Below are 57,671 nucleotides of genomic sequence, written 5' to 3'. Positions count from 1 at the left end.
AACTCGACTGGACTTTTCGGTGCAAGCGTTGTCAGCCCTGTAAGAGAGTTGAAGTTAAGCGCCGTACTTTCCGAGTTTCCGGTCAACGTGTTGATCGAACACAACTAGCATTCAGGAGCGTCACGATGAGTGTCAACGATAAGCGGATACGCGAATTTGCCTACCAGATCTGGGAGTCGGAGGGGAAACCGGAAGGCCACGAAGAACGCCATTGGGAAATGGCGCGCAAGTTGGCCGAAGCGGAGGCCCTGGCCCCCGATGCGAAAGCCAAGGGCAAGGCCAAGCCTGCACCCAAGGCCAAACCCGGGGACAAACCCGCTGCCAAGCCCAAGGCAGCTGCGGCGCCCAAACCACCGGCCGACCCCAAGGTTGCAGCGCTGCCTGCAGGCGACAAGCCTGCCGCTGCCAAAAAACCTCGCGCGGTGAAAAAACCCACCGCGAGCTGAGCCTTCAACGGTTCTGCCGCTGGCAGGCAGCCACTGACCACGAGCGATTCGTGAACCAGGCCTGTCGGCGGCAGAGGCGTAGCAATACCCACACTATCCAGCCCTATACGGCCATTCGAGGATTGCCATGAGCCCGCGCACCCCAAAGAAAACCCGCTCCGTTGCACCATCGCGCATTCGCGAAGGCTTACCGTTCCCCCTCGGCGCCAACTGGGATGGCCTTGGCGTCAACTTCGCCATCTTCTCGGCCAATGCCACCAAGGTTGAACTGTGTATTTTTGACGCCTCTGGCGAGAAGGAACTCGAGCGCATCGAGTTGCCGGAATACACCGACGAGATCTACCACGGCTACCTGCCCGACGCTCACCCTGGGCTGGTTTACGGCTACCGCGTACACGGCCCCTACGAGCCGGAAAACGGTCACCGCTTCAACCCCAACAAGCTGCTGATCGACCCCTACGCCAAGCAGCTGGTGGGCGAACTGAAATGGTCCGAAGCCTTGTTCGGCTACACCATCGGCCACCCCGATGGCGACCTGTCGTTCGATGAGCGTGACAGTGCCCCCTTCGTGCCCAAGTGCAAGGTAATCGACCCGGCCTTCACCTGGGGCCGTGACCAGCGCGTGCAAACCCCGTGGGACCGCACCATCGTCTACGAGGCCCACGCCAAGGGCATCAGCATGCGCCACCCGGCAGTGCCCGAGAAGCTGCGCGGCACCTTCGCCGGCCTTGCCAATGACGAGCTGCTCAAACACATCAAGGACCTGGGCGTTTCCAGCATCGAACTGCTGCCCATTCATGCCTTCGTCAACGACCAGCACCTGCTGCAGAAAGGCCTGAACAACTACTGGGGCTACAACAGCATCGCCTTTTTCGCCCCGCACCCGGCGTACCTGGCCAGTGGCAAGATCGCCGAATTCAAGGAAATGGTCGCGCACCTGCATGATGCCGGCTTGGAGCTGATTCTGGATGTGGTGTACAACCACACCGCCGAAGGCAACGAGATGGGCCCCACGCTGTCGATGCGCGGCATCGACAACGCCTCGTACTACCGCCTGATGCCGGACAACAAGCGTTACTACATCAACGATTCCGGCACTGGCAACACCCTGGACCTGAGCCATTCCTGCGTGCTGCAGCTGGTCACCGATTCGCTGCGCTACTGGGCAGGCGAGATGCACGTCGACGGCTTCCGCTTCGACCTGGCGACCATTCTGGGCCGCTACCACGACGGCTACAGCGAACGCCACAGCTTCCTGGTAGCTTGCCGCCAGGACCCATTGCTGCGCCAGGTGAAGCTGATTGCCGAGCCCTGGGACTGCGGCCCTGGGGGCTACCAGGTGGGTAACTTCGCGCCGGGCTGGGCAGAATGGAACGACAAGTTCCGTGACACGGTGCGGGCCTTCTGGAAAGGTGACGAGGGGCAGTTGGCAGACTTTGCAGCGCGCATGACGGGCTCTGGCGACCTGTTCAACAACCGGGGGCGCAGGCCGTACTCGTCGGTGAACTTCATCACCGCCCACGACGGTTTCACCCTGCGCGACCTGGTGTCGTATAACGAGAAGCACAACGAAGACAACGACGAGAACAACCAGGACGGCACCAGCAACAACGTGTCGTGGAACTGCGGCGCCGAGGGCCCTACCGAGGACCCGGAAATCAACGCCCTGCGCATGCGCCAGATGCGCAACTTCTTCGCCACCCTGCTGTTCGCCCAAGGCACGCCGATGATCGTGGCGGGGGACGAGTTCAGCCGCACCCAGCATGGCAACAACAATGCCTATTGCCAGGACAGCGAGATTGGCTGGGTGAACTGGGACCTGGATGACGAGGGCCAGGCCCTGCTGACGTTCGTCCGCCGCCTGACCCGCCTGCGCCTTAAATACCCCGTGCTACGCCGCTCGAGCTTCCTGGTCGGTGATTACAACGAGGCCATTGGGGTGAAGGACGTCACCTGGCTGGCGCCGGACGGCAACGAGATGAGCGTGGAGCAGTGGGAAGACCCGAATGGCCGTTGCCTGGGCATGCTGATCGACGGCCGTGCCCAGGTCAGCGGCATTGCACGGCCGGGTGCCGAGGCGACGGTGCTGCTGATCGTCAACGCGCACCATGACACCGTGCAGTTCAAATTGCCGACCGTACCTGAGGGCAACCACTGGGGTTGCGTGATCGACACCGACCGGCCGGAGCTGCGTAAAGCGCAGCAGCTGGAATTCGACAGCACGTTCGATGTGACAGGGCGTTCGGTGGTGTTGATGGTGTTGGAGCGCGAAGAGGAGTAAGGCCTGGTCGCGGCTGGGGGGGGTTCGCCGTGGCGGATGCGGTGCTTGGGAAACCAAGCGCCGCATACGCCACGGCTATCACCTCCCGGCCCAAACCTGAATAACCTGCACCTACCGAGCAGGCCTCATGATCAACACCCCCAATGGCGGCAAGTTCAGCGCCAGCGACAGGGGTTGCCCGTGGCTAGGCGTTTCTACACTCTCCACCGCCCCCATGTTGCCTATGTTCGAACCCGCATAGGTCTCGGCATCACTGTTCAACAGCTCCTGCCAACGCTCGCCGAACGGCACGCCAACGCGGTAACCCTCACGCGGCACTGGCGTGAAGTTGGCTACCACCAACACGGGCTCCCCGTCACTGCTCCAGCGTAACCAGGCAAACACGCTGTTCTGCGCGTCATCACCGATCAACCACTGGAAGCCCTGCGGCTGGCAATCCTGCTCGTGCAGCGCCGGCACCTCGCGGTACAGGCGGTTAAGGTCGCTGACAAGGCGCTGCACCCCCTGGTGCTCCGGGTACTGCAGCAGGTACCAGTCCAGCTCGGCATCGTGGTTCCACTCCCGCCACTGGCCAAACTCACAGCCCATGAACAGCAGCTTCTTGCCCGGGTGTACCCACATGTAGGTCAGGTAGGCGCGCAGGTTGGCGAACTTCTGCCAACGGTCACCCGGCATCTTGTCGATCAGCGACCGCTTGCCGTGCACCACTTCGTCATGGGAGATCGGCAGCACAAAATGCTCGGAATAGGCATACACCAACCCGAAGCTCATTTCGTTGTGGTGGTGGGCGCGGTGGACCGGGTCGTTCTGGATGTAATGCAACGTGTCATGCATCCAGCCCATGTTCCACTTGTAACCGAAGCCCAAGCCGCCTTGTTCGATCGGCTGGCTAACCCCAGGCCAGGCAGTGGATTCTTCGGCGATGATCAACGCGCCGGGCGCTTCATGGGCCGCCACACCATTGAGGTGGCGGATGAAGTCGATGGCCTCCAGGTTCTCACGCCCGCCATGACGGTTGGGCACCCACTCCCCCGCCTTGCGCGAATAGTCGCGGTACAGCATCGACGCCACGGCATCCACCCGCAGGCCGTCGATATGGAAGTGCTTCAGCCAATGCAAGGCCGACGCCATCATGAAGCCGCGCACTTCGTTGCGCCCCAGGTTGTAGATGAGGGTGTTCCAGTCCTGGTGGTAGCCTTCCAGCGGGTTGTCGTACTCGTACAGCGCCGTGCCATCGAAGCGGGCCAAGCCATGTTCGTCGGTGGGGAAATGCGCAGGCACCCAATCCAGAATCACGCCGATGCTGGCCTGGTGGCAGGCATCGATGAACGCGGCAAAATCTTCAGCCGTGCCATACCGGGAGGTGGGCGCGAACATGGACAGCGGCTGATAGCCCCAGGACCCGCCAAACGGGTGTTCCATGATCGGCAGCAGCTCGATGTGGGTAAAACCCAACTGCTGCACATAGGGCACCAGGCGGTCGGCCAGCTCGCGCCAGTTGTAGTAGCGGCCTACCTCACCCGCCTCGTTCATCTCGCAGCGCCATGAACCGGGGTGCAGTTCATAGATGGACAGCGGCGCGCTGTAGGCATGGCGCTGGGCGCGCTCGTCCATCCACTGCTGGTCGCCCCACGCATGGCCCAACGGCCCTGCCACCTTGGACGCCGTGCTCGGTGGCAATTGCGTGGCGCGCGCCAGCGGGTCGGCCTTGAGCGGCAGGATGCCGCCCTTGCCCAACACTTCGAACTTGTACGTTTCGCCCACACCCAGGCGCGGGATGAACAACTCCCACACGCCGGCCTCGTGACGCAGCCGCATCAGGTGGCGGCGCCCGTCCCAGTTATTGAAGTCGCCCACCACGGACACACGCCGGGCATTGGGCGCCCACACCGAGAAGTTGACGCCGTCTACCCCGTCCACCTGGGTGGGCTGGGCACCGAAGCGCCCGGCGAGGTCGCGGTGGTTGCCCTCGGCGAACAGGTGCAAATCCATCTCGCCCAGTTGCGGGCCAAAGCTGTAGGGGTCTTCAGTGACCTGCTCGCCGCCGGCCCAGCCGATCTGCAACTGGTAGGGCTGTGCCTTTTCGAGGTGCGCGGTGAACAGGCCAGGCAGCGAACCTTGCACCATTTCGGCCAGCACCTGGCCGCCCTCGCGCGCCACCACACGGGCGCTGAGCGCGTCGGGCAGGTAGGCCCGCACGGTCAGCCCGCCTTGTGCATCGCCGTGAGGCCCAAGTACCGCAAAAGGGTCGGCGTGCTCGGCGCGAGCAAGGGCATCCAGGTCCCGTTGCCGAAGGCCACCGTTATCACGCGTTGAAACGTTCATTCTGACTCTCCCCAGGTACTGATCAGTCCATGCAGACCATGCAAAGGCACGGCCAGCCAGCTTGGACGGTTCTCGGCTTCATAAGTTATTTCGTAGGCAGCTTTTTCCAGGCAGAACAGCTCCAGCGCGGCACGCTCGCCGTCAGCCTGTTCCCAGGCATGGGGCATGGCTGCGGTCGCCAGCCCATAGGCTTCGATAAACGCATGCCGCGACTGATGCAGGTAGTGCCGTGCTACGCGCTGCCGGGCCTGCCGCGCCGCGTCGGAAAGGTCCACGCCAGAGGCGCTGCGCAAGATCATCGCAGCAGCATAGTCGAAGGATCGCAACACGCCGCTCACGTCCTTGTACGGGCTGTGCTTGGCACGGCGTTCTTCCAGTGGCCGGGACGGTTCACCCTCGAAGTCGATCAGGTAGGCGTCACCTTGCACCACCAGTACCTGGCCCAGGTGCAGGTCCCCGTGCACGCGCATCAGCAGGCCGCCCTGGGCCTTTTGCGTGAGCGCCTGAATATGCTGGGCCAGCCCGTCACGCTGCTGTTGCAGGTCGTCCACCAAGGCTTGGCTGTCGCTGTCCAGCTTGTCGCGGTGCTGGGCCAGCAGGTCCAGCGCGTGGGTCAGCTCGGCGCTTATCTGCGTGCTCCAGCGTGCGCTGTCCTGCCCGTCGCTGGGGCGTGGGGAGAAGGCTTCATCCGACGTTTGGGCGGCCAGCAGCAGGTGCATTTCGCCCAGGCGTTGGCCAAGCAGCGCAGCGAAGCCACTGAGTTCGGTCAGCGCGTCGGTGTGCGAGTCGGCCTCGTTACTGGTGGGCTGCATCTGGTCGCGAATGGCGCGCTCCAGCGTGTTCTGGGTCCAGGCCCAGGCATCGCCTTGGTTGCTGAGGTAGCCCTGGGCAATCATCAGCAAATGCGGCGCGCCCTGCTCGTCCACCCGGCTTACCCATGCCAGCAACGGGGAGATGTTGGCGAAGCCTGCAGCGGTGAGGTAGGCGCTCATTTCCAGCTCGGGGTGGATGCCGGCATTGACCCGCCGGATCAGTTTGAGCACCACTGAATCCCCCACCACCACCGAGCTGTTGGACTGCTCGGCACTGAGGTAGCGCACCGGGCTTTCATCGTTCAGGCCAAGGCCGGCCAGTTGCTGGGTGTGCTCGAAGCGCAGCTCCCCCTGGCCGCTGCCGCAGGGTAGGCGCACGCCGTCTGCGCAGGCTTTGAGCACTGCGCGGATGAACGGCTCCAACACGAACGCGTCGGTGATCAGCCCCACCTGATGGGCACGGCGTACCCGTGACAGCGCCAGTTGCTGGGGCAGTGCGCTGTTGATCTGGTCTTCGGGCAGCAGGCCGAACGGCAACTGGTAGCGGTGGGTGACGCCATCGCTGTCTACCTCGATTTCACTCAGCAGCACCGGCACGCTGGCGTTCGCCAGGCGTATGCCGTAGCTCAGGCAAATAGCATCGATGGGCCCTTCCTTGCCGGCGAACCAACGCCGCTTAGGCAGGTACTGGGGCAGGATCGACGTTTGCAGGGTGTCGCGGGAGGGGGCCTCGAGCAGCTCCTCCATGCGTTGGCGCAGCACTAAAGTAGTCAATTCGGGTAACCCCTCGGTGGGCTGTATGTGCCAGCTGGGCATGCGGTCGTGGGAGGCCAGCAGGAACCAATAAAAGCCATAAGGCGGCAGGGTGAGCAGAAACGGCAACTGGCCGATGGGCGGGAACGCGCTACCGCCCAGCATCTCCACCGGCACCATGCCCGCGTACTGGGCCAGCTCAAGCTCGGCCGCCTGGGCGGCGCGGGATACGTTGGCCACACACAGCACCACTTCGGCAGTGCCATCGGCGTCGGTGTATTCACGGATGTACGCGAGAATGCGCCGGTTGCTGGGCGTGAGGGTGCGGATGCTGCCGCGGCCAAACGCCCTCTGTTGCTTGCGCACGGCCAGCATGCGGCGCGTCCAGTTCAACAGCGAATGCGGGTCGTGGCTCTGGGCTTCCACGTTCACCGTCTGGTAACCGTACAGAGGGTCCATGATCGGTGGCAGCACCAGGCGCTGGGGGTCGGCGCGGGAGAAGCCGCCGTTGCGGTCGGGCGACCACTGCATGGGCGTACGCACGCCGTCACGGTCACCCAGGTAGATGTTGTCGCCCATGCCCAGCTCGTCGCCGTAATACAGCGTGGGTGTACCCGGCATCGACAACAGCAGGCTGGTGAGCAGCTCGATACGCCGGCGGTCGCGCTGCAGCAACGGCGCCAGGCGGCGCCGGATACCCAGGTTTATACGCGCTCGCCGGTCTTCAGCGTAGTAATTCCACAGGTAGTCCCGCTCGCGGTCGGTGACCATCTCCAGCGTCAGCTCATCGTGATTGCGCAGGAAGATTGCCCATTGGCAGTTGGCGGGGATTTCCGGCGTCTGGCGCAAAATATCGGTGATCGGAAAACGGTCTTCCATGGCCAGCGCCATGTACATGCGTGGCATCAGCGGAAAGTGGAACGCCATGTGGCATTCGTCGCCTTCACCCTCGCCAAAGTAGGGCCGCGTGTCCTCCGGCCATTGGTTGGCCTCGGCCAGCAGCATGCGGTCGGGGTAATTGGCATCGATCTCGGCACGGATCGCCTTCAGAACAGCATGGGTTTCCGGCAGGTTTTCGTTGTTGGTGCCGTCGCGCTCAATCAGGTACGGGATGGCGTCCAGGCGCAGGCCGTCTACGCCCATGTCCAGCCAGAAGCGCATTACCCCGATGACCGCCTTCATCACCTGCGGGTTGTCGAAATTCAGGTCGGGCTGGTGCGAGTAGAAGCGGTGCCAGAAGTACTGGCCGGCCACAGGGTCCCAGGTCCAGTTGGATTTTTCGGTATCGAGAAAGATGATGCGGGTGCCGTCGTACTTGTGCTCGTCATCCGACCACACGTAGAAGTCCCGCGCCTTGCTGCCGCGCTTGGCATGCCGGGCCCGCTGAAACCACGGGTGCTGGTCGCTGGTGTGGTTGATCACCAGTTCGGTGATCACCCGCAAGCCGCGCTTGTGGGCCTCGGCGATGAACCGCCGGGCGTCAGCCAAGGTGCCGTAATCCGGGTGCACCGCCTTGTACTCGGCGATATCGTAGCCATCGTCCCGCCGCGGCGAGGGGTAGAACGGCAACAGCCAGAGGGTGTTGACCCCTAGGTCGGCTATGTAGTCGAGCTTGCCGATCAAGCCGGCGAAATCACCGATGCCATCATTGTTGGCGTCGAAGAACGACTTGATGTGCAACTGGTAGATGACCGCGTCCTTGTACCACAGCGGATCATCGATGAACGCTTGCGGGCGTGCACGCTTGGCCATGTGCGGCTCCTGTCCCTGATCAGGCTTTGCTGATGCGCCAGATACCGAACGGCTGATGCGAAGGGTCGATGCGCATCCACTGGGTTTTGCCGTACCACGACCAGCGGTGGCCATTCATCAGGTCTTCGCCGTGGGTTTCTGCATCGTCGCCCAGGCCCAGCTCCCAAAGTGGCAGCTCGAAATGCGCCTCCTGGACGTTGTGCGGGTCCAGGCTGATGGCGACCAGAATATAGTTGTCGCGCTGGGGTGTGCGCTTGGCGAAGTACAGGATGTTGTCGTTCCAGCAATTGAAGAACGCCACACCCAGGTGGGTTTGCAACGCCGGGTTCTGCCGGCGAATGCGGTTCAGCCGGGCGATTTCCGGGATGATATTGCCAGGCTGGCTGAAGTCCCGCGGGCGAATCTGGTACTTCTCGGAATCCAGGTATTCCTCCTTGCCTGGCAAGCCGGCAGCTTCGCACAGCTCAAAACCCGAATACATGCCCCACAGCCCCGAGCCCATGGTCGCCAACGCTGCGCGGATAAGGAACCCCGCCCTGCCGTTCTGCTGCAGGAAAAACGGGTTGATGTCCGGCGTATTGACGAAGAAGTTGGGCCGGTAGCACTGGCTCCATGGCGGCTGGTTGAGCTCTTCGAAGTATTCGCGCAGTTCTTCCTTGGTGTTGCGCCAGGTGAAATAGGTGTAGCTCTGGGCATACCCCACCTTGCCCAGCCGCGCCATCATGGCCGGCTTGGTGAACGCTTCGGCCAGGAACAGCACGTCCGGGTATTGTCGCCGCACATCGGCGATCAGCCACTGCCAGAACGGCAGGGGCTTGGTGTGGGGGTTATCGACGCGGAAGGTTTTCACGCCCTCTTCCACCCAGCCGATGATTACATCGCGCAACGCCGTCCAAAGGCCAGGCACGGCGTCGGGCGCGTAGAAGTCGACGTTGACGATATCCTGGTATTTCTTCGGAGGGTTTTCCGCATAGCGGATGGTGCCGTCGGGGCGCCAGCTGAACCAGCCGGGATGTTGGGTGAGCCACGGGTGGTCCTGGGAGCACTGGATGGCAAAGTCCAGGGCGATTTCCAGGCCGTGCTGGGCAGCCGCCGAAACCAGCCTGCGGAAGTCTTCACGGGTACCCAGTTGCGGGTGGATAGCCTCGTGGCCACCGTCCGGGCTGCCAATGGCATACGGGCTGCCAGGGTCGCCGGGCAGCGCTTGCAGCGAGTTGTTACGACCTTTGCGGTGCTGTTTGCCGATGGGGTGAATGGGCGGGAAATACAGCACATCGAAGCCCATGTCGCGGATCATCGGCAACCGCTGATGCACATCGTCGAACGTGCCGTGGCGCTCCGGGTCGTCGGTGATCGACCGCGGGAACAGCTCATACCAGCTGGCGAACTGCGCTGCCGGGCGGTCCACGTCCAGCGGGTATTCACAGCTGCGGGTGAGGTAGCTGCGGTGCTCGGCAGCGGCCATCAGCTGGGTGGCCTCGTCACCCAGCAGCAGTGCCACCTGTTCGTCCTCCGGCAACCCTGGCAACCGGCCCTGCAACGCTTGCAACTGCTCGCGCAGCGCACCCGTGCTCAGCTCGATGCCTTTGCCCAGCAGTAACCTGCCCTCTTCAAGCTCCAGCTTGATGCCGACAGCTGCATTGAATTTTTTCTCGAGGTCGTAGCAAAAGGTGGCGTACGGGTCTATCCAGGCCTCGATGGTGAACACATGCGGGCCGATTTCAGTGGGGGTGAATTCTGCCAGCCACAGGTCGTTGCCAGGGGATGTCATGGGCACGCTGTGGATGCGTCGGCTGCCTGCCTGGCGCCAGTTCAGCACCACCGCCATGCGGTCGTGGCCGTCAGTGAACACCTTGCTGCTGACCGCAACGGGCTGGTTGCTGATGGCCTTGGCGGCAAATGCGCCGCCATCAAGCACCGGCTGGGTCGCCTCGATGGCGATACGCGGGGCCATCAACGCCTGGGACAAGCTGATGCCCTGGTCGTGTGGTTGATCGGCCGTGGACACGCTTTCGAAGGGCTCATTCAAAGACATCAGGCCTTGCTCCCCTGGGCTGTTGGCGGTAAGGGTTCAGAGCCGGGGCAGGCGTCGGGGTTCAAAAAAAGTGAGCCGATGCCAGGTGCCAGTGGTCGTAATAGGCAGCACGTGTTCGTTCACCCATGCGAGGTAGGCCATGAGCATTCCAACGCCACCGGAAACTCCGGACCCGAATATAGACGACCCGACGCTTCCACCGCCCGTACCTGAAGAAGACCCTGACGACCTACCGATCAAACCGACCGAGCCACCAACCGTAGGCGACCCGCCCGACCCGGAACCGCCAATGAAGGTTTAAGGCTAGCCCAGAATTGTTACATGCTGCGGGCCCCACAAGCGCGATTGCCGCGCCGGGGCCCAGCAGCCACTCCTACGCTTTGGGGCCGCCCCCTATCTCGGCCACGCTGATCTCTCGCATCTTGAACTTCTGCACCTTACCCGTCACCGTCATTGGGTATTCCTCCACAAAGCGGATATGGCGCGGCACCTTGTAGTGCGCAATGTGCGCCTTGCACCAGCTTTGCAGCTCTTGCGCCGTCGCGCTGTGCCCCGGGTGCAGCTTGATCCACGCCACAATTTCTTCGCCGTAACGGCTGCAGGGGATGCCGATGACCTGCGCGTCGGCCACGGCCGGGTGGGTGTAGAAGAACTCTTCCAGTTCACGCGGGTAGATGTTTTCGCCCCCGCGAATGATCATGTCCTTATTGCGCCCAACGATGCGCACATACCCCGCCTCGTCCATCACCGCCAGGTCGCCCGAATGCATCCAGCCGGCCGCGTCGATGGCATCTGCCGTGGCCTGGGGGTTTTCCCAATAGCCCAGCATCACGCTGTAGCCGCGGGTGCACAGCTCGCCGATTTCGCCACGGGGCACCACACAGCCTTCTGCGTCTATCAGCTTGTTTTCCAGCTGCGGCTGGGTGCGGCCAACGGTTGTCACGCGCAGTTCCAGTTCATCGTCCGGGCTGGTCTGCAGGGACACCGGGCTGGTTTCGGTCATGCCGTAGGCAATCTGCACCTCCCCCATGTGCATCTGGTCGATCACCCGGCGCATCACCTCGATCGGGCAGGTGGCGCCGGCCATGATGCCGCTGCGCAGGCTGGACAGGTCCATGCCTGGGCGGGCCGGGTGGTCGAGCATGGCGATGAACATGGTGGGTACGCCGTACAGGATGGTGCCCTGCTCTTCGGCCACGGCGCGCAGGGTAAGCTCGGCATCGAAGGCATCGCCGGGGTAGACCATGGTGCTGCCATGGGTGATGCAACCCAGGTTGCCCATGACCATGCCGAAACAGTGGTACAGCGGCACCGGGATCACCATGCGGTCCTGTTCGGTCAGGCCCAGGCTTTCGCCGACCATGAAACCGTTGTTCAGGATGTTGTAATGGCTGAGCGTGGCGCCCTTGGGTGCCCCGGTGGTGCCAGAGGTGTACTGGATATTCACCGGCTGGTCGAATTGCAGGCTTTGCTGGCGCGTCGTATACGCCTGGGCGGTGACCTGCTGCGACCAATCGGCCAAGGCATGCCAAGGCAGGAAGCCTGCTGGCGGGTTGCTGGCCAGGCTTACCACCCCACGCAGCTCCGGCAAACGCTCGCAGGCCAGCTGGCCCATAGGGGCATTGGCCAACTCCGGCGCCAGTGCCTGCACCATGGCGTGGTAGTCCGAGGTTTTGAACGCATCGGCACACACCAACCAGCGGCAGCCGGATTGGCGCAGCACGTATTCAAGTTCCGCCACCCGGTAAGCCGGGTTGACGTTGACCAGAATGGCCCCGACCTTGGCAGTGGCCACTTGCAGGATGTACCACTGCGCACAGTTGGGTGACCAGATGCCGACGCGGTCGCCGGTAGCCACGCCCAGCGCCATCAGGGCCCGTGCGTGTATGTCGACTTGCTCGGCCAGTTGCTGCCAGGTGTAACGCAGCCCCTGGTGACGCGAGACCAGCGCCTCCCGGCTAGCGCAGCGGGCGACCGTGGCATCGAAGGCCTGGCCGATGGTGTGGGTCAGCAGCGGGCGATCCTGGCGACCACGGGTGTAGCTGGGTTGGTTCATGGGTGTCCCTTCTTGTGGTTGTTCTGGGCACGGCGGATGAAGACGCCGATACTGTGGCGCAGATTTACGTTAACGTAAAGGTCACTCACGCATTGACAGCCAACATTACCAGGTTTACGTTAACGTAAAGGTGAAACAGCCACCTGGGCTGCAACAGTCAAACCCTCATTCAAGAACAAGAAGGTGCCCCAGCATGCATTACCCCACCCTGAACTTCGCCCTGGGCGAAACCATCGACATGCTCCGCGACCAGGTCAGCACCTTTGTCGCCGCAGAGCTGGCACCGCGCGCCGCCCAGATCGACCACGACAACCTGTTCCCGGCTGACATGTGGCGCAAGTTCGGCGACATGGGCCTGCTGGGCATCACCGTGCCCGAAGCGTACGGCGGATCCGGCCTGGGTTACCTGGCCCATGTGGTTGCAATGGAAGAAATCAGCCGGGGCTCGGCATCGGTGGCGCTGTCTTACGGCGCCCACTCCAACCTGTGCGTGAACCAGATCAACCGCAACGGCAACCCCGAACAGAAGGCCAAGTACCTGCCCAAGCTGGTGAGCGGGGAGCACATCGGCGCCCTGGCCATGAGCGAGCCCAACGCCGGCTCTGACGTGGTCTCGATGAAACTGCGCGCAGACAAGCGCGGCGACCACTACGTGCTCAACGGCAGCAAGACCTGGATCACCAACGGCCCAGACGCCAACACCTATGTGATCTACGCCAAGACCGACCTGGACAAGGGCGCCCACGGCATTACCGCATTCATCGTGGAGCGGGACTGGAAAGGCTTTAGCCGCAGCAACAAGTTCGACAAGCTGGGCATGCGCGGCTCCAACACCTGCGAGCTGTTCTTCGATGACGTGCAGGTGCCGGAAGAAAACATTCTGGGGCAGCTTAACGGTGGCGTGCGGGTGCTGATGAGCGGCCTGGACTACGAGCGCGTGGTGCTGTCGGGCGGGCCCACCGGCATCATGCAAAGCTGCATGGACCTGGTGGTGCCCTACATTCACGACCGCAAGCAGTTCGGCCAGAGCATCGGCGAATTCCAGCTGATCCAGGGCAAGGTCGCCGACATGTACACCCAGCTCAACGCCAGCCGCGCTTACCTGTATGCCGTGGCCCAGGCCTGCGACCGTGGCGAAACCACGCGCAAGGACGCTGCCGGCGTCATCCTTTACACCGCCGAGCGCGCCACGCAAATGGCCCTGGAAGCTATCCAGATTCTGGGCGGCAACGGCTACATCAACGAGTTCCCGGCCGGGCGCCTGCTGCGTGACGCCAAGCTGTACGAGATTGGCGCCGGCACCAGCGAGATCCGCCGCATGCTGATTGGCCGCGAGCTGTTCAACGAAACCCGCTGAGCATAAGGGACGAGCGTACATGGCTACCTTGAACACCCAGATCAACCCGCGTTCAGCGGAGTTTGCCGGTAACACCGCGGCCATGCTCGAGCAGGTAACAGCCCTGCGCAGCCTGCTGGCCCAGGTTGCCCAAGGCGGCGGCACGAAAGCCCAGGAGCGGCACACGTCGCGGGGCAAGTTGCTGCCGCGTGACCGTATCGACCGCCTGCTGGACCCGGGTTCACCGTTTCTCGAGATCGGCCAGTTGGCGGCCCATGAGGTGTATGGCGAGGACGTGCCGGCAGCAGGCGTGATCGCCGGCATCGGCCGCGTCGAAGGCGTTGAATGCATGATCGTGGCCAACGACGCCACGGTGAAAGGCGGTTCGTATTACCCGCTGACGGTAAAAAAGCACCTGCGTGCGCAAACCATCGCCCTGCAAAACCGCCTGCCGTGCATCTACCTGGTGGACTCGGGCGGCGCCAACCTGCCCCGCCAGGACGAAGTGTTCCCCGACCGCGAGCACTTTGGCCGTATCTTCTTCAACCAGGCCAACATGAGCGCCCAGGGCATCCCACAGATCGCCGTGGTGATGGGCAGCTGCACGGCAGGCGGTGCCTATGTGCCGGCCATGGCCGATGAAGCGATCATGGTGCGCCAGCAGGCCACCATCTTTCTCGCCGGCCCACCGCTGGTAAAGGCCGCCACCGGTGAGGTGGTGAGTGCTGAAGACCTGGGCGGCGCCGACGTGCATTGCCGCACCAGCGGCGTGGCCGACCATTACGCCGACAACGACGAGCACGCCCTGGCCCTGGCACGCCGCAGCGTGGCCAACCTCAACTGGCACAAGCTGGGCAAACTGCAGCGCCTGGCACCCGTGGCCCCCTTGTACGCGGCCGATGAGCTGTACGGGGTGGTGCCTGCCGATGCCAAGCAGCCCTTCGATGTACGTGAAGTGATCGCCCGACTGGTGGATGGCTCGGTATTCGACGAGTTCAAGGCCTTGTTCGGTACCACCCTGGTCTGCGGCTTCGCCCACCTGCACGGCTACCCGGTGGCGATACTGGCCAACAACGGCATCCTGTTCGCCGAAGCTGCGCAAAAAGGCGCGCACTTCATCGAACTGGCCTGCCAGCGGGGCATTCCGCTGCTGTTCCTGCAGAACATCACCGGGTTCATGGTGGGCAAAAAGTACGAAGAAGGCGGCATCGCCAAGCACGGTGCCAAGCTGGTAACTGCCGTGGCCTGTGCCCAGGTGCCCAAGTTCACGGTAATCATCGGCGGCAGCTTTGGGGCGGGCAACTATGGCATGTGTGGCCGCGCCTACGACCCACGCTTTTTGTGGATGTGGCCTAACGCACGCATTGGCGTGATGGGCGCCGAACAGGCCGCTGGGGTACTGGCGCAGGTGAAGCGCGAGCAGAGCGAGCGCAGCGGCCAGGCCTTTACGGCGGACGACGAAGCCAGGCTCAAACAGCCCATCCTGGACCAGTACGAGCACCAGGGCCACCCCTACTACTCCAGCGCCCGCCTGTGGGACGACGGGGTAATCGACCCGGCGCAAACCCGCGAGGTACTCGGCCTGGCGCTGTCGGCGGCTTTGAACGCCCCCATCGAACCGACCCGTTTCGGCATTTTCCGGATGTGACCCCATGCGCGAATTCAGCACCGTGGAAGTGCTCCACGACCCCCGTGGCTTCGCCACCCTGTGGCTCAGCCGCGAAGACAAGAACAACGCCTTCAATGCCCTGATGATCCAGGAGTTGATCGCGGCCCTTGGGCAGCTGGCCGAAGATGCCCGCCTGCGTTTTTTGCTTGTGCGTGGCCGTGGCCGGCACTTCAGCGCCGGTGCCGACCTGGCCTGGATGCAGCAGTCGGCGCAACTGGACTTCGACACCAACCTGCAGGACGCCCACCAGCTGGGTGAACTGATGTATGCCTTGCAACGCCTCAAAGTGCCGACCCTGGCGGTGGTACAAGGTGCTGCGTTTGGCGGTGCCCTGGGCCTGATCAGCTGCTGCGACATGGCAATCGGCGCTGAGGACGCCCAGCTGTGCCTTTCCGAGGTGCGCATTGGCCTGGCGCCGGCCGTTATCAGCCCGTTCGTGGTCAAGGCCATGGGCGAGCGTGCCACCCGCCGCTATGCGCTCACCGCCGAGCGCTTCAGCGGCGTTAGGGCCCGGGAGCTGGGCCTGTTGGCCGAGGTGTACCCCGCCGACGTACTGGATGCACAGGCTGAGGCCTGGGCCGGCAACCTGCTGCTGAACAGCCCCCAGGCCCTGCGCGCTACCAAAGACCTGCTGCAGGAAGTGGACGCCGGCCAGCTTACCCCTGCCCTGCGCCAATACTGTGAGAACACCATCGCCCGCATTCGCGTGAGCGCCGAAGGCCAGGAAGGCTTGCATGCCTTTCTGGAAAAACGCCGCCCCGCCTGGCACACCCATGACTCCAAGGAGCCGCGCCCATGAGCCGCCAAGCCTTGACCACCCTGCTGGTCGCCAACCGTGGCGAAATCGCCTGCCGGGTGATGCGCACCGCCAAGGCCATGGGCCTGACCACGGTCGCGGTGCACAGCGCCACCGACCGCAATGCCCGCCACAGCCGCGAGGCCGATATCAGCGTTGACCTGGGCGGTAGCAAGGCCGCCGACAGTTACCTGCAAATCGACAAGCTGCTGGCTGCGGCAAAAGCCAGCGGCGCCCAGGCCATCCACCCGGGCTACGGCTTCTTGTCCGAAAACGCAGGCTTTGCCCGGGCCATCGAAGAAGCCGGGCTGATCTTCCTGGGCCCACCGGCCAGCGCCATCGATGCCATGGGCAGCAAGTCTGCCGCCAAGGCGCTGATGGAAACCGCAGGCGTGCCCCTGGTGCCGGGATACCACGGCGAAGCCCAGGACCTGGACACCTTCCGCACCGCAGCCGAGCGCATCGGCTACCCGGTGCTGCTCAAGGCCAGTGCCGGGGGCGGTGGCAAGGGCATGAAGGTTGTAGAGGACCAAAGCCAGCTGGCAGACGCCTTGGCATCGGCGCAGCGTGAAGCCCAGTCGTCGTTCGGCGATGCCCGCATGCTGGTGGAAAAGTACGTGCTGAAACCCCGCCACGTCGAGATTCAGGTGTTCGCCGACCAGCACGGCAACTGCCTATACCTCAACGAGCGTGATTGCTCCATTCAGCGACGCCACCAGAAGGTGGTTGAGGAGGCCCCCGCCCCAGGCTTGCCCGCCGAGCTGCGCCGCGCCATGGGCGAAGCGGCCGTGCGCGCGGCCCAGGCCATCGGCTATGTGGGTGCCGGCACCGTGGAGTTTCTGCTCGATGCCCGTGGCGAGTTCTTCTTCATGGAGATGAACACCCGCTTGCAAGTAGAGCACCCGGTCACCGAGGCCATCACCGGGCTGGACCTGGTGGCCTGGCAAATTCGGGTAGCGTGCGGTGAACCATTGCCCATCACCCAGAGCGAGGTGCCGCTGATGGGCCATGCCATCGAGGTGCGGCTGTACGCCGAAGACCCGGCCAACGACTTCCTGCCTGCCACCGGCACCTTGGCGCTTTACCGCGAGTCCGCCCCCGGTCCGGGCCGGCGCGTGGACAGCGGCGTGAGCGAGGGCGATGACGTATCGCCGTTCTACGACCCGATGCTGGGCAAGCTGATCGCCTGGGGCGAAGACCGCGAGCAGGCCCGCTTGCGCCTGCTGGCCATGCTCGGCGAGTTTGCCATTGGCGGGGTCAAGACCAACATCGCCTTCCTGCAGCGCATCCTGGCTCACCCCGCGTTCGCTGCGGCGGAGCTGGACACTGGCTTCATTGGGCGGCACCAAGAGGTTCTACTCCCTGAGGCCACCGCGTTGCCTGAGGCCCTGTGGGAGGCGGCCGCTGAAGCCTGGTTGCTGAGCGATGCCGCCCGGGTTCGGGAGGACCACAGCCATTCCCCTTGGGCCGAACGCAGCGGCCTGCGCCTGGGCCTGCCGCCTTGCAGCACCCTGCACTTGTGCAGCGGCGGCCAGCGCCAGGCCGTAACGGTGCAGCACAGCGCGCCGTCTGCATGGCAGTTGCAGGGGGACCAATTGGTGCATGACCAGGCGGGGGTGCGTCGCCAGCACCTGGCTATCCGCCGCGGCAACACGCTGTACCTGCGGTGGGCGGGCGAGGTGCATACCGTGTCGGCCTTCGACGCCATTGCCGAAGCCGAGGCCAGCCACGGCCACCAGGGTGGGCTGGGCGCGCCCATGAACGGCAATATCGTGCGCGTACTGGTCACCCCCGGCCAGCAGGTCACGGCAGGTACCGCGCTGGTGGTGCTGGAGGCCATGAAGATGGAACACAGCATTCGCGCGCCCCATGACGGCACGGTGAAGGCGTTGTTCTGTGAGGAAGGCGAGATGGTGAGTGAGGGGGCGGTGCTGGTGGATCTGGAGGGTAGTGGCACGTAGGGTGAGTGGAGCCCGGTTTCTCACAGAGCTGCACTTGACGTGATGAATGAGCGGGCGTCCTTGGCCCCCCTTGCACACAATCTGCAAATCGGCGTAGCACCTGTGGGAGCGGGCTTGCCCGCGAACACGGGCGCAGCCCGTGCCATCCCCTGCAAAGCCAGGGAGCGTAGCCAGCTTGTTGAATCAGCTCACTGCGCGCCCGTCAAAACGACCCGTGCACACGCACCACCACACCCAGGAATTCGCAGCCGTCCTCGCATAACAGCGTTGGATAATTGCTGTTAAGTGCCTTGAGGTAACGTTGACCACCCTCGTCGGCCAGCTCGCGGAAAATAGCGGGCTTGCCCGGCTGCCGCGCGATGACCAAACGGCCCGCCTCAATTTCCACACCGGGATCCACCAGCATCCGCATACCCTGAGGGACGCTGCGCCCGGTGCTGGCGCTCATGGCGTCATTCTCTACCGTCAGCCAGAACGCTTTGCCCTGTGCCATGTAGTCGGTCTGTTCAAACACGCGAGGCTCATCGTCAGGTGGTACTTCCAACTGGCTCCAAGTCAGCACGGGATAGCGGAAGCACACAATGTATTGCATCAGGTCCAGCTGATCATCGCTGTCTTTGACCTGGTAAACGCCCCGCTCCTCACCAACCTGCCCCTGAATGCGCAATTGCAGGCTTACGTTGTAATGAGGCATGCCGATCTCGACGAATGTGCGGTTCATCGATTCGATTTTCGGCTGACGTCGCTTGTTGACCCAATGCCCGACGCTACCTTGTGAGACACCCACTCGCTCAGCGAGCTGTTCCTGGGTGAGCCCTAGCTCCTCCATCCGATCACGGACGAGGGCAATCCATTTATCCATATTCATCGCTGGCACGATACGGACTGCCTTCTACCGCTCAATAAACATTCAGTATTATTTATGTTAAAGCACAAAAATACTCTAGGTATTAGTATCGAGCTGACCCCTTTCACTACTGGCCCTAGCAGGTATCAGGATGAAACCATCGAAAAACGACGAAACAGATCTCGACAGCGAAGCAGCCCGCCGCGCCCTCGATTACTACCTGAACCCCAACCCTCCACGCCCCACGCTGGAGAACAAAATCTGGACGCTGCATGAAGGCGTTACCAGCGAGCAGGCCCAGGAGCACGCCATCGCTCTGCTGCGATGCGCCGCCGCAACCGCCCAGGAAACGGCCACGCACCAGCATGGCAGCCAGCGGGAGCTCACGTTTGCGTTGATGCATATGATGGACATGGCGCGCGCACTGCTGGAGCACAGGCGCGGGCTGGAAACAGACGGGTAGCAGGAAGGGAAACGTGGTGGCCGCGTCACGGCAATGGCCCCGATTGCCGGGACAAGGAAGCGCTCCGGTGATTTTTTTTACCGGATGAACAAAAAATCATTTGACTGGCAAATGATAACGATTATTATTGCACTCAGCTGATCGCGAGATCCGCTGGATAATCTGGAGCTTAGGTCGCTCTCAGATTATCTCTTCATCAGGCTAATCACGGTTTTTGACCCGGCTTTTTGCCGGGTCTTTTTTTTGGCTCTTCAGGCTAATGAAGATCGTGATGGCGCGGATGATAGCAAAGGTGTGTCAGAGCGTGAACGCTCATTACAAAACTTTGCTGAATCAGCACTTGAGAATCAATCTCGTTTCACCTACGCTCATTCCCATCACGGAAGACATCACGCCCCTCCCCTTATCAGCAAGGAGCTGTCCATGACCCGCCTGCTGCTGCGCCTTGAGGCCCCAACCCCCAGCACCGCCGATGGCGACACTGCGCTATTGCACGCATTGAAGCGGCTGCCCCGGCGGGTACAACAGGTGTTTTTGCTCAGCCGCCTGGACCAGCTCGACTTCACCCGTATCGCCGCCCGCCTCGACCTGCCCGTGCGCAGCATTGAGCGCCACATGGCCCAAGCCCTGCACGCCGGCCTGCCGCGCCGTGACGTGTTGGCGAGCGTTGCCGGCCAATGGTACGTACGCTTGCAAAGCCCAGACGTATCCGCCTGCGAACGCATCGACTTCCGCCGCTGGCTCGATGCACACCCCGCCAACCTGCAAGCATTCCACGATACCGAAATGCGCTGGCGGAGCCTGCTGGCACCGGCACGGCAACTGGGGCATGACGGCTGGTACCGCCAAGGCAAAGCCGCATTGTCTTTAGGGGGTTGTTCAGTGGCCGTTGGGCTGGGTGTGGCAGCGCTGGTGGTGCTGGGCCTCTGGGCCTGATCCACACACCCGGTACGTGCCTTGCCGCCGTGGAGCGTCGTCTGTGACTACTCCACCTTCGTCCCCAAGGCCGTTGCGATGCAAGACATGCTGCAAGAGATCCTAGACCAGGTCCGCCCCCTGCTAAGCCAAGGTCAGGTTGCGCAATACATCCCCGCCCTCGCCCAGGTCGACCCCAACCAGTTGGGCATCGCCGTGCACAGCCTCGACGGCCAGCTGCACTGCGCTGGCGACGCACATACGCCGTTCTCCATCCAGAGCATTTCCAAGGTGTTCAGCCTGGTCCAGGCGATCAACCACAGCGGTGAAGACATCTGGTCCCGCCTGGGCTACGAGCCCTCCGGCCAGGCGTTCAACTCGCTGGTACAGCTGGAGGTGGAGAAAGGCCGCCCGCGCAACCCTTTCATCAATGCCGGCGCCCTGGTGATCTGCGACATCAACCAGTCACGCTTCGCCACACCCGCCCTGTCGATGCGCGACTTCGTCCGCCGCCTGGCAGGCAACCCCCGCATCGTCAGCGACGCCGTGGTCGCCGAATCCGAATACCAGCACCGCGCCCGCAACGCGGCCATGGCCTGGCTGATGACAGCCTTCGGCAACTTCCACAACGACGTGGACGCCGTACTGGGCAGCTACTTCCACCACTGCGCGCTGTCCATGAACTGCGCAGACGTCGCCCGCGGCTTCGCCTTCCTGGCCAACAGCGGCTACTGCCCACACAGCGGCGAACACATCCTCACCCCCCGCCAGGCCCAGCAGGTAAACGCGATCATGGCCACCAGCGGCCTGTACGACGAGGCCGGCAACTTTGCCTACCGCGTCGGCCTGCCCGGCAAGAGTGGCGTGGGCGGCGGTATTGTCGCGGTGGTGCCGGGGCGTTACAGCATCTGCGTGTGGTCGCCGGCGTTGAATGCCTCGGGGAACTCGCTGGCGGGGATTCGGGCGTTGGAATTGTTGAGTGAGCGGATTACGGCTTCGGTGTTCTCGGCGGTGTTGTGAGGGAGTTGTGGTTACCACGTGATTGGCGGCGGCCAGAAGTGCATCGCTGGGTGCGGTGGTCAACCGCTGTAGGCTGGCAGAGCTTGAGCACCTGAAGCAACAGCCATCCAAGCATACAGAAAGCAAGAAACATGAAACCAAGGTTCATCGGCGTCACCGTCTTCATGGCTGCCATTAGTGTGCTTGCGAGTCCACCGACCGCAAACATGAGAGTAGTGTTCAGTGCCGACGCCGCCCCGGCGTGACGGGGGTGCCGTGACAACGCCTGAGTGGTAGCGGCAGGCCGTACCAGTGTCGTACCCGCTGTACAAACGATCATCGGAACCATCAGCCCCACCAAGGTCACTCCTTCTGTCATCTGCCAAAGCAGGAGCAAACAACTGGCAAACCCCACCAGCAGCAACCCTAATCCAACCTGGAACAATGGGTTGACCATACGATTAAACCAGCCAGCGATCACGCCCCCCAATACGTACGACAGCCCATAGCACATGAACACTAAAGAAAATTCATGTGCGGAGAGCTCCAGTGTCCCCATGAGTAAAATGGGGGCTGCGATAACGAATGAAAAATGGCAAGCAAAGGCGACGGCTGATAACAGGGACAAAGACATGTAGGCCCTGTCTAACAACATCTTCCTGTACACATGAAGGATGGGGTCGCGACTACCTGCCACCGTATGTTCGGGCGGGATGAATATAATCAGTACAAATGCAACTAGATTAAGCATTATAAAAACAAAAAAACTGGACTGCCACCCAAACGACGTCTCCAACATAACGCCAGCCACTGGGGATAAGCAGATGAACACCCCACTTGCAGTCGTCAGCATGATACGTACCGCGTTTAATTGCCGCCCGTCATACAGGTCTTGCACAAGTGCCTGGCTCAGCACAAAACTACCACACCCCAGCCCCTGAACGAACCGAAAGAACATGAAATCCGTATAGCGGTTCGCAAGCATGCAACCGACAGCGCCTAGTGTGGCTAATGTCAGTCCAGCCATGAGTAGCCGCTTACGACCGATCCTGTCGGAGAGTGGCCCTATCAATAGTTGTGACAGCGCGACCACGAGAGCAAAACCACTCGCTGAGTACGCTATGTGACTCACATCAACGTCAAACCTGTCCGCGAGCGATGGAAAAGAGGGCAGAATTACATCTATTGGGAACACACCCATCAAGGTCATCAACAATAACAGAGCGAGCAAATGGATACGCATCACAGGTTGATACACGCCCTTCACGAAAGTAAGCCTGCGGACTTGAACAATTGGTGATAATGTGTATTACGCAACATATCCGTCCGGCTAATTGCTTGAATTGTTGAAGCAGACAGAGACCTCATTCTTTCCACCCAGCCCCGCTTGAGGTCGGGAAGCACGTGAGACGCCACAGTGGGGTGCGAGGCGAAAAGCGAATTCACGAAACGCGCATCGGGCCGACTGAATACCGCCAGCACCTTAATTAAAGTTTCAACCACGTGATCACGCTCACCCGCCCCGAGCTGGCGCCAAAGAATGGGAAAACACTCAATAAAATATATTGAGTGACGCCCTTCATCATGCAGGTGATCCATAAACATATTTGCCACAGGCCTGACGAGGTCATCACGTGTCAGCTCAAGCAACTCGCGAACAATGACAGTTTCTGAAACGAACGCTATACAGAATCGGGTTAGCTCTTTGTAGACCTCTGCACTGCTTGAGATAAGGCTATGCATATTTAAGATTCGAGAAGAACTCACCCTATCAAGGGCATAGTGAGTCGCCAATTGATCTGCCAAATGAAGTGAAAAGAGCGCGTGATAGCCTTCATCCACATACAGTTGGATTCCCATTCTACGGTCCTCCGCACTAAAATACTCACTAAGCCCACCGACTGACATACACTGAACAGCCTCATTCACCTGACCCATCTCAAGTTGAGCCGTGTAATCCATGAAATACAATAGATAGTGAATATGGAGAATTTTCCTATTCTCAACCGGCAAGGCACATACAGCTGGATGGCTCAATGCAGGACCAAGCAGAGATGGGAACCACATTTCGGGGTCATTGATGGAAAAATCGTCTGGCGTTAGCTCATAGCAGTACGCTTTCGAGCGCACTGCACTTGATGAGTCCCACGCCTTGAAAACTCTTGACCTGCGATTTAATACACCCATCATTTTTGATCCGCCTCCCGAGACGTCAATAACTCACGCATGCAGTCGGGTATGGCAGCACCCTCGCTGTATCCGCAGGCCACGAAAAATAGGACGTGCTCAAAAGGGTTATCTAGCGCGATTCTTTGTTCAACGAGCGAGTCACTCAGAGCGCCGGTTAACCAAGTCTGCATACCCGTCGCAGTGGCCGAAAGTTGGAAAGTCTGCGCAACATGCCCAACCTCAATCAGGGCCATCCTGTAGGCTCTCGAGTGCTTGTACTTCCACCATAGCTTGTCGAAACGCGACGTCAGAAATAATCCGACAGGCACATTATTAACAAAGTGCTGACCGGCGACTAAATCGCCGAGCGTTGAAACCAGCTTACCACGCCAGTGTAGGCTATGGTGCTGGGGATCATAGTAATAGAAGCCAGGGTCTAGACCCGTTACGCTTGAGACATATACATACCCTTCCGTCGCGTTGAGTCCACCTGCAGACGGGCTCAAACGACGCTGGGCAAACGGGTTACTCGTCATCGTGCAGTCTGTCCGAGAACGGGTGACTGAGAAGCCTAGTGTTTGCTGAAGGATACGACCAAGATCAACCAAAGAGACAGGCGTGTCTTTAAAATTTCTAACCGTTATACGCTGCCCCATTACACGGCTGACTTCGTCGCTATCATCCCATCGAGGCAACAAAAACCCGTCACCCTCTGCCGGGCCTGATGAAAATCTCTCTTGTTGCAGAGCTTCATCACAGTGAGCAAGATAGTGGAGTGCCCACTCTGTTTCATTCGATGGCTGATCGTCCGTTATAAGATCTTTTGTTCCAATATGGAAGATCCGTGAAAGGATATCCCAGTCCCACGGATGGGTTTGCGCACCCTCCTCTGCAATGATCCCGACACCTTTAAGATCAGTTATAGCATCAACGCTGCCATCATGATCAGCGCCACCATAAATGTGATTGATCACTTCAATCGCATGCGCGCTGGACAGTTGGTACTGCTTATGCTGCTTGAAATCCCAGCACACTAATGAATCTTGGAAATCTATAAAAAAGCAATTTTTATTTATCATTTAACCTCCCAATTGAAGCGCAGGCCGGCCCTGCGCTTCAATTTTCAACGCTCAGGGGTTACTTGCACGCCTGAACCACAAGCGCAAAATTTGCCAACTGGGTAGTTTCCATGTGGATGACTTTCATTTTTCTATCTCCATTAATATGCCGCGTCATTGCGGCACTTCAGAGAGTAGTGCAGATGGAAAGATGTACAAGCTGGAGTGCCGTCGGAAACTTCCCAGGTAGTTGTAGGACTTTTTACCTGCGGGAATTTTATTAGCTAAAATCGTCACTTACATCGTCAGCAAATTCCCTAGTTGAAGCACTAAATGCTTCAGGTGGTCGCTGTTCAGCCGCAACTTCAAGCGCCGGTTCGGCCGGCCACCGTTGGCGGAAGTGGCACGGATGAAGCAGGCCTATGCGTTGCCGGCGCCGACCACACCCTCGCCGGTCGTGTCATCACACTAGCGCTCGCGACTATGCACCCAGCGCCCGTTTCAGCACTTCGTAGATCCTGGTGTCTTCCGCTTGGGCAACGTTGAACCGCAGGTAATCCCCCGCCGTCATGGACTGGCTGAACGCATTACCAGGCGCCAGCAATACGCCTTCCTTTAGGCAGGCCCGGGCCAAGGTTGCGGCATCCTTGCCTTCAGGCAGTTGGCACCAGACGTACATGCCTGCCCGGGGAATTATCCAGGGCTTGATACCGACGGCCTGAAGCCTCGCGACCGTGCTGTCCATGGCCTCGGCCAACCTGAGACGAACGCTCTCTAGGTGCTTTCGGTACCCGCTATCGGTTATCGCCTGATGGATGATGCCCGCGGCCAAGCGCCCAGCCCCGAAGGTGGTGGCAATCTTGAGGTCGACCAGGCTCTCGATCCAGTCGCCACGGGTGGCGATATAGCCACAGCGGATGGCAGCGGAGATGGTCTTGGAGAAGCTGCCTATCTGGATGACGCGATTGAGACCATCGAAGGCCGACAGCCGTGGCGCGGGGGTACGCTCGAAATCCGCGAAGATGTCGTCCTCCACGATCACCAGGTTTGAGGTGTCGGCCAGCTTCAGCAACCGGTGCGCCGTGACCGGAGACAAAGTGGCCCCGGTCGGGTTGTGAATGCCGGAATTGGTCATGTACAACCTGGGTGCGTGCTTGAGCAGAGCCGCGCCGAACGCATCGATGTCTGGGCCGTTCTGCGTGTACGGCACGCCTACGATGTTCACCCTGTGTGCTTTCAGTAGCGCGTGAAAGTTGAAATAGCAGGGGTCGTCAACCAGGACGGTGTCCCCCGGCTCCAGGAGAAAGCGGCAAATCAGGTCGATGGCCTGGGTGCCGGAGTCTGTGAGCATGATCTGCTCCAGAGGCACTTCAACGCCGCTCCCTGCCAGCCGTCTGGACAGGAATTGCCTGAGCGGCGGATGCCCCAGCGGCGAAGCGTACTCGGTGAGTTGCAGTGTGTCGGACCGGGCCGCTATTCGAAGCGCCTTGCGCACGCCGGCTTCGTGCATCCAGGACGCAGGTAGCCACCCGCACCCCGGTTTCAGCGCTTCGCTGGAGCTTTCAAGCGACTGGCGCGAAATCCACAGTGGATCGACTTCACGATCGAGCCTAGGGCCGAGCTCGGTCAGTGCCAACGGCGCAACGGGCCCGGCTACGTAGTAGCCCGAGCCAGGGCGTGAGCTGAGTACACCCTCGGCCATCAACCTTTCGTAGGCCTCGAGAACGGTGGAAACCGATACGTGCATGGCTTGCGCCATCGCCCGCATCGAAGGAATACGCGCACCTGGTGTGTAGGTTCGAGAGGCAATCCTGGACTGGACCTCGCCCATGACTGTCCGGATCAGCGTTGCACCGCGTTTCATCTCGCCCTCAACTGTGCTGGATTGATGTGCATAACAGTTCGACCAAACTGTACTGGATTGTACATGGCTCGGTTGTTCCCGTCAGTGATGTACTGAGCCCGCACTTACAGAGAGCTGGGCAATGCAAAGATCAACAAGCGGATGGATCAACGGCTTCATAGGCGTCGCAATCTTCGCGGGCTCCTTGCCGGCGACCCGTGTGGCAGTGACGGCCTTCGAACCAACGTTCCTGACCTCTGCCAGGGCAACGATTGCCGCCGTGTTGGGTGCGCTTCTCTTGCTGGTGCTGCGCCAGCCTCGACCTGAACGGCGTGACGTGTGGCCATTGGCTTTAACCGCGCTGGGCGTGGTTATCGGGTTTCCGCTGCTGACGGCCCTGGCCCTGCAGTACGTCACCTCTGCGCACTCCATAGTCTTCGTGGGGCTGCTGCCACTGTGTACCGCAGGGTTTGCCGTGCTGCGGGGCGGCGAGCGGCCCCGGCCCCTGTTCTGGTTGTTCTCGATGATGGGCGCCGGGATCGTGGCGGGTTATGCGTTGATGAATAGCGGTGAGGCTTCCGCGGTGGGCGACCTGCTGATGATGGCAGCGGTAGTCGTCTGTGGCTTGGGTTACGCGGAAGGGGCGCGTCTGTCGCGAACATTGGGGGGCTGGCAGGTGATCAGCTGGGCGTTGCTGGTGGCGTTGCCGCTGATGCTGTTGCTAACCATCGTTAATCTTCCAGCGCCAGATGCCTTCGCCAAGGTAAGCGCCCCTGCGTGGTTCAGCCTCGGCTACGTTTCACTGTTCAGCATGCTGATCGGGTTTGTGTTCTGGTACCGAGGGCTGGTCCAGGGTGGCATTGCAGCGGTGGGCCAACTGCAACTGTTTCAGCCGTTCATGGGGCTTGGGCTGGCAGCGTTGCTGCTGCACGAGCAGGTCAGCTGGGTGATGCTGGTGGTAACGCTGGGGGCTGTCATCTGTGTTGCCGGGGCCAAGAAATACGCGGCGTAGAGCAAGAAACGGAACAGGGAATCAAGCGTGGCCTATGCTTGGATGTGGACGGTTGCTCCATGTTCCTGTGCCTAGTGTGCGGGATACTGTGGGCGTCGCGATGGGTCGGTAGCGGTCAGTAGTGACCGGCAGCTTTCGACCCATTGCTGCCAGTGGCTACGGGCAGCAATCGACCAAAAGCGGTCATTTAGATGTATCTACTAACTTGGAGGCGATTTAAGAGTGTAAGCGCAAAACAGCACCACCTACCTATGATCAGACAGCTCAGGCTGAGATTGGCAACTCCACCGAAAAACTGAGCGTCAAGATTTTTGCAAGCCCAACTTTGGATAAAAATGGCGTACTATCATCAGCAGGAACAGTCAGTGAAGCTGACCTGACTGAGATGACATAGCACCGTGAGTAAGGTGCAATCAAAAACGCAGAATTTATCCTATGAATTCAACTTTCTACCTTCCGCGCAGCCTCTCCAGTAGAGAAAGAATTTACACTGAAGAAGCATTGCTTGCCGCTTCGAATTACGTTGTTGTCCTAGCAGAACCCGGAGGCGGAAAAACTGAACTTATGGGAAGCCTAGCCCGGCAGCTAGGAACCTCAACCGTTACCGCAAATAAGTTTAAACACTTGGGGGCCGACACCGAGAATTCCCCACTCGTGATCGATGCGTTTGATGAGTTGGCCAAAATCGATCAAACGGGCATTCACAGCCTTCTTGCTAACGCCAGAAAAGCTAAGCCAACGCACGTCATTATTTCGAGCCGATCCAGCGAGTGGGGTACTGCTGCCACCAATGCATTCGAAGACTATCTAGGATGCTCACCGCTAGTGGTTAGGCTTTGCGAGTTCGAAGAGGGGGAACAGCGAGAAATTTTTCATCATCATGTCCGTGGTGAGGAATTTTCAAAGTTTCAAGCAGAATTGGCTCGGTTCGACTTAGGAGCGTTACTCCCTAACCCCCAATTTCTCAAGATGTTTGCAGATGCCTATATTGAAAGCGGCAGACACTTTACTGATAAGCGAAATATATTTTCACAAGCGGTTGAGCGGCTGGCGAAGGAAGCTAACGTCAATGTGGCGCAAACGCTATCCATCAAACAAAGGGTTGCTCTGTCGTCCGAAGTGTTTGCCAAGCTTTTGCTGTCCGGAGCAGAAGGGATAGGGACGAGCGAGTTAACCGCAGATCGAATCTATCCACTGCTGGCATCACTTTTTGACAAGCAAACAGCTGCTGAGGGCATCTTGGCAACTCGGCTTTTCAAACCTGGCGATAGTGCAGATCAGCATCGCCCCGTCCACAAGATAGTTGCTGAATACTGTGCGGCAGACTACCTTGCAAAGCGGATCGCTGATCCAGTTGACCCTCTGACATTACAAAAATGCCTACCTATCATCGCTCCTAACAATGCAGTTCGAGATGAACTCCGGGGGTTACTGGGTTGGCTCGCGGCGCTAGGCAACAGATCCGTTCAAGAGACTGCTATTGAGCTTGATCCCTATGCGGTACTTGCGAACGGTGATCCCTCTCAACTTGAGCACTCCTCAAAACGTCTACTTATATAGGGCCTGAAAGACGTCGAAACGAAGGACCCCTATTTCCGCCGAGGAGATGCTTGGCGCCGGTTTAGTGCTTCAGGTTTCTTCACCCAAGAGGTTATGACAGAGATTAAGCCCCTGCTAGCGAGCGGCAGTGATGGGCACTTGCGTGATCTAATTCTTGAACTGTTGACGGGATCACCAGCGATTGCGCATCTGACGCAAGAGTTGCGTCAACTAGTGTTAGACTCAAGCGAGAGCGAACACACTCGCTTGTTGGCTAGCAGATGTCTGCTCGACCTGTCCGACCACGACCATCGCGCCGATTTAGCACTCCTGGTCTCTGAGGCCAGTCATACTTCTCTGAAAATTGCGGCAACCATCCTAACGACTATCGGCGTAAAAGCTTTAGGTTTAGATTACCTCGCCAGCTTCTTTCGAGTCTGCTCAACCCTTTATCCTAGTCATCAAATGTCTTATAAGTCCACAGTCGGCAGTCGTTATTTCATAAAGCGTTTCGTTGGCGGACTTGATTTAAGAACAATCGAGTGGATGCTTGATGACTTAACCAAAGACCTTGCTTGCACATGCAAAAAAAAATATTATGAGTGCGACTGCCGAATAGGAATCAGCAAAATTGCAGGTCTAATGCTCGATCGATACTTTGACCTGGCAATGCCTCCTTTTTCCGCTAAAAAGGTTTGGCATTGGATCGAAAATCTGATTTATCATGAGCAAAAATCAAAAGATCAGAGCAAGTCAGTTCAAGTGCTTCAAAATGACGATGGATTGCGCCGAGAAATTATGGCGCAAGCACTTGGACCCCTTGCCAACAGCGACGATATTTTCGAGACCAAGATACAAAAATTTGATTTTCACGCTCACTCCGGCCTTCGCTTTCAATCCGATGATTACAAATTTATAGTCGACCTGGCATTTAAAATTGATAACTCAGCCCTGTGGGCGAGCCACATCGCAATGCATAGCTTCAATCAAAGCCAAGCACTGCGAGGCCCAAACAAATTGCGACGGCACATGCGTGAACAAGCATTGGAGAAGCCTTCTTTAATGCGCGAGTGGGCAAAGTTCAACAGAGCAATCGCGCAACTTGCACAATCCCAACAAAAAAGTATGTCTACCCATAGACGGAGGATGAGACGCCGCCACCGGGAACAAAGCGACATCAATAAGTGGAACATCCAATATTTGCGGGACAACCGAGAGCTTATTGAAAGCGGTCGGCATTGGAATTGTCTTGTGCGCTTTGCTGATCTAGTACTTAGCGCGCCCGATCAAATTGAGCAGGAATTCGGTGATGAAGTGCTCGTTCGTAAAGCTCTCAGAAACTGCTTGGATTTCATTGCTCCCAATGTACCTAATATGCTCAGGCTTGCGAATTTACAGTGTGCATCGCAGAGCGCGTACACTGAGCCTGTTCTTTTTGCAGCTTGCTTGGAAATCATGCGCAGCGCCGGAAACCTAGAAAATGTCGATCTGCCGTTACTGAATGCGCTACGAACTAATCTAGACATGGGCTACAGTGCAGTGTCGGATGAAGAACGTGATGCGCTGAAAGTTGAAGTCAACCGATTAGTTTTCGCAGGTACGGGAAGTGCCGAAACGTTTCTCCGGCAATACGTCGAGCCCCAACTCGCACAAAAGGGCTGTCAACACCCCGAAATTTGGTTGTTACGCGGTGACGAGGTCTTCAGCCACCTACGGGCAACAATCTCAGTAGAATGGCTTGACCGATTTTCTGATCTGGCGCTCGGGCCGCTTGATACGCTCTTTGAAATTGCGGCCGAATTCGGTGATCGCGATGCTCTTCGAAAAATCATCGCAGAACGTTGCTCAGCTTTCATGTCCGTGTGGCCCAGTCCGACTGGCGATGAAGAACTCGAAAATAGGCGAGTTTTCTGGCTAGTGCGTGCTTTTTATTTTTTAGAGGACGCGCCTGAAACAGATTGGGAATGGCTAAAAATCGAAAAGAATACCATATTTTCGCTTAGTGAGCGCTCAGGGCGATTTAATTATGGCGAACACTCCCATTGGCCCAAGCTCACATTAAGAAAATTGGCGGCGGTTCTAGAGGCCTTTATTGACAAGTGGCCAAAGGTAGACCTCCCGAGCCATTGGGATACGGGAAGCCCCGATGAAGAAAATGCGTACCGTTTTTTGAAAGAACTTGTCTGGTTAATCGATTTGGACGTTTCCGATGACGCCGTCCGTGTCATTGATCGTCTCCTTGCTGATCCGAAGTTCGCAGACATGTACAACGATCTCAGGAGCATACGCTCTCATAAAATCAGTCAGATTGCACTGAGGTCTTTCGAACCGCCAACGCCACAGGAAATCGTCGATCGACTGGATCGCGATATGGTGGTGAATGTTGAGGGTTTGCGCCAAGTCGTCCTCCAAGAGCTTCAAGATTTTCAGAAAGCAATAAATGGTGGTGAATTTAACTCTGCGGATCGCTTTTACGACAATGGTAAGCACTTGAACGAAGTACGAGCTACCGAGATCATTGCTGAACGTCTCAGTCTAATACTCAAGCCTCAAGGCATCACAATTACGACGGAGCACCAGCTAAAAAGCGCTAACCGCAGCGATTTCACGGCAACAAAATTGATTGGCGGCACAAGACGGCTGCTTGTGACTGAGGTAAAAGGTCAGTGGCATAGAGAGTTATATGCTGCCGCGGCGGCGCAGCTATATGCGCGCTACTCCATCCACCCCGATGCTGAACACCAAGGCATTTATCTTGTGATCTGGTTTGGCCGAGATGTGAACGTCGCAGGAATTAAAAACCGAAATATTCACACCTCTCAGGAGCTGAAAAGCAGCATCGAGAAAACGATGCCACCAGAGCTCGCTGGGCTAATCGACGTGTTTGTTCTGGACGTTTCTAAACCCTAAAAAATATAGCAAGGATGGATCATACAGAATGCTGAGCGCAGCAGGCCTAGAAGATGCCATATATTGCACTCCGCCACCCTAGTTTTGTAGGCAGGCGGAATGACCGCTTCTGGCCGAAAGCAGCCCATCGCGGCCGTCCGCAATGGTGCGCCATCATTGTAGGAGAAGGCTTGTCCCGCGAAGCCGGGCATGCAGGAAGATTTGCCGGAAGCGCTGGGGAGCGGCGGCGGGCCGCCCCTATAGCTTGTGGGGCACTCTGGCTTTTTCTTTTAGCGAGTGGTGAGGCACAAAAAGCATAAAAGGGTTGATCGGATGAAACAAAAGAAATTTGACATTGATGCATTTTTGGACGCTATGCAACTATCGGAAGACTTAAGAAAGGCTAGACCCCAGGATGCCTCTAAGATAGCGTTAGCATTGAGCCTAAAGCTGTGTCATCCGGGCTTTGCTTCGGAGCCTCTTGAAACTGCTGAGGAAATGCTTTATTCGCTTGATGATAGCGTTAATCAGAGGGTATGCGAACTAATTGGGGAAAAAGCAAGTAAGCATGAAGTTTCTGAAAGATTTGATTCCGATATTTATTTTAGAAATTTTATGAACTGCGTTGCGATCTCAAGAAGAAGTCTGGCTCAATTGATAGAGTATATTAAGAGCAATGAGCCTGATTCGTCAGCTTTTGACCTTGCTGGTCAAATTGTGGAGGTGGTAGAGGACTTCAACAATGTCGTGGTAGCCAACGATGTGCTGCCCCTAATTGAGCGCGGAATTTATTCGTCTGATATTGCGCTGGCACTGGAAGTTTGGTCAAAAAATCGAGATCTAATGAAGGGAGATGAGCGCTTTTGGCAGAAAGAATTTGAGGAGCGAAAAGGCGTGCTAGAACGCCTTCTTGGAGGGCATGCAGTACTGTTGCAAAGCGAATTTCATGTTGGGGGTACAAATACATCTGGTGCTGGAGATCTTAGGTCTGACTTTGCTTTTCTAAATAAAATTAACAATATTAGTTTGGTTGAGATCAAGGCGCCAGCTACAAAGCTGCTGGGCTCTAAGTATCGTGGAACCTACCCGCTCTCCAAGGACGTATCCGGTGCCATTTCTCAGGTTCTTATACAGCGCAGTGAGCTAATTAAATATTACTTCCAGAAGAGGTGTGACTCACCCGTGCCTTTTGAGGTTTTTTCACCTCGTTGCTTCTTGATTGTTGGGGATTTGAGTAGTCTTGGGTCTGACTCAGAAAAGTTAAAAGCATTTGAGGTTCAGCGCCAGGCAGTTGCGTCGCACGTGAGTGTTGTGACTTTTGATGAGCTTTACCAGCAATTTGCAACATTTCATCAGTTGTAATTGTAAGATGGTTTTTGTTATCAGTGAGATTGTGCTGGCGGGCGGAATAAGGGACCGATTTGCGTGTATTCAGTCGAGCGATGCGCACGATGACATAATGAGGGGCTGCATCAGTTTCGAGGTCGCCTCGACTGCCCATCCTGGCTCCTCTACCCGCTTGTGTCTTGAGGTTGAATTAGAATTTGGTGTGAGAGCGGTGAATGGCAAGCTGAGTGCCGCAGGTGCCATGAGCACGAGTGGGAGCACAAGCTGCCATTCACCGTTCCACTTTGCCGAGAGCCCGAACAGTTGGATGCGGCTCTGATCTCGAATCACAAGCGTGGGCCAAGCCAAAGGTGGCTATGAGCGTGATGTCATGCGTTTTTTGCAAGACGCGAGCTACAAGGTCATCCGCGTAAATCCCTTACGAGCCCGGAACTTCGCTGACTCGATGGGCGTCAAGGCCAAGACCGACGCTATCGACGCCGAAGTATTGGCCCATTACGCCGAGGTCATTCCAGACCAGCCTGCCTTGAAAATCAGCCCTGATAGAGCGCTTCTGCGAGAGCTGCTGCAACAGCGTGATCGGCTGGTCCAGCAGCGAGACGATGACCGGCGGCGCCTGAAACAAGCCCAGTCACTGGTCGTGGCCGATTTCCTTAAAGCCAATCTCCAGTACTTCCGGTCGCAGATTAAGTTGGTTGAGCAAGCGATCAGGCAGCAGGCCGAAAAGCTTAATGATGAGCGAGTCGCTCAGCTGACCCAAGTGAAGGGTATTGGGGTGGTGACAGCAAGCAAGCTGGTAGCGCTTCTGCCGGAACTGGGTCGCGTTGAGTCCAAGGAAATAGCCTCCCTGGTCGGTGTGGCGCCCTTTAACTACGACAGCGGAAAGTCCGTGGGCAAGCGCTCTATCTCAGGAGGCCGGTTTGAAGTCAGGCCGGCGCTGTACATGGCTCTGCTTGTGGCTGTGAGACACAACCCGGCCCTTAAGGACCGTTATGAGGCGCTGCGTGGTCGAGGCAAAGTGGCCAAAGTTGCTCTGGTGGCGTGTATGAGAACTTTCATCGTACGTCTGAATGCGATGCTCAAGACGGGTACACCCTGGCGAGATTTGATCTTGCCTCAGCCAGCAGATGCGACGCAGATCGGAAAAGCAGCGTGATCGGCGTCAGCACGGGCGGGCCCGCGAAGCAGGCTATGCAGAGGATGGCACGAGCTTCGCCCGTATTCGCGGGCAAGCCCGCTCCCACAGTGATTGCGCTAACTTGTAGGTTGTTGTGGAAGACAGTTGCTCCCACAAAGTCCGCTGTGAGGCGCAACATCCGTTATGGTCGAAAACGGACAATCCACGTGCGCACAGCTACTCACCACTGTGCGACGTGACACGGCTGCTCATCCAAGCCCGTTCCGTAAAACTACCGTCCTTTGGCTGCCTCCCATTTGGTCAGTGTTGCCGAATAACAGAGATAGGCTGGGAACGCCTGCCTGCCGGGCGATCTGGATATACTCACGCGTAATTTGAACCGGGCAACGAGTTGCGTCGGCCACAACTACCCCATGCTTTGCAAAGCAGCCCTTTGGCAATCCGACAATAATTCGAAGTGCTGTGCGTGCCCGTGCGAGCAGCATCGGGCGCTCTAAGCGCCTAGGCGGATCATGTATATCATGGGCCAATCGACCGTTGACCACAGGAAAGAACGGGGAAGAGAAACCGCAGGCCCCGTTAGCGCGATCTACTGCTGCGTCGATCAGGCAAGACCACAACGCCTGACTATTTCTGACCACCACCAGCCAGAAACAAAAAAAGACGCCTAAGCGTCTTTTTTCTTCAACCCACAAACCCAAAAGCCTGCAGATCTATATTTGGAGCGGGAAACGAGACTCGAACTCGCGACCCCGACCTTGGCAAGGTCGTGCTCTACCAACTGAGCTATTCCCGCGTCGTGATGGGTGCCATTTTAGCGATATCCAAAACGGCGTCAACCCCTTGATTCAAAAAAACTTTTATTTCTGCTCAGAGCCTTCGCGCAAGTGCGGCCAGGCGGCCAGCAGGTAATGCACCATCGACCACAGGGTGAGCCCCGCCGCCACCAGCAACAACCCGTAACCCAGAATCACCCAGAAGGTAACAGCCGGTGGGTTACCCAGCAGAATCACCAACGCCAGCATTTGTGCGGCAGTTTTCCACTTGCCCAGGTTAGACACGGCCACGTGCGCCCGCGCGCCCAGTTCGGCCATCCATTCACGCAGTGCCGACACCACGATTTCGCGGCCAATGATGACGGCCGCTGGCAGGGTGAGCCAGAAGTTGGCGTGGGTTTGCACCAGCAGCACCAGGGCCACAGCCACCATCAACTTGTCTGCCACCGGGTCCAGGAAGGCACCGAACGGGGTGCTCTGCTGCAACCGACGCGCCAGGTAGCCATCCAGCCAGTCGGTGGCGGCGGCTACGGCGAACACGCTGCTGGCCGCCATGTAACTCCAGTGGTACGGCATGTAGAACAGCAGGATGAAAATCGGGATGAGCAGAACGCGTAGAACGGTGAGCAGGTTTGGAATATTCATCGGTACGACTGGCCGCGGGTTGAACCCGGCATTCTACTCGCTATGCAGGCTGGCATAAATCGACTCGGCAAGCTTTTTACTGATACCCGGTGCCTTGGCAATCTCGTCGACACTGGCGCGGTTGAGCTCTTGCAGGCCGCCGAAATGTTTCAGCAAGTCACGCCGGCGCTTCGGGCCGACACCGGCCACATCTTCCAGGCTGGACACCCGCCGTGCCTTGCCGCGCCTGGCGCGGTGGCCGGTAATGGCAAAGCGGTGGGCTTCGTCACGGATCTGCTGAATGAGGTGCAACGCCGGGGAATCACCTTTGAGGGTGAATTCGTGGTGCACGTCGTTCAGGTACAGGGTTTCGAAGCCGGCCTTGCGGGTGACGCCCTTGGCAACGCCCAGCAGGGTCAGCTCGCTGAAGCCCAGCTCCTGCATCACGTCGCGGGCCATGTTCAGTTGGCCTTTGCCGCCGTCCACCAGCAGCACGTCTGGCAGCTTGCCTTCGCCGTCGCGGATGCGGCCATAGCGGCGGGTCAGCGCCTGGTGCATGGCGGCGTAGTCGTCGCCTGCGGTGACGCCTTCGATGTTGAAGCGGCGGTAGTCGGACTTCACCGGGCCTTCAGGGCCGAACACCACGCAACTGGCCACGGTGGCTTCGCCACTGGAGTGGCTGATGTCGTAGCACTCCAGGCGCTGGGGCACTTCGTCCAGGCCCAGCACTTCGGCCAGGGCGTCGAAACGGGCCGCCATGTGCTGGCGGTTGGCCAGGCGCGCGTTGAGCGCCTGTTCGGCATTGGTCACCGCCAGCTGCTGCCAGCGGGCGCGGGTGCCGCGCACCCGGTGGCTGATGGTGAGCTCGCGGCCGCGCAGGGCGTGCAGCGCCTCGGTGATGGTGACGAAGTCTTCGTGCACCACGTTGACGATCAGCTCGCCTGGCAGCTCGCGCTCGGGGTTGCCCACGTAGTACTGGGACAGGAACGCCGCCATCACCTCGGCCACGTCCTCCTCGATGCCCACCTGGGGGAAGAAGTTCTTGCTGCCCAGCACCCGCCCGCCGCGCACGCTGATCATGTGCACGCAGGCGCCGCCCGGGTTGACGAAGGCGGCGATGACGTCGACGTCGCCCGTGCCGCCCTCGATGTACTGCTGGTCCTGTACGCGGCGCAGCAGGCCGATCTGGTCGCGCAGCTCGGCGGCCTTTTCGAAATTCAGGGCCATGGCGGCCTTTTCCATTTCGGCGTTCAGTTCGTTCCCCAGTTGCTGGCTGCGCCCTTCCAGAAACATCACCGAGTGGCGCACGTCTTCGGCGTATTCCTCGGGGGTGACCAGGTTGGTGCAGGGGCCCTTGCAGCGTTTTATCTGGTACTGCAGGCAGGGCCGGGTGCGGTTGGCGTAGTAGCTGTCTTCGCACTGGCGCACCGAAAATGCCTTTTGCAGCAGGCTGAGGCTCTCGCGAATGGCGCCGGCACTGGGGTATGGGCCGAAGTAGCGGCCCTTGGCCTTTTTGGCGCCACGGTGGATGCCCAGGCGGGGGAATTCGCCATCGGACAGGAACACGTAGGGGTAGGACTTATCGTCGCGCAGCAGAATGTTGTACGGCGGCCGCCATTGCTTGATCAGGTTCTGCTCCAGCAGCAACGCCTCGGTTTCGTTGGCGGTGATGGTGGTTTCTACCTGGGCGATACGGCCTACCAGCGCAGACGTTTTGGGCGCCAAGCCGGTTTTGCGAAAATAGCTGGCCAGGCGCTTTTTGAGATTTTTGGCCTTGCCAACGTACAGCAGCCGGGCGTCGGCATCGAACATCCGGTAAACGCCCGGGCGACCGCTGCAGGTCGCCAGGAATGCGCTGGCATCAAAAACTTGGGACATGAGGTTTACAGGCTTGCGTCGACCATACCGTGGCGAACGGCCAGCAAGGTCAGTTCGACGTCGCTGGTGACCGAGAGTTTTTCAAAGATCCGATACCGGTAAGTATTGACGGTCTTGGGCGAGAGGCACAACTTGTCGGAGATGATCTGCACTTTCTGGCAGCCGACAATCATCAACGCGATCTGGATTTCGCGCTCAGACAGCGTATCGAACGGTGAGCCCTGGGGCTGGAACGATTTCAACGCCAACTGCTGGGCAATCTGGGGGCTGATGTAGCGCTGGCCGGCGAAGGCCAGGCGAATGGCCTGGACCATTTCGTCAAGGCCGGCGCCCTTGGTCAGGTACCCTGCTGCGCCGGCTTGCAGCAGGCGCGTGGGGAACGGGTCTTCTTCGCAGACGGTAACGGCAATTACCTTGATGTCCGGGTGGCTGCGCAGCAACTTGCGGGTAGCTTCGAGGCCGCCGATGCCGGGCATTTTCACGTCCATCAGCACCACGTCGGGCTTCAGCTCGCGGGCAAGCTTGAGCGCCGATTCGCCTGAATCACCCTCACCCACCACCTGCAGGCCGTCGATATCGGCCAGCATGCGCGTAATACCGGTTCGTACCAGATCGTGGTCATCGACCACCAAAACCCTAATCAAGCACACACCTCTTCAGCAGGGCGATTGGATCCCGCCACCTTAACAAAAAATTTCACAGCGGGCCTAGCGCATTGCTTCCGTCAGAAACGGCTGACGGGTGGTGCCTGATCGCCTGGTGCCCTGCTGCACTTGCCTGTCGTCCGCCAAACGCCCCAACAGGTGCCAGATCGCCGCCTGGTCGTCGCTCGGCAACTGGCGGAAGGCACTCAGCAGGCCGGTTTCGCCCGTGCTAAGGCCCGCCAGCGGGGGCGGTGTGCGCTGGCCACTGAGCACATAAAGCGCATCCACCCCGCTGGCTGCCACTGCTGCCAGGTAGTCCGCACGCGGCGTGCGTTCGCCGCTTTCGTACTTGCCCTGGGCGTTGGGTTCAACCCCGCCGATGTCACCGAATACTCGCTGGGTCATGCCCAGCCTTTCACGTTCTTCCCGCAGGCGCGGGCCGATTCCATTCATCCGGGCATCTCCTTATCCCTTGGCATGTGCATGGGGGCCAACCCCCACATGGGTCCATGGGGCCACTATGCCGATGCAACCCATCTACCACAAGCCACCCTGGCGTTATTGGTCGATCACGCGCTGCATGCGCACGAAGCATTCGTCCTCGCCCATTTCCACGAAACCGTGGCGCTGGTACAGGCCCCTGGCAGGGTTGCTGCGGAACACCATCAGCCGCAGCAAGCCCAGTTGCCGTTGGCGGCTCCACTGGGCCAGGGTTTCCAGTACCCAGGCACCCACGCCGCGGCCCCGGTGCGCTGGCAACAGGTGCAGCTCGCGAATGAACAGCGCCTGGCGGTCCTGGCTCAGGCTGCAAAAACCCAACACCGTATCGCCCTGGGTGACCAGCCACTGCTCGCGCCAGCCCCAGGCTTGGTCGAACGCCTGCTCCACCCACAGCAGGTCGTATTCCCGGTAATAGGGCAGCATGGCTTGCCGGGTGAGGTTACGGGCGAAATCCAGGTCGTGGTCTGTGGCGGGGGTCAATTGCAGCGCCATTCACTTGCCCTTTGTGAAAACCTGCAGGGTAAAAGGCCCGGTAGCCGAACCCTTCGTGCGGCCATCATTGTGCAGGCATCCTCAGATTCAACCTAGCACCACCTGCTACCTGCGGCCTGGGTATTTCATTGACCGAGGTCACGGTGACATCAGCGTATGTTTTTATGCTGGGGGCCATTCGGCACCTTCGCCCAATGCCAACTGGAGCCCCCATGGCAACCCCGTCACTGGCCATGCACCCGCAACTGGCCCAGCGTGATTCGCGCCCGCAACTGCAACATCGGCCTGGGCGCGCCGCTGTACTGCTGTTTTTCGGCATACTGCTTGCCTGCATTGCCTACACCGCCTGGAGCCTGAAGCAGGATGTGACCGCCAGCGGCACCGTGGTCACTACCTTCACCCCTTTTGTGCTGCTTGGGCTGGCGTTGCTGATCGCCCTGGGGTTCGAATTCGTCAATGGCTTCCATGACACCGCCAACGCGGTGGCGACGGTGATCTACACCCATGCCCTGCCGGCACCCGTTGCGGTGGTGTGGTCAGGGTTGTGCAACTTCCTCGGGGTGCTGCTATCAAGCGGCGCGGTCGCATTCGGCATCGTCGCCCTGCTGCCGGTAGAGCTTATTCTGCAGGTTGGCTCCACCACCGGTTTCGCCATGGTCTTCGCGCTGCTGCTGGCGGCCATTATCTGGAACCTTGGCACCTGGTGGCTTGGGCTGCCGGCCTCGTCGTCCCATACGTTGATCGGCTCGATCATCGGTGTGGGGGTGGCCAATGCCCTGATGCACGGGCGGGCAGGCACCAGTGGCGTGGATTGGGCGCAAGCCAGCAAGGTGGGCTACGCCCTGCTGTTCTCGCCGCTGATTGGTTTTGCCTGTGCCGCACTGCTGCTGGTGGCGCTGCGGGCGCTGGTGAAGCGCAAGGCCCTGTACCAGGCGCCCGAGGGCAACACGCCACCGCCCTGGTGGATTCGCGGCGTGCTCATCCTTACCTGCACCGGGGTGTCATTCGCTCATGGCTCCAACGATGGGCAAAAAGGCATGGGCCTGATCATGCTGATACTGGTGGGTACCTTGCCCATGGCCTATGCCCTCAACAAGACCATGCCGGATGACCAGGCACAAGGCTTTGCTGCTATAGCGCAGGGTACCCGGCAGGCGCTTGGCAGTGCCGCGCCCATCCAGGGCGACCCGCGCCAGGTGCTCACGGCGTTTCTGGTTCAGCCGCAGGCCAGCCCGCAACTGCTGCCAGCGCTGGCCGCGCTCAGCGGCATGATTGGCGAGCAGGTCGCAGGCTACGGCTCGCTGAAGCGGGTACCCGCCGAGGCCATGGCCAACATACGCAATGACATGTACCTGGCCAGCGAAAGCATCCGCCTGATCGACAAGAACCGGCTGGTAGCGCTGGATGCCACCACTGCCCAGCAACTGAAACAGTTCAAGGCGGCACTGGACGACGCTACCCGCTACATTCCGCTGTGGGTCAAGGTGGCGGTGGCCATCGCCCTGGGGCTGGGCACCCTGGTGGGCTGGCGACGCATTGTGGTTACCGTGGGCGAGAAGATCGGCAAGCAGCACCTCAGCTACGCCCAGGGCGCCTCGGCAGAGGTAGTGGCCATGTGCACCATCGGCGCGGCAGACATGTTCGGCTTGCCGGTATCCACCACCCACGTGCTGAGTTCGGGCGTGGCCGGCACCATGGTGGCCAGCGGCTCAGGGCTGCAGAAACGCACACTGCTGAACCTGCTGATGGCCTGGGTATTGACCCTGCCCGCCGCCATGTTGCTTGCCGGCTGCCTGTACTGGGTGTTGAGCCAGGTGTTCTGAACGCCTTCAGCTGTGCCCGTGGGCCTTGAGCCTGAGCTTGTCGGTGTCTACCCGTACGAAAACAGAATCGGCGGTAACGGTTAGCGTATCGCCGGCCCACACTTCGCAGACCACCCGGCTCTTGCGCCCCACTTCCCCCTCTACCCGGGCCTTGAGCAATAACTCGACGCCCATGGGCGTGGGCTTCAGGTAGTTCAGGCCGAGGCTGCCGGTCACGCAGTCGATGCGGGGCAGGCTGCCGGGCTCGCGCCCTTCGCAGCGGTAGTGGTAGGCCATGGCCGTCCAGTTGGAGTGGCAGTCCACCAGCATTGCCAGTAGGCCGCCGTAAACCAGGCCGGGCCAACCGGTAAATGTGCTGTCGGGGGTGTGGCGGCAGACCAGGTGAATACCGTCTGTATCCCAGTGGCTTTGCACGTGCAGGCCGCTGGGGTGGGCGCAACCGCAGCCGTAGCAGATACCGTCTGGTGCAGCCAGGGCCTGCAGGCAAGTGAGGGTGTGGTTCATACGCTTCCTGTGCTTGTTGAAATGGGGGCGCGCAACGCCCCCCATTAAAGCAGAAGCCTCAGGCCGTTTGGGCAAGCTGCGAGCCGCGCCGCTGGGTCAGCGACACCAGCAGAATGAACGCCGTCACCGCTGCCGTCATCAGCGTCTCGTAGCGGTAGGCGTCGCTGAACAGCATGTACCCCAGCACCATGACGATGGTGCCGATCACCAGCCAGGTCAGCCAGGGGAACAGCCACATCTTCAGCTCCAGCGGCCGCCCTTCCCGTTCGGCGCGGGACCGCATGCGCAACTGCGACACGGCGATTACCAGGTACACCAGCAAGGCGATCGCACCGGTGGTAGACAGCAGGAAGCCGAACACCTTGCCCGGGAACACATAGTTGACCAGGCACCCGGCAAAGCCGGCCAGGGTAGAGAACACCACCGCCACGGTCGGCACGCCGGAGCCGGCGATGCGCCGGGTAACGCTGAGCGCCTGGCCGCGGGCACCCAGCGAATAGAGCATGCGCGAGGCGGTATACAGGCCGGAGTTCATGCAACTGGTCACGGCCACCAGCACCACCACATCCACCAGCAGCTTGGCACCGGGCACATTCAACACCTCCAGTGCCCGCTGGAACGAACCCACCGCCTTCAGGCCGGGGTCGTTCCAGGCCACCAGCGACACCACCAGGAAGATCGATGCCAGGTAGAAGATGGCGATGCGGTACACCACCAGGTTGGTGGCACGGCGGATCTTATCCTTGGGGTTAGCCGTTTCGTCTGCAGCAATGGTGACGATTTCGGCACCGAAGAACGAGAAGATGGTAATCAGCACACCGCCCAGTACAGTGCCGAAACCGTTGGGCATGAAGCCGCCCTGGTCCCACAGGCGGCTGACCCCGGACACCTGCGCCAGCGGCCAGAAGCCGGTGACGGCCAAGGTGCACACCACGATGAAGGCGATGATCGCCACCACCTTCACCAGCGCGAACCAGTACTCGAAGGCCCCGAAGTTCTTGACGCTGACCAGGTTGGTGCCCGATAGCACCAGCATGATCACGAAAGCGAACAGCCAGGACGGCACCTGAGGGAAGTACGCATGCAAGATATCGGCGCCGGCAATGGCCTCCACCGGAATGATCAGCACCCAGAACCACCAGTACAGCCAACCGATGGTAAAACCGGCCCACGGCCCGATGGCTTCGCTGGCGTAGGTGGAGAACGAGCCACTGGTGGGGTTGGCAATGGCCATTTCCCCAAGCATGCGCATCACCAGCAGCACCAGCAGGCCGGTCATGGCATAGGAGATGAGAATCGCGGGGCCTGCCGTGGCAATCGCGTTGGACGAGCCGATGAACAGGCCGGCGCCGATGATGCCGGCGATCGAAATCATCGACACCTGGCGGGACGTAAGGCCATGTTGCAGTGAACGCTGTTTCTTATTGTTTGGGGAAGCCATGAGAACCCTCTACTGGATCGGCCATGCTTTTGATGGATCCGGGCCAGTATTCAACCTGCGACGGGGGGCAACAAACGACCTTTTAGAAGTATGTGATTCCGCTAGGGAATGATATGGGTACCCATGCCCTCATCACCGGCTAACAGAACCCCACTACATCAAAGAAGCCCGGCGCTCAGCTTGCCCTTCAGCTCAATTTTGCAGGAATACACGGAATGACCCCAATCGAATAATTCGTTTGCGCGGCTACCAGCCAAAAGGCTTGGATAAGCACCTGACCGACCACAGGTGCCCGTCCCCATGCTCCAGGAAAGTATCAGCCAGTCCATTGCCATCGTTCACCCCATCACCCTTTCCCATGGCCGTAACGCCGAAGTGTGGGGCACCGACGGCAAGCGCTACATCGACTTCGTCGGCGGCATCGGCGTGCTCAACCTGGGCCATTGCAACCCAGCGGTGGTGCAGGCCATCCAGGCACAGGCCGCCCAGCTGACCCACTACGCATTCAACGCCGCCCCGCACGGCCCCTACCTGGCATTGATGGAGCGCTTGAGCCAGTTCGTGCCGGTCAGCTACCCGGTGGCAGGCATGCTGACCAACAGCGGTGCCGAAGCGGCCGAAAACGCCCTGAAGGTAGCCCGCGCGGCCACCGGCAAGCGCGCGGTCATTGCGTTCGACGGCGGGTTCCACGGCCGCACCCTGGCCACCCTGAACCTCAATGGCAAGGTGGCGCCCTACAAGCAGCGGGTCGGTGAATTACCGGGCCCGGTGTACCACCTGCCCTACCCCAGCGCCGACACCGGCGTTAGCTGTGACCAGGCGCTGGCGGCCATGGAGCGCTTGTTCAGTGTGGAGCTGGCCGTAGAAGACGTGGCCGCGTTCATTTTCGAACCGGTACAGGGCGAAGGCGGGTTCCTGGCCATGGACCCTGGGTTTGCCCAGGCGCTGCGCCGCTTCTGTGATAGCCATGGCATTCTGCTGATCGTTGACGAGATCCAGTCCGGGTTTGGCCGCACCGGCCAGCGCTTCGGCTTTACCCGGCTGGGCATCGAGCCCGACCTCGTGCTGCTGGCCAAGAGCATTGCAGGCGGCATGCCGCTGGGGGCGTTGGTTGGCCGCCAGGCGCTACTGGCCGCGCTGCCCAAGGGGGGGCTGGGCGGCACCTACTCCGGCAACCCGATCGCCTGTGCGGCAGCGCTGGCCAGCCTGGCGCAAATGACCGACGCCAACATCGCGACCTGGGGGGAGCACCAGGCCCAGGCCATTGCGCAGCGGTTCGAGCAATGGAAGGCCAGCGGGCTGTGCCCGGCGCTTGGCCGGCTGACCGGCGTGGGGGCCATGCGTGGCATCGAGCTGGTGGACGCCGAGGGCAAGCCGGCGCCCGCCCAACTGACCAAGGTGCTGGAAACGGCGCGGGCCAAGGGGCTGCTGCTGATGCCCAGCGGCAAGGCCCGGCACATCATCCGCCTGCTGGCACCGCTGACCATCGAGGCCGAGGTGCTCGAAGAAGGCCTGGATATCCTCGAGCAGTGCCTGGCGGCGTTGAACTGAGGCTTACAGGCCCAGCTCTTCAGGGGTGAGCATGTCGGACTCGAACGCGATCCAGCCACCTTCGAGTTCGGCGTGGCCGTTCACGATCGGACCGTAGTAGGTGAGGCCATTCTCCAGGGTGACGCAGATGTGCGTGGCTGGCTTATCCGGGGCAGCGAGGGTGCCTACGAAATGCACCTTCTTCAAGGTTTCGGTCACTGCCTCCAGGCCCACGCGCATGGCCGTATTTTCTGACGCTTCGGCATCGCCGCCACGGTCTTCGGCGCTGATGGTGACGGTGGCGGTGTACGGGTACTTGCTGCTCAAACGGGTTACCTCAGGGGGTGGGTAGGGTTGTAGGGGCGTAGAGTACGGCAGGTGGTTGGGGTTGTCTCTAATGACCTGATCACGGGGCCAGCTACGTTGCAGCCAGCCCTGCAAAAGATGATCTGCCTGCCCCGATCTGTTAGGGTGCCCGCCGATGCACGCCACACCACACGAGGATACCGAGTGAGCGCCGAAGAACCCCTGATCGCCGACCTGTTCGATGTGGACAAACGCCTGTCCCTCAAGCCCGTGGTGGATTTCAACAGCTACCTGCGCAATGCCTTCGGCGAAGGGCCGTGCCGCTGCCACCGCTGCACCGAAGGCCAGGACCAGGCCAGCTACAGCCTTGCGCACAACTTTACCTTCGACAACCGCCAATGGCACCGGCGCTTCGCCAGCACCTGCGCCAGCGACGTGGCCCAGGTACTGAAAAAGGCCTGGCTGTCGTACACCAAGGCTGACCTGGGCCTGTTCGGCACGCTGGACCTGACCACCGTCAAAACCTTCACCGAGGCCAGCCTGCACCCACGCCTGCTGGCCCTGTTGCCCGCCAGTGGCCTGGCCCGCGACGTGGACGGCCAGTGGCAGTTGCAGGCCCCGGCCGACTGACAGCCAGGCGGTACGGCAGGATCCCCCGCGTCTGCTAACGTGGGGGGATCCGCCTCTGCGCAGGTAGTCTGTCATGGCCCGCACAACCCCCATCGAGCTGTACCGCAACATTGGCATCGTTGCCCACGTGGATGCCGGCAAAACCACCACCACCGAGCGAATCCTGTTCTACACCGGGGTCAACCACAAGATGGGCGAGGTGCATGACGGCGCCGCGACCATGGACTGGATGGCCCAGGAGCAAGAGCGCGGCATCACCATCACTTCAGCCGCTACCACGGCGTTCTGGCAGGGCTCGGCCAAGCAGTTCGCCCACAAGTACCGCTTCAATATCATCGACACCCCCGGCCACGTCGACTTCACCATCGAGGTGGAGCGTTCGCTGCGCGTGCTCGACGGCGCGGTGGTGGTGTTCAGCGGCGCCGACGGGGTAGAGCCACAGTCCGAAACGGTGTGGCGGCAGGCCAACAAGTACCAGGTGCCGCGCCTGGCCTACATCAACAAGATGGACCGCCAGGGCGCCGACTTTCTGCGGGTGGTCAAGCAGATCGACCAGCGCCTGGGCCATCACCCGGTGCCCATTCAGCTGGCCATTGGCAGCGAAGAACACTTTATGGGCCAGATCGACCTGGTGAAGATGAAAGCCATCTACTGGAACGACGCCGACCAGGGCACCAGCTACCGCGAAGAGGACATCCCCGCTGAGCTGCAGGCGCTGGCTGATGAGTGGCGTGCGCACCTGGTGGAGGCTGCTGCCGAAGCCGACGACGCACTCACCCTGAAGTTTCTGGAAGGCGAGCCGCTGACGACCGACGAAATCAAGGCCGGCCTGCGCAAGCGCACCCTGAACAACGAAATCGTGCCCACCGTGCTGGGCTCATCGTTCAAGAACAAGGGGGTGCCGCTGATGCTCGACGCGGTGATCGACTACCTCCCTGCCCCTTCCGAGATCCCGGCTATCCGTGGCACCCACCCGGACGACGACACCAAGCACCTGGAGCGCCACGCCGACGACAACGAGCCGTTCTCGGCCCTGGCGTTCAAGATTGCCACCGACCCCTTCGTCGGTACGCTGACCTTTGCCCGGGTCTATTCCGGCGTGCTCAGCTCTGGCAATGCCGTGCTCAACTCGGTGAAGGGCAAAAAGGAGCGCATTGGCCGCATGGTGCAGATGCACGCCAACCAGCGCGCAGAAATCAAGGACGTGTGCGCCGGTGACATTGCCGCGCTGATCGGCATGAAGGACGTGACCACCGGCGATACCCTGTGCGACCTGGACAAGCCCATTGTGCTGGAACGCATGGATTTCCCCGACCCGGTGATTTCCGTAGCGGTGGAACCCAAGACCAAGGCCGACCAGGAAAAAATGGGCATCGCCCTGGGCAAGCTGGCCCAGGAAGACCCGTCGTTTCGCGTACGCACCGATGAGGAGACCGGCCAGACCATCATCTCCGGCATGGGCGAGCTGCACCTGGACATCATCGTCGACCGCATGCGCCGCGAGTTCAACGTGGAGGCCAACATCGGCAAGCCGCAGGTGGCGTACCGCGAAAAAATTCGCAACACCTGCGAGATTGAAGGCCGCTTCGTTCGCCAGTCGGGTGGCCGTGGCCAGTATGGCCATTGCTGGATTCGCTTTGCGCCGGGTGACGAAGGCACCGAGGGGCTAACGTTCATCAACGAGATTGTGGGCGGCGTGGTGCCCAGGGAATACATCCCGGCCATTCAGAAAGGCATCGAAGAACAGATGAAGAACGGCGTGCTGGCCGGCTACCCGCTCATCAACCTGAAGGCTGCGGTGTATGACGGCTCCTATCACGACGTGGACTCCAACGAGATGGCCTACAAGATCGCCGCCTCCATGGCCACCAAGCAACTGGCGCAACACGGCGGCGCGGTATTGCTGGAGCCGGTGATGAAGGTAGAGGTGGTCACCCCAGAGGAATATCAGGGGGACATCCTGGGTGACCTCAGCAGGCGCCGGGGCATTATCCAGGATGGTGATGAAACGCCGGCCGGCAAGGTCATCCGCGCGGAAGTGCCGCTGGGCGAGATGTTCGGCTACGCCACGTCGATGCGCTCGATGAGCCAGGGCCGGGCGAGCTTCTCCATGGAGTTCACCCGCTATGCCGAGGCGCCGGCCAGCATCGCCGACACCCTCGTCAAGAAAAACCGCGGCGGGTAGGGGCGGTTTTAGCTGTAAACAGCCCGCCCTGAACCGTTAATGCTGCTCCCCTGCCCGCTTCAACAGCTTCTTGCACCGCTCAGACAGGTGCACCACCCGCAAATGCTTGCCGGCCTTTGCATAGCGTTCACGCAGGGTTTTCAAGGCGGCAATGGCCGAGTAATCGACAAAGCTCAGGTGCTGGCAGTCCAGCGTGACCTGGGCGGGGTCGTTGGGCGTGTCGAACTGGTTGAGAAACGACGTGGTGGAGGCAAAGAACAGCGTGCCATGCACCTGGTAACGCTTGCCGCCTTCCCCGTCATCATGGCTGTCGGCATACAACTCTCGGGCATGCTGCCAGGCAAAGTTCAGCGCCGCGACGATGATGCCGAACAGCACAGCCATGGCCAGGTCGGTCAGCACCGTGACGATGGTCACCGCAATGATTGCCAGCACGTCGCTGGCCGGCACTTTGTGCAACACCCGCAGCGATGCCCAGGCAAACGTCTGCTGGGCCACCACGAACATCACGCCCACCAGCGCGGCCAGCGGAATCCGCTCGATCAGTGGCGACAGGAACAACACGAACAGCAGAATCATCACCCCGGCGACCACCCCCGACAAACGCCCACGGCCACCGGAACTGAGGTTGATCACGGTTTGCCCGATCATCGCGCAGCCGCCCATGCCGCCGCACAGGCCAGACACCATGTTTGCCGCACCCAACGCCACGCACTCGCGGTCGGGGTAGCCGCGGCTCTCGGTGATTTCATCGGTAAGGTTCAGGGTAAGCAGGGTTTCCAGCAGGCCGACCATGGCCATCAGCACCGCATACGGGGCAATGATGCGCAGGGTTTCCAGGTTCCAGGGCACATCGGGCAGCGCCAGCGGCGGCAGGCCACCGGCAATGTGCGCCATGTCACCCAGGGTGCGGGTGGGCAGGTCGAGCAGGTACACCAACAGGCCCACGCCGAGGATCGCCACCAGCGCCGGGGGTACCGTGCGGGTCAGTTTAGGCAGCCCGTAGACCACCAGCATGGTCAGGCCCACCAGCCCGGCCATCAGGTACAACGGCGTGCCCGTCAACCATTGCTCGCCTTGCTTGAAGTGCTCCAGCTGGGCCATGGCGATAACGATGGCCAGGCCGTTGACGAAGCCCAGCATCACCGGGTAAGGCACCAGGCGCACCAGTTTGCCCAGGCGCAACACACCGAACAGGATCATCACCACACCGCCCAGCAATACTGTTGCGAGCAGGTATTGGGCGCCGTGCTGCACCACCAGCGCCACGATCACCACGGCCATCGAGCCCGCAGCACCGGAGATCATCCCCGGCCGGCCACCGAACAGCGCAGTCAGGGTGCAGATGATGAACGCGCCGTACAGGCCCATCAGCGGGTTGAGGTGGGCCACCAGGGCAAAGGCGATGCACTCAGGCACCAGCGCGAACGAAGTCGTCAGGCCGGCCAGCAGGTCGGCACGTAGGTTGGCAGGTTTCATGAGCATCCTGTGTTGCGGCCCGCGAAGGGCAGTGAAAAAGCAGGGGCGCGATGTTACGGAATTTGTCTGACAGCGGCCACCGTTCATCATCAGCGGCCTGCCCGGGGTGACACCTACGCCAAACTGCCTTTCACCAACCACTCGGCCATGGAAGCATCTTCCAGCGCGTACTCGCCACGGTTGGCCTTCCACACCAGTTCCTTTTCGCGCAACGCGTCCAGGGCTTTTTGTACGTTCGGCGTGCTGGCATTGGGTTCCGCCTGCTGGCGCTCAAGGGTGCGGTTTACGTCGGCCAGGGTCTGCTCGCTGAACGGCGTGAAAGGCTGGCCGGCCAGCGCCCGCCCAGCCATCACTGCCAACACCGCCTGCTGCAGCGGCGACAGGTCGTTCCAGGCACTTTCGTAGTCGCTCCACACGCCGGCTTGGTGGTTCAGCGCACCCGTACGCAACAGCGCCCCCAGGTTCCCCGCCGCGCCGAGCCCCACGCTTACCTCAGCCAGCAGCTTGCCGAGCATTTCTGGCCGCCGCCCTACCCGCTCGAAAGCATCCTCCAGGTCATCGACCTTGAACTGGTTGCTGTCTGCCAGCCGGCTGTTCCACACCTGGGTGATGAACTCGACAAAATCACGCCCCAGCAAGGGGAACGGGGTAATGCTGGCGCCGTAGAACGGCTGTTTGCTCTTCAGCACCAGGTTGGCCAGCTTGTCGCGGCTGGAACCTGTGAATACCAGGCGCAAGCCGTCTGGCCGGTCACCCCGGTTAAGCTGGTCGCGCGCAGCCTTCAGGGCAAACATTGCATTCAGCCCGCCTGCGCTGTTGAGTGCATGCTGGGCTTCGTCGATGATCAGGATGACCATTTGGCCAGCCACCTGGTGCAGCACGGCCAGTGCCTGTGCCAGGGTCGTGCCGGCAGGCAGTTGCGGCCGGGTAAAGTCCCAGCTCAAGGTACGCAGCAGGTTGATCTTGTCGATGCCGGCCTTCTTCGCCGTTTTGGCCAGCGTGCCCTCGAAGCCGGCCAGTGCCGTGCCGATGGCCCCGCTGATGAGTTCGGCCGGGTCTGTATCGCGGTCCGACCACAAGTCGACGTACACCGGCAACCAGCCGCGCTGCACGCACGCCGGCACAAGGTCGTTGTTGAGGAAGGTGCTCTTGCCGGTGCGCCTGGGCGCGGCCAGGAACATACCCGAGCTGTAATCCACCAGTGATTCACCGGCAAGGTCGCGCACCAGGGTCTCTGCCAGCGCGGTACGGCGGAAGATGGGGCGGGACGGGCTCATAGGTTTATCCTTGATTATCTAGCGAACTATATTTTATAGCTTAACGGATAAATATAGATAATGGGGCCTGGATCACTCAGGCTCAGCCACAGTGCTTTAGATTTGCCAACATGCCTATTCCACCATGCGGGGATCAACGCCATGCCGCTACGCCCTCTTGCCTTCGGCCTGCTGCTCATTGCCAGCTTTGCTGCCCACGCTGCCACCGAGGTACTGCCACTGCAACACCGCAGCAGCGCCGAACTGCTGCCTACCGCCAAGGCATTCATCGGCGGGGATGGAACGGTGACCGCCTTCGAGAACAAGCTGGTAGTGAACGCCAGCACGCAGCGCATCGATGATTTGCGCACCTTGTTGCAGCAGCTGGACACCGCCCCCAAACGCCTGCTCATCAGCGTGGACAACGACGACAGCAACTACCAGGATAACCGCGGCAACGGCCAGGTCATCCGCCACAGCACGCAGAACCGCGAAGGGGGCGTGCAACAAATCCAGGCCAGCGAGGGGCAACCGGCACTGATTCAACTGGGCCAGAGCATTCCTATTACCCAGGTGGGCACCGATGACTACGGGCGCCTGCGCAGTGATACCCAGTACCGCAATGTAACCCAAGGCTTTTACGTAACCCCAAGCCTGAGCGGCGACACCGTCAGGCTGCAAATAAGCACCAATAATGACCGAATGAGCAGCGAACGTGCTGATGTAGTGAAAGTACAGAGCACCGACACGACCATCACCGGCAAGCTCGGCGAATGGTTGCCCCTGGCAGGGTCCAACTCGCAAAGCATCGCAGGGCGTAGCGATTCAAGCCGCACTTACGGCACGCAGCGGGGGGATAGCATGACGCTGCGGGTGAAAGTGGAGCTTCTGGAGTGAATCCAGGCCACTCAAGGGCTCGACCAACGGCCTCGAAACTGACTGACGAGTCGTATTAGACCAAAGATGTAGTAGACCTAAAAAAGCACTACAAAACGTTTGACAGGCTCTTTTTACCAAGGGCATGATGGCCTCGCTCCCGCTAATCAGGGGCCCTGAACGGGGCCTTCGAGGTGCACTCCGCTCACCCCAGGGGTAACCTCGCGTCCACACGGCCCACAAGGCGGTTCGACAGGATTGCGACTGCAACGAAGAAGTTGTCCCGAGGGACGGAAGCGCATCACCGCAGTACTGGCAACCGCAGCGCTGGGCAGCAAGGCAACCACGAGCCGACCTGCCGAAGCACATGTTTGCCTGGCCTGCACACCCTTCCCCTTCGCGCCTTCACCTTCGTCGTCGCACGCCTGCATACAGGACAACCGCCTGGCCCCTGACCGGCCCCGAGCATCAGCACAATTACCCCAAGATCGATGCGACGAGGTTTATTTCCATGGCACTGACACGCGAACAGCAAATTGCAGCCCTCGAAAAAGACTGGGCCGAGAACCCGCGCTGGAAAGGCGTGACCCGTACCTACACCGCCGCCGATGTCGTTCGCCTGCGTGGCTCCCTGCAGCCGGAGCACACCCTGGCGCGCCAGGGTGCCGAAAAACTGTGGAAGCTGGTCACCCAAGGTGCCCACCCGTCCTTCCGCCCAGAAAAAGACTTCGTCAACTGCATGGGCGCCCTCACCGGCGGCCAGGCCGTGCAGCAGGTAAAAGCCGGCATCCAGGCCATCTACCTGTCGGGCTGGCAGGTTGCTGCCGACAACAACTCGGCCGAGTCGATGTACCCCGACCAGTCGCTGTACCCGGTTGACTCTGTACCCACCGTGGTCAAGCGCATCAACAACTCGTTCCGCCGCGCCGACCAGATCCAGTGGAAGGCCGGCAAGAACCCGGGTGACGATGGCTACATCGACTACTTCGCGCCGATCGTGGCCGACGCCGAAGCCGGCTTTGGCGGTGTGCTGAACGCCTACGAGCTGATGAAGAACATGATCGAGGCAGGCGCTGCCGGTGTGCACTTCGAAGACCAGCTGGCCTCGGTGAAAAAATGCGGCCACATGGGTGGCAAGGTACTGGTGCCTACCCAGGAAGCTGTTCAGAAGCTGGTGGCTGCGCGCCTGGCTGCCGACGTGGCGGGTGTGCCCACCATCATCCTGGCCCGGACCGACGCCAACGCTGCCGACTTGCTGACCAGCGACTGCGACCCGTACGACCAGCCATTCGTCATTGGCGAGCGTACCCGTGAAGGCTTCTACAAGGTGCGCGCCGGCCTTGACCAGGCCATCGCCCGCGGCCTGGCCTACGCGCCATATGCCGACCTGATCTGGTGCGAAACCGCCAAGCCAGACCTGGACGAAGCCCGCCGCTTCGCCGAAGCGATCAAGAAGGAGTACCCGGACCAGATCCTGTCGTACAACTGCTCGCCTTCCTTCAACTGGAAGAAAAACCTGGACGACGCGACCATCGCCAAGTTCCAGCGCGAGCTGTCGGCCATGGGCTACAAGCACCAGTTCATCACCCTGGCGGGTATTCACAACATGTGGCATGGCATGTTCAACCTGGCGCATGACTACGCCCGTAACGACATGACCGCCTACGTGAAGCTGCAGGAGCAGGAGTTCGCTGACGCCAGCAAGGGCTACACCTTCGTGGCGCACCAGCAGGAAGTGGGCACCGGCTACTTCGATGACATGACCACCGTGATCCAGGGTGGAGCGTCGTCGGTGACGGCGCTGACCGGCTCTACCGAGGAAGAGCAATTCCACTGATAGTGGGTTGCGGTTGAATGAAGGCCCGGGGCTTGCGAAAGCCTCGGGCCTTTTTTGCATGGCGCCAGATAGCCGTTATTTGCGCAGATGTGGCCGGTTTGGGTTGTGCGGCGGCGCTCGCTCTCACAAGCGCCACACCTCTTCCGCCAACCACATGCCAGCCCCACCCCAACAGCCATCCCCGGCAAAACCCAGGATCAGGTCTATGCTTGAGACAACACAACCTGACCCCTCAACCGACAAACCATTGACCTGGCGCGCTACCCGCCCGGTCAAAAACTGCTAGAACACGCGCTTTTCGCATTTGCAAGTAGGGGACTCGGCAGATGAACTTTACAAGGTGCAGAACAGCCAAATTACAGTGCACCAAGTCAAATGATATTAATTATCATTCCGGGATTTGTAATTCGTTACCACTCGCAAGAAACATAATTAACAAAACCGCTCGCAATCCCCGAATCTCAAGGCTTTCAGCCAGTTACAAAGGTGTTTTGTACTAAATCCTACGAATAAATTTGCCACAGAAATTTTACTTGCACCGGGTTTACCCATAAAATCAGCGCGATTGATTCAGCTGCGACATTTGGTCACTGCGTCTGCGACACCAGGTCGCCGTACTACTTAATTCAGACTGCAGAGCTGGGTCTCTGTATAAGGAACTCAAGCATGTCCGATTCGGCAGGACTCATCGCCCACAACTGGGGCTTTGCCATCTTCCTTCTGGGTGTCGTCGGCCTGTGTGCCTTCATGCTCGGCCTGTCCAGCCTGCTCGGTAGCAAGGCCTGGGGCCGCGCCAAGAACGAACCCTTCGAATCCGGCATGCTGCCCGTTGGCAGCGCCCGCCTGCGCCTGTCCGCCAAATTCTATCTGGTCGCGATGCTGTTCGTGATCTTCGATATCGAAGCCCTCTTTCTCTTTGCATGGTCTGTGTCCGTCCGCGAAAGCGGCTGGACCGGGTTCGTCGAAGCACTCGTTTTCATAGCAATTCTGTTGGCAGGTCTTGTCTACCTATGGCGCGTCGGGGCTCTTGATTGGGCTCCCGAAGGGCGTCGCAAGCGGCAAGCGAAGCTGAAACAATGAGGCTTTGGCATGCAATACAATCTCACCAGAATCGATCCGGATGCGCCCAACGAGCAGTACCCGGTCGGTGAACGGGAAACCGTCACCGATCAACTGCTGGAGGACCAGGTCCACAAGAACATCTACATGGGGAAACTCGAAGATGTGCTGCGTGGGGCGGTCAACTGGGGCCGCAAGAACTCCCTGTGGCCGTACAACTTCGGCCTGTCCTGCTGCTACGTGGAAATGACCACGGCCTTCACGGCACCCCACGACATCGCCCGCTTCGGCGCCGAAGTCATCCGGGCCTCGCCGCGTCAGGCCGACTTCATGGTCATCGCCGGTACCTGCTTCGTGAAGATGGCGCCGATCATCCAGCGCCTGTACGAACAGATGCTCGAACCCAAGTGGGTCATCTCCATGGGTTCGTGCGCCAACTCCGGCGGCATGTATGACATCTACTCGGTCGTTCAGGGGGTCGACAAGTTCCTCCCCGTGGATGTCTACGTGCCTGGCTGCCCGCCACGCCCTGAGGCGTTCCTGCAGGGCCTGATGCTGCTGCAGGAGTCGATCGGCCAGGAACGACGCCCGCTTTCCTGGGTAGTGGGTGATCAAGGCATTTACCGTGCCGAGATGCCCGCCCAGAAAGACCTGCGTCGTGAGCAGCGCATTGCCGTCACCAACCTGCGCAGCCCCGACGAAGTCTGATCCAGCGACCTGCCGCCCGCTCCTCAAGGAGCCGGCGGCCTGGCTTCATTCTTAACGCTGACCCAAAGCGACCGAGACCATGACAGCGGACAACGCTATTTTCATTCCGCCCTACAAGGCAGACGACCAGGATGTGGTCGTCGAATTGCACAACCGTTTTGGCGCCGAAGCATTCGTCGCCCAGGAAACCCGCACCGGCATGCCCGTGCTGTGGGTCAAGCGCGCCCAGCTCAAAGAGGTGCTCAGCTTCCTGCGCGGCGTCGCCAAACCGTACAGCATGCTGTACGACCTGCACGGCGTCGACGAACGCCTGCGCACCCAGCGCCGTGGCCTGCCGGCGGCCGACTTCAGCGTGTTCTACCACCTGCTGTCCATCGAACGAAACAGCGACGTGATGATCAAGGTGTCGCTCAGCGAAGGCGACCTGAACCTGCCTTCGGTCACCAGCATCTGGCCGAACGCCAACTGGTACGAACGCGAAGTGTGGGACATGTTCGGCATCGACTTTGCCGGCCACCCGCACCTGAGCCGCATCATGATGCCGCCCACCTGGGAAGGTCACCCGCTGCGCAAGGACTACCCTGCCCGCGCCACCGAGTTCGACCCCTACAGCCTGACCCTGGCCAAGCAGCAGCTTGAAGAAGAGTCGGCACGCTTTAACCCAGAGGCATGGGGCATGAAGCGCCAGGGCGCCAACGAGGACTACATGTTCCTCAACCTGGGCCCCAACCACCCTTCGGCCCACGGTGCCTTCCGCATCGTGCTGCAGCTGGACGGTGAAGAGATCGTCGACTGCGTACCGGACATCGGCTACCACCACCGTGGTGCCGAAAAAATGGCCGAGCGCCAGTCCTGGCACAGCTTCATCCCCTACACCGACCGCATCGACTACCTGGGCGGGGTGATGAACAACCTGCCTTACGTACTGGCGGTCGAGAAGCTGGCCGGCATCCAGGTGCCGCAGAAGGTCGATGTGATCCGCATCATGCTGGCCGAGTTCTTCCGTATCACCAGCCACCTGCTGTTCTTGGGTACCTACATCCAGGACGTAGGCGCCATGACCCCGGTGTTCTTCACCTTCACCGACCGCCAGCGCGCCTACACCGTGATCGAGGCGATCACCGGTTTCCGCCTGCACCCGGCCTGGTACCGCATCGGTGGCGTTGCCCACGACCTGCCGCGCGGCTGGGACAAACTGGTGAAGGACTTCGTCGAATGGCTGCCCAAGCGCCTGGACGAGTACACCAAGGCGGCCCTGCAAAACAGCATCCTCAAGGGCCGTACCATCGGCGTCGCTGCCTACAACACCCAGGAAGCCCTGGCGTGGGGCACCACCGGTGCCGGCCTGCGTTCCACCGGTTGCGACTTCGACCTGCGCAAAGCCCGCCCGTACTCCGGCTACGAGAACTTCGAGTTCGAAGTACCGCTGGCCCACAACGGCGACGCCTACGATCGTTGCATGGTCCGTGTGGAAGAGATGCGCCAGAGTATCCGCATCATCGACCAGTGCCTGCGCAACATGCCGGAGGGCCCGTACAAGGCGGACCACCCGCTGACCACACCGCCGCCCAAAGAGCGCACCCTGCAGCACATCGAAACCCTGATCACCCACTTCCTGCAAGTCTCGTGGGGCCCGGTGATGCCGGCCAACGAGTCGTTCCAGATGATCGAGGCGACCAAGGGCATCAACAGTTACTACCTGACGAGCGATGGCGGCACCATGAGCTACCGCACCCGCATCCGGACGCCGAGCTACCCGCACCTGCAGCAGATCCCTTCGGTGATCAAGGGCAGCATGGTCGCCGACCTCATTGCGTACCTGGGCAGTATCGACTTCGTTATGGCTGACGTGGACCGCTAAGCATGAACAGCACGCTTATCCAAACCGACCGTTTCGCCCTGAGCGAAACCGAGCGCTCGGCCATCGAGCACGAAATGCACCACTACGAGGACCCGCGTGCGGCGTCCATCGAAGCCTTGAAGATCGTGCAAAAGGCACGTGGCTGGGTGCCGGACGGCGCCATTCACGCCATCGGCGAAGTGCTGGGCATCCCGGCCAGCGACGTGGAAGGTGTGGCCACCTTCTATAGCCAGATCTTCCGCCAGCCCGTTGGCCGCCACATCATCCGCGTGTGCGACAGCATGGTCTGCTACATCGGCGGCCATGAATCGGTCGTCAGCCAGATCCAGAGCGAGCTGGGCATCGGCCTGGGCCAGACCACTGCCGACGGGCGCTTCACCCTGCTGCCGGTGTGCTGCCTGGGCAACTGCGACAAGGCCCCGGCCCTGATGATCGACGACGACACCTTTGGCGACGTGCAGCCTGCCGGTGTCACCAAGCTGCTGGAGGGTTACGTATGACCATTACTTCCTTCGGCCCGGCCAACCGCATTGCGCGTTCGGCCGAAACCCATCCGTTGACCTGGCGCCTGCGTGAAGACGGCGAACCGGTCTGGCTGGCCGAGTACGAGTCCAAGAACGGCTACGCCGGTGCCCGCAAGGCCTTGGCGCAGATGTCGCAGGACGACATCGTGCAGGCAGTCAAGGACTCCGGCCTCAAGGGCCGGGGTGGTGCTGGCTTCCCCACGGGCGTCAAGTGGGGCCTGATGCCCAAAGACGAATCCATGAACATCCGCTACCTGCTGTGCAACGCGGACGAAATGGAACCCAACACCTGGAAG

44 protein-coding genes, 1 tRNA gene and 1 pseudogene (2 of these 46 running past the window's edge) are annotated in these 57,671 nt (G+C 60.3%); 26 read left to right on the top strand and 20 right to left on the bottom strand.

Going from position 1 to position 57,671, the window contains the following annotated elements; genetic code table 11:
* The 3 genes from PPA02S_RS04175 to glgX all read left to right on the top strand — a co-directional run.
* Positions 1-108 carry the 3' end of a malto-oligosyltrehalose synthase gene (locus tag PPA02S_RS04175; protein WP_028632313.1) on the top strand. 2,667 nt of this gene lie to the left of the window's left edge, so the window shows 108 of its 2,775 coding nt (coding positions 2,668-2,775); the start codon falls outside the window, past its left edge; its stop codon occupies positions 106-108.
* A gap of 17 nt (positions 109-125) precedes the next feature.
* Positions 126-446 (top strand): DUF2934 domain-containing protein, encoded by a 321-nt coding sequence (locus PPA02S_RS04170; RefSeq protein WP_033727916.1) that lies wholly within the window; start codon positions 126-128, stop codon positions 444-446.
* Between the two features lie 127 nt (positions 447-573).
* A complete protein-coding gene (gene glgX, locus PPA02S_RS04165) occupies positions 574-2,727 on the top strand; it encodes a glycogen debranching protein GlgX (protein WP_028632312.1) in 2,154 nt (717 codons plus the stop codon).
* 111 nt (positions 2,728-2,838) lie between these two features.
* Here the strand turns inward: glgX and glgB are convergent, their stop codons facing one another.
* The 4 genes from glgB to PPA02S_RS04145 all read right to left on the bottom strand — a co-directional run bounded on the left by glgB (position 2,839) and on the right by PPA02S_RS04145 (position 12,460).
* Complete coding sequence (gene glgB, locus PPA02S_RS04160; protein ID WP_028632311.1) at positions 2,839-5,052, bottom strand: 1,4-alpha-glucan branching protein GlgB; 2,214 nt, start codon at positions 5,050-5,052, stop codon at positions 2,839-2,841.
* Positions 5,049-8,369, bottom strand: coding sequence for a maltose alpha-D-glucosyltransferase (gene treS / locus PPA02S_RS04155; RefSeq protein WP_028632310.1), 3,321 nt, complete (start codon positions 8,367-8,369; stop codon positions 5,049-5,051). The genes glgB and treS overlap by 4 nt, the downstream gene beginning before the upstream one ends.
* 19 nt (positions 8,370-8,388) lie before the next feature.
* The gene (locus tag PPA02S_RS04150; protein ID WP_028632309.1) at positions 8,389-10,404 is read right to left on the bottom strand and encodes an alpha-1,4-glucan--maltose-1-phosphate maltosyltransferase; all 2,016 of its coding nucleotides are present in this window, start codon (positions 10,402-10,404) and stop codon (positions 8,389-8,391) included.
* Between the two features lie 373 nt (positions 10,405-10,777).
* Positions 10,778-12,460: an AMP-binding protein gene (locus PPA02S_RS04145; RefSeq protein ID WP_028632308.1), complete on the bottom strand. Its 1,683-nt coding sequence runs from the start codon at positions 12,458-12,460 to the stop codon at positions 10,778-10,780.
* A gap of 193 nt (positions 12,461-12,653) precedes the next feature.
* On the opposite strand from PPA02S_RS04145, the gene PPA02S_RS04140 reads away from it, so the two are divergent.
* Genes PPA02S_RS04140 through PPA02S_RS04125 form a run of 4 tightly spaced genes read left to right on the top strand, consistent with a single transcriptional unit; the run spans position 12,654 to position 18,222 of the window.
* Positions 12,654-13,817 carry an isovaleryl-CoA dehydrogenase gene (locus tag PPA02S_RS04140; RefSeq protein WP_028632307.1) on the top strand — a complete coding sequence of 388 codons (1,164 nt, stop codon included), beginning with the start codon at positions 12,654-12,656 and terminating at the stop codon, positions 13,815-13,817.
* 19 nt (positions 13,818-13,836) lie between these two features.
* Positions 13,837-15,444 (top strand): carboxyl transferase domain-containing protein, encoded by a 1,608-nt coding sequence (locus PPA02S_RS04135; RefSeq protein WP_028632306.1) that lies wholly within the window; start codon positions 13,837-13,839, stop codon positions 15,442-15,444.
* Positions 15,445-15,448: 4 nt separating this feature from the next.
* On the top strand, positions 15,449-16,264 hold the full coding sequence (locus PPA02S_RS04130) for a gamma-carboxygeranoyl-CoA hydratase (protein WP_028632305.1): 816 nt from the start codon (positions 15,449-15,451) through the stop codon (positions 16,262-16,264).
* Positions 16,261-18,222, top strand: coding sequence for an acetyl/propionyl/methylcrotonyl-CoA carboxylase subunit alpha (locus PPA02S_RS04125; RefSeq protein ID WP_028632304.1), 1,962 nt, complete (start codon positions 16,261-16,263; stop codon positions 18,220-18,222). Before PPA02S_RS04130 ends, PPA02S_RS04125 begins: the two co-directional genes overlap by 4 nt.
* 202 nt (positions 18,223-18,424) lie before the next feature.
* On the opposite strand, the gene PPA02S_RS04120 is transcribed toward PPA02S_RS04125, so the two are convergent.
* The gene (locus PPA02S_RS04120) at positions 18,425-19,090 is read right to left on the bottom strand and encodes a S24 family peptidase (protein ID WP_033727915.1); all 666 of its coding nucleotides are present in this window, start codon (positions 19,088-19,090) and stop codon (positions 18,425-18,427) included.
* A 130-nt stretch (positions 19,091-19,220) separates the two neighbouring features.
* On the opposite strand from PPA02S_RS04120, the gene PPA02S_RS04115 reads away from it, so the two are divergent.
* The 3 genes from PPA02S_RS04115 (at position 19,221) to glsB (ending at position 21,467) form a co-directional block, all read left to right on the top strand.
* Positions 19,221-19,532, top strand: a complete 312-nt coding sequence (locus tag PPA02S_RS04115; RefSeq protein ID WP_028632302.1) for a DUF6124 family protein — start codon at positions 19,221-19,223, stop codon at positions 19,530-19,532.
* A gap of 423 nt (positions 19,533-19,955) precedes the next feature.
* Entirely contained in the window at positions 19,956-20,468 is a 513-nt protein-coding gene (locus tag PPA02S_RS04110) for a DUF4880 domain-containing protein (protein ID WP_028632301.1), read from the top strand.
* A gap of 78 nt (positions 20,469-20,546) precedes the next feature.
* Positions 20,547-21,467 carry a glutaminase B gene (gene glsB, locus PPA02S_RS04105; protein ID WP_028632300.1) on the top strand — a complete coding sequence of 307 codons (921 nt, stop codon included), beginning with the start codon at positions 20,547-20,549 and terminating at the stop codon, positions 21,465-21,467.
* Here the strand turns inward: glsB and PPA02S_RS04100 are convergent.
* From PPA02S_RS04100 to PPA02S_RS04085, 4 genes are all read right to left on the bottom strand, one after another.
* Complete coding sequence (locus PPA02S_RS04100; protein WP_245614633.1) at positions 21,436-22,713, bottom strand: multidrug effflux MFS transporter; 1,278 nt, start codon at positions 22,711-22,713, stop codon at positions 21,436-21,438. The two genes, glsB and PPA02S_RS04100, sit on opposite strands and share 32 nt — an antisense overlap.
* The gene (locus PPA02S_RS22350) at positions 22,710-23,636 is read right to left on the bottom strand and encodes a diiron oxygenase (RefSeq protein WP_080667815.1); all 927 of its coding nucleotides are present in this window, start codon (positions 23,634-23,636) and stop codon (positions 22,710-22,712) included. Before PPA02S_RS22350 ends, PPA02S_RS04100 begins: the two co-directional genes overlap by 4 nt.
* The gene (locus tag PPA02S_RS04090) at positions 23,633-24,694 is read right to left on the bottom strand and encodes a SagB/ThcOx family dehydrogenase (protein ID WP_042141265.1); all 1,062 of its coding nucleotides are present in this window, start codon (positions 24,692-24,694) and stop codon (positions 23,633-23,635) included. The genes PPA02S_RS22350 and PPA02S_RS04090 overlap by 4 nt, the downstream gene beginning before the upstream one ends.
* A 460-nt stretch (positions 24,695-25,154) precedes the next feature.
* The gene (locus PPA02S_RS04085; protein WP_028632298.1) at positions 25,155-26,537 is read right to left on the bottom strand and encodes an aminotransferase-like domain-containing protein; all 1,383 of its coding nucleotides are present in this window, start codon (positions 26,535-26,537) and stop codon (positions 25,155-25,157) included.
* A gap of 121 nt (positions 26,538-26,658) precedes the next feature.
* On the opposite strand from PPA02S_RS04085, the gene PPA02S_RS04080 reads away from it, so the two are divergent.
* The 5 genes and pseudogenes from PPA02S_RS04080 to PPA02S_RS04060 all read left to right on the top strand — a co-directional run.
* A complete protein-coding gene (locus PPA02S_RS04080) occupies positions 26,659-27,528 on the top strand; it encodes a DMT family transporter (protein ID WP_028632297.1) in 870 nt (289 codons plus the stop codon).
* Positions 27,529-27,963: 435 nt separating this feature from the next.
* Positions 27,964-29,088: an NACHT domain-containing protein gene (locus tag PPA02S_RS23285; protein WP_245614632.1), complete on the top strand. Its 1,125-nt coding sequence runs from the start codon at positions 27,964-27,966 to the stop codon at positions 29,086-29,088.
* A 93-nt stretch (positions 29,089-29,181) separates the two neighbouring features.
* Entirely contained in the window at positions 29,182-31,977 is a 2,796-nt protein-coding gene (locus tag PPA02S_RS22485) for a hypothetical protein (protein ID WP_245614631.1), read from the top strand.
* A gap of 312 nt (positions 31,978-32,289) precedes the next feature.
* Positions 32,290-33,318 (top strand): Shedu immune nuclease family protein, encoded by a 1,029-nt coding sequence (locus PPA02S_RS04065; protein WP_028632296.1) that lies wholly within the window; start codon positions 32,290-32,292, stop codon positions 33,316-33,318.
* 325 nt (positions 33,319-33,643) lie between these two features.
* A pseudogene (locus PPA02S_RS04060) lies at positions 33,644-34,459 on the top strand (IS110 family transposase); the annotation flags it as partial.
* A 702-nt stretch (positions 34,460-35,161) separates the two neighbouring features.
* Here the strand turns inward: PPA02S_RS04060 and PPA02S_RS04055 are convergent.
* From PPA02S_RS04055 to PPA02S_RS04030, 6 genes are all read right to left on the bottom strand, one after another.
* A tRNA-Gly gene (locus PPA02S_RS04055) sits at positions 35,162-35,237 on the bottom strand.
* A 64-nt stretch (positions 35,238-35,301) separates the two neighbouring features.
* Positions 35,302-35,862 (bottom strand): CDP-diacylglycerol--glycerol-3-phosphate 3-phosphatidyltransferase, encoded by a 561-nt coding sequence (gene pgsA / locus PPA02S_RS04050; RefSeq protein WP_028632295.1) that lies wholly within the window; start codon positions 35,860-35,862, stop codon positions 35,302-35,304.
* A gap of 33 nt (positions 35,863-35,895) precedes the next feature.
* A complete protein-coding gene (gene uvrC / locus PPA02S_RS04045; protein WP_028632294.1) occupies positions 35,896-37,719 on the bottom strand; it encodes an excinuclease ABC subunit UvrC in 1,824 nt (607 codons plus the stop codon).
* 5 nt (positions 37,720-37,724) lie between these two features.
* A complete protein-coding gene (gene gacA, locus PPA02S_RS04040) occupies positions 37,725-38,363 on the bottom strand; it encodes a response regulator transcription factor GacA (RefSeq protein ID WP_028632293.1) in 639 nt (212 codons plus the stop codon).
* Between the two features lie 63 nt (positions 38,364-38,426).
* Complete coding sequence (locus tag PPA02S_RS04035) at positions 38,427-38,816, bottom strand: helix-turn-helix domain-containing protein (RefSeq protein WP_028632292.1); 390 nt, start codon at positions 38,814-38,816, stop codon at positions 38,427-38,429.
* 105 nt (positions 38,817-38,921) lie between these two features.
* Complete coding sequence (locus tag PPA02S_RS04030) at positions 38,922-39,356, bottom strand: GNAT family N-acetyltransferase (protein ID WP_028632291.1); 435 nt, start codon at positions 39,354-39,356, stop codon at positions 38,922-38,924.
* Positions 39,357-39,568: 212 nt separating this feature from the next.
* Between PPA02S_RS04030 and PPA02S_RS04025 the strand changes: the two genes are divergently transcribed.
* Entirely contained in the window at positions 39,569-41,179 is a 1,611-nt protein-coding gene (locus tag PPA02S_RS04025) for an inorganic phosphate transporter (protein ID WP_028632290.1), read from the top strand.
* A gap of 6 nt (positions 41,180-41,185) precedes the next feature.
* On the opposite strand, the gene PPA02S_RS04020 is transcribed toward PPA02S_RS04025, so the two are convergent.
* Entirely contained in the window at positions 41,186-41,683 is a 498-nt protein-coding gene (locus PPA02S_RS04020) for a PaaI family thioesterase (protein ID WP_028632289.1), read from the bottom strand.
* A 58-nt stretch (positions 41,684-41,741) separates the two neighbouring features.
* Positions 41,742-43,124, bottom strand: a complete 1,383-nt coding sequence (locus tag PPA02S_RS04015; protein ID WP_028632288.1) for an amino acid permease — start codon at positions 43,122-43,124, stop codon at positions 41,742-41,744.
* A 300-nt stretch (positions 43,125-43,424) separates the two neighbouring features.
* Between PPA02S_RS04015 and PPA02S_RS04010 the strand changes: the two genes are divergently transcribed.
* Positions 43,425-44,675 (top strand): 2-aminoadipate transaminase, encoded by a 1,251-nt coding sequence (locus PPA02S_RS04010; RefSeq protein WP_028632287.1) that lies wholly within the window; start codon positions 43,425-43,427, stop codon positions 44,673-44,675.
* Between the two features lie 3 nt (positions 44,676-44,678).
* On the opposite strand, the gene PPA02S_RS04005 is transcribed toward PPA02S_RS04010, so the two are convergent.
* Entirely contained in the window at positions 44,679-44,981 is a 303-nt protein-coding gene (locus PPA02S_RS04005; protein ID WP_028632286.1) for a hypothetical protein, read from the bottom strand.
* A 183-nt stretch (positions 44,982-45,164) separates the two neighbouring features.
* Between PPA02S_RS04005 and PPA02S_RS04000 the strand changes: the two genes are divergently transcribed.
* Positions 45,165-45,590 (top strand): hypothetical protein, encoded by a 426-nt coding sequence (locus PPA02S_RS04000; protein ID WP_028632285.1) that lies wholly within the window; start codon positions 45,165-45,167, stop codon positions 45,588-45,590.
* Between the two features lie 73 nt (positions 45,591-45,663).
* Positions 45,664-47,775 carry an elongation factor G gene (fusA, locus tag PPA02S_RS03995; protein ID WP_028632284.1) on the top strand — a complete coding sequence of 704 codons (2,112 nt, stop codon included), beginning with the start codon at positions 45,664-45,666 and terminating at the stop codon, positions 47,773-47,775.
* Positions 47,776-47,811: 36 nt separating this feature from the next.
* Here the strand turns inward: fusA and PPA02S_RS03990 are convergent, their stop codons facing one another.
* Together PPA02S_RS03990 and PPA02S_RS03985 are read right to left on the bottom strand one after the other, a co-directional pair.
* Positions 47,812-49,254, bottom strand: coding sequence for a SulP family inorganic anion transporter (locus PPA02S_RS03990; RefSeq protein WP_028632283.1), 1,443 nt, complete (start codon positions 49,252-49,254; stop codon positions 47,812-47,814).
* A 113-nt stretch (positions 49,255-49,367) separates the two neighbouring features.
* Positions 49,368-50,531, bottom strand: coding sequence for an ATP-binding protein (locus PPA02S_RS03985; protein ID WP_028632282.1), 1,164 nt, complete (start codon positions 50,529-50,531; stop codon positions 49,368-49,370).
* A gap of 141 nt (positions 50,532-50,672) precedes the next feature.
* Between PPA02S_RS03985 and PPA02S_RS03980 the strand changes: the two genes are divergently transcribed.
* The 7 genes from PPA02S_RS03980 to nuoF all read left to right on the top strand — a co-directional run.
* Positions 50,673-51,407, top strand: coding sequence for a secretin N-terminal domain-containing protein (locus tag PPA02S_RS03980; protein ID WP_028632281.1), 735 nt, complete (start codon positions 50,673-50,675; stop codon positions 51,405-51,407).
* Between the two features lie 490 nt (positions 51,408-51,897).
* Positions 51,898-53,223 carry an isocitrate lyase gene (gene aceA, locus PPA02S_RS03975; protein ID WP_028632280.1) on the top strand — a complete coding sequence of 442 codons (1,326 nt, stop codon included), beginning with the start codon at positions 51,898-51,900 and terminating at the stop codon, positions 53,221-53,223.
* 666 nt (positions 53,224-53,889) lie between these two features.
* Positions 53,890-54,303, top strand: a complete 414-nt coding sequence (locus tag PPA02S_RS03970; RefSeq protein WP_003251427.1) for an NADH-quinone oxidoreductase subunit A — start codon at positions 53,890-53,892, stop codon at positions 54,301-54,303.
* 9 nt (positions 54,304-54,312) lie between these two features.
* A complete protein-coding gene (locus PPA02S_RS03965; RefSeq protein ID WP_008096180.1) occupies positions 54,313-54,990 on the top strand; it encodes a NuoB/complex I 20 kDa subunit family protein in 678 nt (225 codons plus the stop codon).
* A gap of 79 nt (positions 54,991-55,069) precedes the next feature.
* Positions 55,070-56,851, top strand: a complete 1,782-nt coding sequence (nuoC, locus tag PPA02S_RS03960; RefSeq protein WP_028632279.1) for an NADH-quinone oxidoreductase subunit C/D — start codon at positions 55,070-55,072, stop codon at positions 56,849-56,851.
* Between the two features lie 2 nt (positions 56,852-56,853).
* The gene (nuoE, locus tag PPA02S_RS03955; protein ID WP_028632278.1) at positions 56,854-57,351 is read left to right on the top strand and encodes an NADH-quinone oxidoreductase subunit NuoE; all 498 of its coding nucleotides are present in this window, start codon (positions 56,854-56,856) and stop codon (positions 57,349-57,351) included.
* Positions 57,348-57,671, top strand: the start of a protein-coding gene (gene nuoF / locus PPA02S_RS03950) for an NADH-quinone oxidoreductase subunit NuoF (RefSeq protein ID WP_028632277.1). It continues 1,041 nt past the right edge of the window; 324 of the gene's 1,365 nt are visible here — the first part of the coding sequence; the start codon lies at positions 57,348-57,350; its stop codon lies beyond the right edge, outside the window. The genes nuoE and nuoF overlap by 4 nt, the downstream gene beginning before the upstream one ends.

It is taken from the genome of Pseudomonas parafulva NBRC 16636 = DSM 17004, from assembly GCF_000730645.1.
Lineage (GTDB): Bacteria > Pseudomonadota > Gammaproteobacteria > Pseudomonadales > Pseudomonadaceae > Aquipseudomonas > Aquipseudomonas parafulva.
The sequence above is the reverse complement of the archived record's forward strand: the minus strand, read 5'-3'. Positions and strand labels throughout refer to the sequence as shown.

Coding starts and splice junctions, on each gene's coding strand:
- PPA02S_RS04170 (WP_033727916.1), top strand. CDS start 126: ATGAGTGTCAACGATAAGCGGATACGCGAATTTGCCTACCAGATCTGG.
- glgX (WP_028632312.1), top strand. CDS start 574: ATGAGCCCGCGCACCCCAAAGAAAACCCGCTCCGTTGCACCATCGCGC.
- glgB (WP_028632311.1), bottom strand. CDS start 5,052: ATGAACGTTTCAACGCGTGATAACGGTGGCCTTCGGCAACGGGACCTG.
- treS (WP_028632310.1), bottom strand. CDS start 8,369: ATGGCCAAGCGTGCACGCCCGCAAGCGTTCATCGATGATCCGCTGTGG.
- PPA02S_RS04150 (WP_028632309.1), bottom strand. CDS start 10,404: ATGTCTTTGAATGAGCCCTTCGAAAGCGTGTCCACGGCCGATCAACCA.
- PPA02S_RS04145 (WP_028632308.1), bottom strand. CDS start 12,460: ATGAACCAACCCAGCTACACCCGTGGTCGCCAGGATCGCCCGCTGCTG.
- PPA02S_RS04140 (WP_028632307.1), top strand. CDS start 12,654: ATGCATTACCCCACCCTGAACTTCGCCCTGGGCGAAACCATCGACATG.
- PPA02S_RS04135 (WP_028632306.1), top strand. CDS start 13,837: ATGGCTACCTTGAACACCCAGATCAACCCGCGTTCAGCGGAGTTTGCC.
- PPA02S_RS04130 (WP_028632305.1), top strand. CDS start 15,449: ATGCGCGAATTCAGCACCGTGGAAGTGCTCCACGACCCCCGTGGCTTC.
- PPA02S_RS04125 (WP_028632304.1), top strand. CDS start 16,261: ATGAGCCGCCAAGCCTTGACCACCCTGCTGGTCGCCAACCGTGGCGAA.
- PPA02S_RS04120 (WP_033727915.1), bottom strand. CDS start 19,090: ATGAATATGGATAAATGGATTGCCCTCGTCCGTGATCGGATGGAGGAG.
- PPA02S_RS04115 (WP_028632302.1), top strand. CDS start 19,221: ATGAAACCATCGAAAAACGACGAAACAGATCTCGACAGCGAAGCAGCC.
- PPA02S_RS04110 (WP_028632301.1), top strand. CDS start 19,956: ATGACCCGCCTGCTGCTGCGCCTTGAGGCCCCAACCCCCAGCACCGCC.
- glsB (WP_028632300.1), top strand. CDS start 20,547: ATGCAAGACATGCTGCAAGAGATCCTAGACCAGGTCCGCCCCCTGCTA.
- PPA02S_RS22350 (WP_080667815.1), bottom strand. CDS start 23,636: ATGATGGGTGTATTAAATCGCAGGTCAAGAGTTTTCAAGGCGTGGGAC.
- PPA02S_RS04090 (WP_042141265.1), bottom strand. CDS start 24,694: ATGATAAATAAAAATTGCTTTTTTATAGATTTCCAAGATTCATTAGTG.
- PPA02S_RS04085 (WP_028632298.1), bottom strand. CDS start 26,537: ATGAAACGCGGTGCAACGCTGATCCGGACAGTCATGGGCGAGGTCCAG.
- PPA02S_RS04080 (WP_028632297.1), top strand. CDS start 26,659: ATGCAAAGATCAACAAGCGGATGGATCAACGGCTTCATAGGCGTCGCA.
- PPA02S_RS23285 (WP_245614632.1), top strand. CDS start 27,964: ATGAATTCAACTTTCTACCTTCCGCGCAGCCTCTCCAGTAGAGAAAGA.
- PPA02S_RS22485 (WP_245614631.1), top strand. CDS start 29,182: ATGACAGAGATTAAGCCCCTGCTAGCGAGCGGCAGTGATGGGCACTTG.
- PPA02S_RS04065 (WP_028632296.1), top strand. CDS start 32,290: ATGAAACAAAAGAAATTTGACATTGATGCATTTTTGGACGCTATGCAA.
- pgsA (WP_028632295.1), bottom strand. CDS start 35,862: ATGAATATTCCAAACCTGCTCACCGTTCTACGCGTTCTGCTCATCCCG.
- uvrC (WP_028632294.1), bottom strand. CDS start 37,719: ATGTCCCAAGTTTTTGATGCCAGCGCATTCCTGGCGACCTGCAGCGGT.
- PPA02S_RS04035 (WP_028632292.1), bottom strand. CDS start 38,816: ATGAATGGAATCGGCCCGCGCCTGCGGGAAGAACGTGAAAGGCTGGGC.
- PPA02S_RS04030 (WP_028632291.1), bottom strand. CDS start 39,356: ATGGCGCTGCAATTGACCCCCGCCACAGACCACGACCTGGATTTCGCC.
- PPA02S_RS04025 (WP_028632290.1), top strand. CDS start 39,569: ATGGCAACCCCGTCACTGGCCATGCACCCGCAACTGGCCCAGCGTGAT.
- PPA02S_RS04020 (WP_028632289.1), bottom strand. CDS start 41,683: ATGAACCACACCCTCACTTGCCTGCAGGCCCTGGCTGCACCAGACGGT.
- PPA02S_RS04015 (WP_028632288.1), bottom strand. CDS start 43,124: ATGGCTTCCCCAAACAATAAGAAACAGCGTTCACTGCAACATGGCCTT.
- PPA02S_RS04010 (WP_028632287.1), top strand. CDS start 43,425: ATGCTCCAGGAAAGTATCAGCCAGTCCATTGCCATCGTTCACCCCATC.
- fusA (WP_028632284.1), top strand. CDS start 45,664: ATGGCCCGCACAACCCCCATCGAGCTGTACCGCAACATTGGCATCGTT.
- PPA02S_RS03990 (WP_028632283.1), bottom strand. CDS start 49,254: ATGAAACCTGCCAACCTACGTGCCGACCTGCTGGCCGGCCTGACGACT.
- PPA02S_RS03985 (WP_028632282.1), bottom strand. CDS start 50,531: ATGAGCCCGTCCCGCCCCATCTTCCGCCGTACCGCGCTGGCAGAGACC.
- PPA02S_RS03980 (WP_028632281.1), top strand. CDS start 50,673: ATGCCGCTACGCCCTCTTGCCTTCGGCCTGCTGCTCATTGCCAGCTTT.
- aceA (WP_028632280.1), top strand. CDS start 51,898: ATGGCACTGACACGCGAACAGCAAATTGCAGCCCTCGAAAAAGACTGG.
- PPA02S_RS03970 (WP_003251427.1), top strand. CDS start 53,890: ATGTCCGATTCGGCAGGACTCATCGCCCACAACTGGGGCTTTGCCATC.
- PPA02S_RS03965 (WP_008096180.1), top strand. CDS start 54,313: ATGCAATACAATCTCACCAGAATCGATCCGGATGCGCCCAACGAGCAG.
- nuoC (WP_028632279.1), top strand. CDS start 55,070: ATGACAGCGGACAACGCTATTTTCATTCCGCCCTACAAGGCAGACGAC.
- nuoE (WP_028632278.1), top strand. CDS start 56,854: ATGAACAGCACGCTTATCCAAACCGACCGTTTCGCCCTGAGCGAAACC.